The 57,671-nt window shown below is 60.5% G+C and carries 48 protein-coding genes and 3 pseudogenes (1 of these 51 cut by a window edge); 35 read left to right on the forward strand and 16 right to left on the reverse strand.

Features of this window, described 5'->3' with window-relative positions:
* The first annotated feature begins 535 nt into the window (after positions 1–535).
* Positions 536–871, forward strand: a complete 336-nt coding sequence (locus PY649_RS15355; protein WP_285869440.1) for a response regulator transcription factor — start codon at positions 536–538, stop codon at positions 869–871.
* Here PY649_RS15355 and PY649_RS15360 read toward each other — a convergent pair.
* Complete coding sequence (locus PY649_RS15360) at positions 855–6,755, reverse strand: AAA family ATPase (protein WP_285869358.1); 5,901 nt, start codon at positions 6,753–6,755, stop codon at positions 855–857. The genes PY649_RS15355 and PY649_RS15360 overlap by 17 nt on opposite strands.
* A gap of 290 nt (positions 6,756–7,045) precedes the next feature.
* Between PY649_RS15360 and PY649_RS15365 the strand changes: the two genes are divergently transcribed.
* The 8 genes and pseudogenes from PY649_RS15365 to PY649_RS15400 form a co-directional block, all read left to right on the forward strand.
* Positions 7,046–7,957, forward strand: a complete 912-nt coding sequence (locus PY649_RS15365) for a PQQ-dependent sugar dehydrogenase family protein (protein ID WP_349644426.1) — start codon at positions 7,046–7,048, stop codon at positions 7,955–7,957.
* Between the two features lie 23 nt (positions 7,958–7,980).
* Positions 7,981–8,934: a 3-hydroxyacyl-CoA dehydrogenase NAD-binding domain-containing protein gene (locus tag PY649_RS15370; protein ID WP_285869362.1), complete on the forward strand. Its 954-nt coding sequence runs from the start codon at positions 7,981–7,983 to the stop codon at positions 8,932–8,934.
* A gap of 68 nt (positions 8,935–9,002) precedes the next feature.
* Positions 9,003–10,526 (forward strand): CoA transferase, encoded by a 1,524-nt coding sequence (locus tag PY649_RS15375; RefSeq protein WP_285869363.1) that lies wholly within the window; start codon positions 9,003–9,005, stop codon positions 10,524–10,526.
* A gap of 122 nt (positions 10,527–10,648) precedes the next feature.
* Entirely contained in the window at positions 10,649–12,016 is a 1,368-nt protein-coding gene (locus tag PY649_RS15380) for an NAD(P)/FAD-dependent oxidoreductase (RefSeq protein ID WP_285869364.1), read from the forward strand.
* Positions 12,013–12,483 carry a hypothetical protein gene (locus PY649_RS15385; protein ID WP_285869365.1) on the forward strand — a complete coding sequence of 157 codons (471 nt, stop codon included), beginning with the start codon at positions 12,013–12,015 and terminating at the stop codon, positions 12,481–12,483. Before PY649_RS15380 ends, PY649_RS15385 begins: the two co-directional genes overlap by 4 nt.
* A gap of 231 nt (positions 12,484–12,714) precedes the next feature.
* On the forward strand, positions 12,715–14,112 hold the full coding sequence (locus tag PY649_RS15390; RefSeq protein ID WP_285869366.1) for a cytochrome ubiquinol oxidase subunit I: 1,398 nt from the start codon (positions 12,715–12,717) through the stop codon (positions 14,110–14,112).
* On the forward strand, positions 14,112–15,122 hold the full coding sequence (gene cydB / locus PY649_RS15395; RefSeq protein WP_285869367.1) for a cytochrome d ubiquinol oxidase subunit II: 1,011 nt from the start codon (positions 14,112–14,114) through the stop codon (positions 15,120–15,122). The genes PY649_RS15390 and cydB overlap by 1 nt, the downstream gene beginning before the upstream one ends.
* A 79-nt stretch (positions 15,123–15,201) precedes the next feature.
* Positions 15,202–15,297 (forward strand): annotated as a pseudogene (locus PY649_RS15400) (type II toxin-antitoxin system VapB family antitoxin); the annotation flags it as partial.
* Positions 15,298–16,035: 738 nt separating this feature from the next.
* Here the strand turns inward: PY649_RS15400 and PY649_RS15405 are convergent.
* From PY649_RS15405 to PY649_RS15415, 3 genes are all read right to left on the reverse strand, one after another.
* Entirely contained in the window at positions 16,036–16,509 is a 474-nt protein-coding gene (locus PY649_RS15405; RefSeq protein ID WP_285869368.1) for a MarR family winged helix-turn-helix transcriptional regulator, read from the reverse strand.
* A gap of 132 nt (positions 16,510–16,641) precedes the next feature.
* A complete protein-coding gene (locus tag PY649_RS15410; RefSeq protein WP_285869369.1) occupies positions 16,642–17,358 on the reverse strand; it encodes a flavin reductase family protein in 717 nt (238 codons plus the stop codon).
* Between the two features lie 2 nt (positions 17,359–17,360).
* Positions 17,361–18,572 (reverse strand): alpha/beta fold hydrolase, encoded by a 1,212-nt coding sequence (locus PY649_RS15415; RefSeq protein WP_285869370.1) that lies wholly within the window; start codon positions 18,570–18,572, stop codon positions 17,361–17,363.
* 121 nt (positions 18,573–18,693) lie between these two features.
* Between PY649_RS15415 and PY649_RS15420 the strand changes: the two genes are divergently transcribed.
* Complete coding sequence (locus tag PY649_RS15420) at positions 18,694–19,596, forward strand: alpha/beta hydrolase (RefSeq protein ID WP_285869371.1); 903 nt, start codon at positions 18,694–18,696, stop codon at positions 19,594–19,596.
* Positions 19,597–19,747: 151 nt separating this feature from the next.
* Complete coding sequence (locus tag PY649_RS15425; RefSeq protein ID WP_285869372.1) at positions 19,748–20,590, forward strand: MBL fold metallo-hydrolase; 843 nt, start codon at positions 19,748–19,750, stop codon at positions 20,588–20,590.
* A 428-nt stretch (positions 20,591–21,018) separates the two neighbouring features.
* Here the strand turns inward: PY649_RS15425 and PY649_RS15430 are convergent, their stop codons facing one another.
* Positions 21,019–21,468: a hypothetical protein gene (locus tag PY649_RS15430; protein WP_285869373.1), complete on the reverse strand. Its 450-nt coding sequence runs from the start codon at positions 21,466–21,468 to the stop codon at positions 21,019–21,021.
* A gap of 117 nt (positions 21,469–21,585) precedes the next feature.
* On the reverse strand, positions 21,586–22,272 hold the full coding sequence (locus PY649_RS15435) for a TetR/AcrR family transcriptional regulator (protein ID WP_285869374.1): 687 nt from the start codon (positions 22,270–22,272) through the stop codon (positions 21,586–21,588).
* 138 nt (positions 22,273–22,410) lie between these two features.
* Between PY649_RS15435 and PY649_RS15440 the strand changes: the two genes are divergently transcribed.
* From PY649_RS15440 to PY649_RS15490, 11 genes are all read left to right on the forward strand, one after another.
* Positions 22,411–23,139: a hypothetical protein gene (locus PY649_RS15440; RefSeq protein WP_285869375.1), complete on the forward strand. Its 729-nt coding sequence runs from the start codon at positions 22,411–22,413 to the stop codon at positions 23,137–23,139.
* 85 nt (positions 23,140–23,224) lie between these two features.
* Positions 23,225–24,643 (forward strand): Dyp-type peroxidase, encoded by a 1,419-nt coding sequence (locus tag PY649_RS15445; RefSeq protein WP_285869376.1) that lies wholly within the window; start codon positions 23,225–23,227, stop codon positions 24,641–24,643.
* A 24-nt stretch (positions 24,644–24,667) separates the two neighbouring features.
* Positions 24,668–25,786: a DUF4331 family protein gene (locus PY649_RS15450; protein WP_285869377.1), complete on the forward strand. Its 1,119-nt coding sequence runs from the start codon at positions 24,668–24,670 to the stop codon at positions 25,784–25,786.
* Between the two features lie 2 nt (positions 25,787–25,788).
* Positions 25,789–26,568: an acetoacetate decarboxylase gene (locus tag PY649_RS15455; RefSeq protein WP_285869379.1), complete on the forward strand. Its 780-nt coding sequence runs from the start codon at positions 25,789–25,791 to the stop codon at positions 26,566–26,568.
* A 64-nt stretch (positions 26,569–26,632) separates the two neighbouring features.
* Positions 26,633–27,421 (forward strand): SDR family NAD(P)-dependent oxidoreductase, encoded by a 789-nt coding sequence (locus PY649_RS15460; RefSeq protein WP_285869380.1) that lies wholly within the window; start codon positions 26,633–26,635, stop codon positions 27,419–27,421.
* Positions 27,418–28,455 (forward strand): tetratricopeptide repeat protein, encoded by a 1,038-nt coding sequence (locus PY649_RS15465; protein ID WP_285869381.1) that lies wholly within the window; start codon positions 27,418–27,420, stop codon positions 28,453–28,455. The genes PY649_RS15460 and PY649_RS15465 overlap by 4 nt, the downstream gene beginning before the upstream one ends.
* A complete protein-coding gene (locus PY649_RS15470) occupies positions 28,452–29,819 on the forward strand; it encodes an NAD(P)/FAD-dependent oxidoreductase (RefSeq protein WP_285869382.1) in 1,368 nt (455 codons plus the stop codon). The genes PY649_RS15465 and PY649_RS15470 overlap by 4 nt, the downstream gene beginning before the upstream one ends.
* A gap of 19 nt (positions 29,820–29,838) precedes the next feature.
* Positions 29,839–31,188 carry an NAD(P)/FAD-dependent oxidoreductase gene (locus PY649_RS15475; RefSeq protein WP_285869384.1) on the forward strand — a complete coding sequence of 450 codons (1,350 nt, stop codon included), beginning with the start codon at positions 29,839–29,841 and terminating at the stop codon, positions 31,186–31,188.
* A 58-nt stretch (positions 31,189–31,246) separates the two neighbouring features.
* The gene (locus PY649_RS15480) at positions 31,247–31,888 is read left to right on the forward strand and encodes an urease accessory protein UreH domain-containing protein (protein ID WP_285869385.1); all 642 of its coding nucleotides are present in this window, start codon (positions 31,247–31,249) and stop codon (positions 31,886–31,888) included.
* Between the two features lie 116 nt (positions 31,889–32,004).
* Positions 32,005–32,874 (forward strand): DUF2092 domain-containing protein, encoded by an 870-nt coding sequence (locus PY649_RS15485; protein ID WP_285869386.1) that lies wholly within the window; start codon positions 32,005–32,007, stop codon positions 32,872–32,874.
* The gene (locus tag PY649_RS15490; protein ID WP_285869387.1) at positions 32,874–33,944 is read left to right on the forward strand and encodes a hypothetical protein; all 1,071 of its coding nucleotides are present in this window, start codon (positions 32,874–32,876) and stop codon (positions 33,942–33,944) included. Before PY649_RS15485 ends, PY649_RS15490 begins: the two co-directional genes overlap by 1 nt.
* 110 nt (positions 33,945–34,054) lie before the next feature.
* Here PY649_RS15490 and PY649_RS15495 read toward each other — a convergent pair whose 3' ends face one another.
* Together PY649_RS15495 and PY649_RS15500 are read right to left on the reverse strand one after the other, a co-directional pair.
* Positions 34,055–34,498 (reverse strand): TetR-like C-terminal domain-containing protein, encoded by a 444-nt coding sequence (locus tag PY649_RS15495; protein ID WP_285869442.1) that lies wholly within the window; start codon positions 34,496–34,498, stop codon positions 34,055–34,057.
* 9 nt (positions 34,499–34,507) lie between these two features.
* A pseudogene (locus PY649_RS15500) lies at positions 34,508–34,732 on the reverse strand (helix-turn-helix domain-containing protein); the annotation flags it as partial.
* Between the two features lie 174 nt (positions 34,733–34,906).
* Between PY649_RS15500 and PY649_RS15505 the strand changes: the two are divergent.
* The 5 genes from PY649_RS15505 (at position 34,907) to PY649_RS15525 (ending at position 42,145) form a co-directional block, all read left to right on the forward strand.
* On the forward strand, positions 34,907–35,971 hold the full coding sequence (locus PY649_RS15505; protein ID WP_285869388.1) for an efflux RND transporter periplasmic adaptor subunit: 1,065 nt from the start codon (positions 34,907–34,909) through the stop codon (positions 35,969–35,971).
* A gap of 1 nt (position 35,972) precedes the next feature.
* A complete protein-coding gene (locus PY649_RS15510) occupies positions 35,973–37,070 on the forward strand; it encodes an efflux RND transporter periplasmic adaptor subunit (protein ID WP_285869389.1) in 1,098 nt (365 codons plus the stop codon).
* Positions 37,067–40,120, forward strand: a complete 3,054-nt coding sequence (locus tag PY649_RS15515; protein ID WP_285869390.1) for an efflux RND transporter permease subunit — start codon at positions 37,067–37,069, stop codon at positions 40,118–40,120. The genes PY649_RS15510 and PY649_RS15515 overlap by 4 nt, the downstream gene beginning before the upstream one ends.
* A gap of 1 nt (position 40,121) precedes the next feature.
* On the forward strand, positions 40,122–41,405 hold the full coding sequence (locus tag PY649_RS15520) for an alpha/beta hydrolase (RefSeq protein WP_285869391.1): 1,284 nt from the start codon (positions 40,122–40,124) through the stop codon (positions 41,403–41,405).
* Between the two features lie 71 nt (positions 41,406–41,476).
* On the forward strand, positions 41,477–42,145 hold the full coding sequence (locus PY649_RS15525; protein ID WP_285869392.1) for a TetR/AcrR family transcriptional regulator: 669 nt from the start codon (positions 41,477–41,479) through the stop codon (positions 42,143–42,145).
* Between the two features lie 241 nt (positions 42,146–42,386).
* Here PY649_RS15525 and PY649_RS15530 read toward each other — a convergent pair whose 3' ends face one another.
* On the reverse strand, positions 42,387–42,848 hold the full coding sequence (locus PY649_RS15530; protein WP_285869393.1) for a hypothetical protein: 462 nt from the start codon (positions 42,846–42,848) through the stop codon (positions 42,387–42,389).
* 186 nt (positions 42,849–43,034) lie between these two features.
* Between PY649_RS15530 and PY649_RS15535 the strand changes: the two genes are divergently transcribed.
* Genes PY649_RS15535 through PY649_RS15550 form a run of 4 tightly spaced genes read left to right on the forward strand, consistent with a single transcriptional unit; the run spans position 43,035 to position 46,772 of the window.
* Complete coding sequence (locus PY649_RS15535) at positions 43,035–43,598, forward strand: hypothetical protein (RefSeq protein WP_285869394.1); 564 nt, start codon at positions 43,035–43,037, stop codon at positions 43,596–43,598.
* A complete protein-coding gene (locus PY649_RS15540; RefSeq protein ID WP_285869395.1) occupies positions 43,582–44,973 on the forward strand; it encodes an adenine nucleotide alpha hydrolase family protein in 1,392 nt (463 codons plus the stop codon). The genes PY649_RS15535 and PY649_RS15540 overlap by 17 nt, the downstream gene beginning before the upstream one ends.
* The gene (locus PY649_RS15545) at positions 44,957–46,147 is read left to right on the forward strand and encodes an XRE family transcriptional regulator (RefSeq protein ID WP_285869396.1); all 1,191 of its coding nucleotides are present in this window, start codon (positions 44,957–44,959) and stop codon (positions 46,145–46,147) included. The genes PY649_RS15540 and PY649_RS15545 overlap by 17 nt, the downstream gene beginning before the upstream one ends.
* Positions 46,122–46,772: a PIN domain-containing protein gene (locus PY649_RS15550; protein WP_285869397.1), complete on the forward strand. Its 651-nt coding sequence runs from the start codon at positions 46,122–46,124 to the stop codon at positions 46,770–46,772. Before PY649_RS15545 ends, PY649_RS15550 begins: the two co-directional genes overlap by 26 nt.
* A gap of 185 nt (positions 46,773–46,957) precedes the next feature.
* On the opposite strand, the gene PY649_RS15555 is transcribed toward PY649_RS15550, so the two are convergent.
* The 5 genes from PY649_RS15555 to PY649_RS15575 all read right to left on the reverse strand — a co-directional run bounded on the left by PY649_RS15555 (position 46,958) and on the right by PY649_RS15575 (position 52,918).
* Positions 46,958–47,779, reverse strand: coding sequence for an ATP-dependent metallopeptidase FtsH/Yme1/Tma family protein (locus PY649_RS15555; RefSeq protein WP_285869398.1), 822 nt, complete (start codon positions 47,777–47,779; stop codon positions 46,958–46,960).
* Entirely contained in the window at positions 47,776–49,809 is a 2,034-nt protein-coding gene (locus PY649_RS15560) for an AAA family ATPase (protein WP_285869399.1), read from the reverse strand. Before PY649_RS15560 ends, PY649_RS15555 begins: the two co-directional genes overlap by 4 nt.
* The gene (locus PY649_RS15565) at positions 49,802–50,173 is read right to left on the reverse strand and encodes a hypothetical protein (RefSeq protein WP_285869401.1); all 372 of its coding nucleotides are present in this window, start codon (positions 50,171–50,173) and stop codon (positions 49,802–49,804) included. Before PY649_RS15565 ends, PY649_RS15560 begins: the two co-directional genes overlap by 8 nt.
* 90 nt (positions 50,174–50,263) lie before the next feature.
* Positions 50,264–51,349: a hypothetical protein gene (locus PY649_RS15570; protein ID WP_285869402.1), complete on the reverse strand. Its 1,086-nt coding sequence runs from the start codon at positions 51,347–51,349 to the stop codon at positions 50,264–50,266.
* A gap of 333 nt (positions 51,350–51,682) precedes the next feature.
* Positions 51,683–52,918, reverse strand: coding sequence for a hypothetical protein (locus PY649_RS15575; protein WP_285869403.1), 1,236 nt, complete (start codon positions 52,916–52,918; stop codon positions 51,683–51,685).
* A 627-nt stretch (positions 52,919–53,545) separates the two neighbouring features.
* Between PY649_RS15575 and PY649_RS15580 the strand changes: the two genes are divergently transcribed.
* The 4 genes and pseudogenes from PY649_RS15580 to PY649_RS15595 all read left to right on the forward strand — a co-directional run.
* Complete coding sequence (locus PY649_RS15580) at positions 53,546–53,872, forward strand: hypothetical protein (protein ID WP_285869404.1); 327 nt, start codon at positions 53,546–53,548, stop codon at positions 53,870–53,872.
* Between the two features lie 560 nt (positions 53,873–54,432).
* Positions 54,433–54,921: a hypothetical protein gene (locus tag PY649_RS15585; protein ID WP_285869406.1), complete on the forward strand. Its 489-nt coding sequence runs from the start codon at positions 54,433–54,435 to the stop codon at positions 54,919–54,921.
* A 165-nt stretch (positions 54,922–55,086) separates the two neighbouring features.
* Positions 55,087–55,902, forward strand: a complete 816-nt coding sequence (locus tag PY649_RS15590; RefSeq protein WP_285869407.1) for a recombinase family protein — start codon at positions 55,087–55,089, stop codon at positions 55,900–55,902.
* Positions 55,903–55,976: 74 nt separating this feature from the next.
* A pseudogene (locus PY649_RS15595) lies at positions 55,977–57,032 on the forward strand (recombinase family protein); the annotation flags it as partial.
* Between the two features lie 225 nt (positions 57,033–57,257).
* On the opposite strand, the gene PY649_RS15600 reads toward PY649_RS15595, so the two are convergent.
* Positions 57,258–57,497 (reverse strand): hypothetical protein, encoded by a 240-nt coding sequence (locus PY649_RS15600; RefSeq protein WP_285869409.1) that lies wholly within the window; start codon positions 57,495–57,497, stop codon positions 57,258–57,260.
* 18 nt (positions 57,498–57,515) lie between these two features.
* On the reverse strand, positions 57,516–57,671 hold the 3' portion of the coding sequence (locus PY649_RS15605; RefSeq protein WP_285869410.1) for a hypothetical protein. Its footprint extends 39 nt past the window's final position; only the last 156 of its 195 coding nucleotides appear in the window; its start codon lies beyond the right edge, outside the window; its stop codon occupies positions 57,516–57,518.

Raw genomic sequence — 57,671 nt, forward strand, 5'->3', positions numbered from 1 at the left:
CGTCACTTGCCCGACAAGCCCTGAATTGATCGACGCATTTCCTGGAGCAAAGCTGGGTTCGCCAAGATTGATAGCGGACGAGACCAAACTTGCCACCACAGACTGCGCATCGCCTGACCTTGCCAGACCCGTGATCTTCAGAGTGATGAGACATTGTTCTCCCCTATTGCCTGATGCATTTAGCGTGCATGCAGACTACGAAAATCATCACCAGCGGCTCAATTGAGCGCAGGTCGATGTCGGATATCCAACAGTGGCGAGACGATGATACGAAGGCTTATGGCGCCCGGGTTTGCTCGTAGAGGTCTCTCTCGTTCACGAGGCATAGACACGCAACTTCGCAATTGTCGTTGAGATAAGCCAAAATTTACGATGCGCGGGCATTCCGCCGGTGGCATTCTTTGAAGGTAACGCGCAAATCCATGCGGAGCGCCGTGGACGGCCGCCTTCGCGAGGTTTTTAAACTGCCAAAGGCGGCACAATGAAAGGCCTGTTGGTTTCGGTCGTCGACGATGATCGGCATTTTCGCAAATCCATGCGACGTCTCATCAGATCGCTTGGCTATAGCGTCGACGATTTTACCTCTGCGACAGACTTTCTCGCCTCCCCGCGCCTTGCCGATACCGCCTGCTTGATCTCCGACATTAATATGCCTGTCATGAGCGGGCTTGAACTCTTCCGGCACCTTGTCGCCCAGGGCTGCACAATTCCGACAATTTTTGTGACTGGCCTTCCCAATGATTCCGACGAGGCCCATGCCTTAAACGACGGAGTCCTGTGCTACCTCGCCAAGCCAGTGGATGAAGAACGTCTCACACGATGTCTTTTCGAAGCTCTGAGGTCGGCTGGTTCGCTCAATGAATCTCAGTGACGTCTGCTGTGGCGCGGGGCAAGGTGAACTTGAATAGAGCGCCGCGTGGTTCGTTCGCCTCCGCCCACAGCTTGCCACCATGGGCATTGATAATGGACCGGCATATCGAAAGGCCCATGCCTGTTCCACTGGCCTTCGTCGTATAGAAGGCCTCGAAGATGTGTTCGAGGTGTATCGGATCAATACCGGGGCCGGAATCGCGCACGGCTACAACGACGCCGGTCGGGTCTTGCTCGGTACTGATCACCAGCTCTCGTGCGCCCGCCTCGACCGAGGCCATTGCCTCGGCCGCATTGAGAACCAGGTTCAGCAAGACTTGCTGCAGTTGAACGCGGTCCCCCGGCACCCTTGGCAACGCAGCCGCAAGCCGGGTCTGGACCGAAACGCCATTCCTGTGCGTCGCGCTGCGTGCCAATGTAATCACTTCGTCTATGGCGGCATTGAGATCGAGGCGCTCCTTTCGTGGCGGCGCATTTTTCATTTGCTCGCGAATGCGGCCGATGATGTCCCCCGCTCGGTCAGTATCATCGACAACACAAGCGAGCGCTTCCTTGACCTCACCCATGTCCGGCGGCTGCATTTCCAGGAAGTTCTGGGCCGCACGGGCGTTGTTGCGTGCGCTGGCGATCGGCTGCGTGATTTCATGGGAAAGCGAAGCTGCCAATTCTCCCATCATGCTGACGCGGTTCATGTGGGCCAAATCCGCTTGCATCTGCTGCAATCGCGCCAACGCCTGCGTGCGATCCTCGATGTCCGTCTGCAGGACATACCACCGGAGAATGCGTCCGGAGTCATCGCGAATTGGGATGCCACGGTTGTCGAACCAACGATATTCGCCATCGAAGCGCCGCAGCCGTTGCTCGATTTGGTAGGGAATACCTGCCGCAATCGATGTCATGAAAACTTCGGCGACGTGAGGAAGGTCCTCCGGGTGGACGGTTCCGTTCGCGGCCCAATTCTTCGCCTCTTCAAGCGACTGACCGCTATACTCCAGGATTTGGCGATTGACGGCTTCCACCTCACCATCCGGGGCCAATATCGCTACCAAGCCCGGTATTCCGTCGATTGCAGAGCGCAAATTTCGCTCGCTTTCACGCAGCGCTTCTTCTGCTCGCTTGCGATCGGTCAGATCGAGCACGAACGCGACGGCCTGGTCGCCATCCTCTTTGAACCGCGCGGCACCTATCAACACGGGAACACGGCTACCATCTTTCCGGAAATATTCCTTCTCGAAGGGCTGGAGGGTCCCGATTGAGTTTAGTGCTGTCCGAGTGAGTATATCGCGCTCGCGCCATTCCGGAGGGCTCAGCTCGGTCCACCGAACGCGGCCCAGAACCAAGTCCTCACGGTCGTATCCAAGGATGCGGAGAAACGCGTCGTTGGCTTCAAGAATCCGGCCCTCCCGATCGGCAACGAAGATCCCAATGATATTCGCGTCGACCAAACGCCGAATCTTTCCTTCGCGGTCCGCGAGGTCCTGATAAAGCCGCGATTTTTCGAGCGAGATTGCCGCCTGCGATGCAAGCACCTTCAATAGGGAGACGCGATCGGGCGTGAACACGTTTGGCGCCAAGTTGTTCTCAAGATAGAGAATGCCTATGAGTTTTCCCTGATTGATCAACGGCAAACAGAGAATAGAACGAACACGACGCTCAACGATGTAGGGATCGGCTGAAAAGGCATTTTGAGATGATGTGCCATCAATAATGATGGCCTCTTGGGTGCGCATTCCATAACGAATGAGCGATTCCGGCAGAGCGGCTTCAGGGTCGGGCCGGTCCCGCAGATGCACGGTTACATCCACTCCATTGGCGGTCGCTTCAGCCTCTATTTGCAGCTTATCATCTCGCGGGACAATCAAGAGACCGCGTTCGGCGCCGGCGTGCTCCAGGGCCGCGCGCATGAGCTTTTCCATGAGCTTTTCCAGAACGATCTCGCCAGAGAGTGCTTGAGAGACTTCGACAATCGTCGCGAGGTCGAGATATTCAACTGGTGCCTCGATTGTGCCGGTTAGCCCCCGCGTGCGCTCGTCCTGCTTCAGCCATGGATGGTGCTGATCCAGTTGCCGCACCTTGGCATCGGCGCCCCATTGGAGATAGCCCCGCCGTGCATTTCCCAAATAAAGATTCGCGATCTCCTCGAACCCACGTGCCGCGTAAAAGCTGGCCGCGAGCTCGTTGGCCAGTGCCTCGTTGTGAACAAATCGGTTCGCGCGTGCCGACGCAATGGCGCGTTCGTATAGCTCCATGGCATCGAGCGGGCGCCCCTCGATACGGGCAATCTCCGCTCCGACCAGCGCGGCGCGGTTCTCGAAATTCTCCGGGCAGTGCTTCGACCAGATCTCAAGCTGCCGGTGGTGCGCGACCAGAGCGCAGACATGATATCCGCGCTCCTCGGTCACTGCCCCGTTACAGGCCATCGCGTTCGAGAGCGCACTGTAGAAATGGTACTCCGCGGTTTCGAAGAGGGACGCCGATGTCCATAGGAGCCGTTTTGCTCTCTCCGAGGCATCGAGAGCGCTCCTATAGTCGCCGGCGAAGAAGCGTGCCTGGAGCTTTCGGCACCAGTACCAGCATTCAGCAAGCGCCAAGTCCGAGTTGCTGGAGTAATGACCCTCGATCCGAAGTTCGTCAAACTGCTCATCGTCGAAGCGCCCGAATATCGGTGTCAAGCCGCGAAGCGTTCGTATCAGCCCGAGCTGTGTGGAGATGATGTCAATGATGAAGCCAAACTGCGCCTTCTGTGCAAACATGAGGCCATGTTCGGCCTCGCGCTGCACCTTAGGGAGCGGATCGCCCGCTGCGAGAAGGTTCGTGTTCAATTGATTGCAGCTGTAGGCAGCGTAAGTGAGGTCGCCAGTGAGATTGGCCGCCTCGAAAGCGCGACGCACAAAATCGCGACCAGCCCGGACATGTCTCGTCCAAGGCATGATGAGATTACCGAAAAGCATGAAGGTGCGAGCCTCGAACCGCCTCAGGCCGCGTTGTTCGACCAAATCGCAACCGAGCTTGCCGAATCGAAATGCGGCTTGGTAATCCTGGAACTGTGCGCCAGCGACAACGCCGAGCGTGGCATAGGCAAAGCATGAGCTGTCGCAATTGCCTCGTTCAAGGCTAAGATTGACTGCGCGGCTCGCGATCAAGGCATATAGATTCGCATCCGTGAAGAATGCGGGTGGTATGATTCTGGTAAGAACCTCTAGTGTCGCCCGCGATGCCGCATCGCTCATCAGACGCAAGTCGACCAGGTCCTCAATCGCTCGGTCGCCGAGCTGCGACCAGACCCGCTCATACTCGCACCGCGCCTCCTCTTCCGATGGGTGTCGCGACCATTCGATGCCCAGATGCCGGAGGTAGTCGAGGCCGACTGCGACTGCGTGGCTGCTGTGACCAAGGGTCGTGTACAGGTCTGCAAGCAGGCAGGTGACGCTGGCGCGTTCGACCGTCGTTGCGGCGCGCTCCGACAGTGCTTTAAGGCGCTGCTCCGCTTGTGCCTGCGCGCTGGTGAGGAACTCACATTCGGCGCGATCCAGCTCCAGCTCGAAGGCCAGCTCCTGCCGGCGCTCCCATGCATCTTCCGGCAGCAGCGCCGCGCCGGTAACGAGATAGGTCAGGGCCGAGGTATAAGCAGCCGATGCCTTCGCGCGCTTGCCAGCGGCCTGATTCAGCTCTGCAAGCTGCTCGCATTCCTCCTGTGACGTGATCAGCGGTGCGCCACGATTGAGCTGGTTGACGATTTCGAAGATTACCTCATCGCGCTTTTCCCGTGGTGTCCGCGCCAGCAGCATCCGGCCGATCGTCAAATGCAGCTCAGCGCGCGACTGTTCCGGTATCAGCGCATAGGCGGCTTCCTGCACCCGGTCGTGAACGAATCTGTAGGAGTGCTCGAGACGCTCGATGAATTGTTGGCGCAGTGCGTCCGCCAGAGCGACGTGCACCTGATCCTCGGATATTTCGAGAACAATAGAGAGCATCGCGACGTCGGCGACATTGCCGAGGCAGGCGAGCTGCCGTAATGCGTCCAATGTGTTGAGCGGCAGCCGCGTCAGCTTTCCGGCCATTAGCTCCACAACATTGTCGGTATACCGTTTGGCGTCGATGGCACCAAGGTCCCAGGACCATCGCGCCCGCCCGTGATCGAAGACCAGGAGACCCTCGTCGGCGAGCACATGAAGGAATTGAGTGACGAAAAACGGATTGCCGTCTGTCTTTGCGTGCACCAGCGTTGCGAGAGGCTCAGCCAGCTTGACGTCGCAGCGAAGCGACTCCGCGATAAGGTTTCCAAGGTCATTTGTCGCCAGCGGAGCCAGCTTGATGTCCTGCACCCTGCCGGTCGCGCGCATGGTTTCCAGCTTGCGCATGAGTGGATGCGCAGCGGTGACCTCGTTGTCGCGGAAAGCGCCAATGAGGAGGAGATTGCGAAGATCAGATCGGGCCAACAGGTCTGCCAAAAGGTCGAGCGTCGCCGCATCCAGCCATTGCAGGTCATCGATGAACAAAACCAAGGGATGTTCGGGACGGGCAAAGACGCCGATCAATTGCCGAAGCACCATCTGGAAGCGCCTCTGCGCGTCCTGCGGTGGAAGCTCCACAATGGGCGGCAACTCTCCAATGAGAAGCTTCAGTTCCGGCACCAGATCGGCCATTAGGCCAGCGTTTGATCCCAGGGTCTGCTGGAGGGCGTCACGCCATGGCGCAAGTTCCGCGTCGCTTTTGCTGAGCAGAGGCCGGATCAGGCTTCGAAGCGCCTGTGCCAGCGTCGCGTAGGGTACATCGCGTTTGAGCAGATCGAATTTGCCGGAAGCGAACAGACCACGCAGCGGGGCCAGAACCGCCTGCAGCTCGTTGACAACAGACGACTTGCCGACACCTGAATAGCCCGAGACCAGGGCCAGTTCCGGGCCGCCACCATCCACGACGCGACCGAAGGAAGCGAGCAAAGTCTCGACCTCGCGTTGCCGCCCGTAAAGTTTCTCTGGGATCAGCAGCCGATCGAGCGTGTCGTGTTCGCCCAGCGGAAAGTCGTCAATCCGACCCTTTGCCTCCCATTCGATTAGGCAATTGCAAAGGTCGCTTTCGAGCCCAGCTGCCGTCTGATAGCGGTCTTCAGCCCGCTTCGCGAGCAGCTTCATGACGATCGCCGAGGCGACACCAGGGATCTCCTTCAGCCGTTCGGCAGGCGGTACCGGCTGCTTGGCGAGATGGCAGTGCACCCATTCCATCGGCTCCGCGGCGGTAAACGGCAAAACACCGGTGATCATTTGATAGAAGGTGACGCCAAGCGCGTAGAGATCACTCCGGGAGTCGATCGACCGATTCATTCGTCCGGTCTGCTCGGGCGCCATATAGGCAAGCGTGCCGGCGATCGTCTCCGGAGGGTGAGGCGATTGACGTTCGCGCGCGAAGCGTAAGGCGATGCCGAACCCGGTCAGCCGCACCTCACCGGTCGCCTCATTGAACAGGATGTTGGCAGGCTTGATATCTTTGTGAACGAGCCCGTGCTGATGAACTCCGCCGAGAGCAGCGGTAACAGCGGTGGCGACGCGTAGGAACAATGCTGTTTCCATTGGCGCGCCGAGCAATCGGTCAAGCGGCTCGCCGCCCGCATCCTCAAGCACCAGCAGGGTCCGACCGGCATCGCGCACGAGGTCGAGCGGCCGCGCTGCCCACGCCCCGTCGAGTTCGTCCCTGAGCTCGTATTCGCGCGCGAGGCGCTCGACGCTTGCGCGGGACGGGTGGCCGGCGGCCGGAGCAACGAGCAGCACGCCGCGTCGCTTGCCCTCATCTTCCAGGCGCCAGCCGCGGCGAAAGGTACGTTCGCCCTCCTCCCACGCCGAGTGAGAACCATCCTCCAGGGACGCAACGTTCTGCGAATGCGGCACCATCGGCCAGACTCCGGGATCCATACGCCTGATCGAGCTCAGCCAGACGCGCTTTGGAGATGACAGCGCGTGGCCTCTTTCCGGCTTGAAGAAATCGTACCTCATCGCCAGCAAAATGCCAGCGGTCCGAGCGCCGGTCCTCGATCCGAGGCCTTCGTGTGGTGCCACCCCTTAGCAGCAATTTGGCGGGATTTGCGGGCCTTTACTCACGCCTTCAGGCGCCGATGGGTCAAGTTGAAACCAGCCAAGGCAAATCGTGTCAAGGCAACAGCAACACCGAAGGAAAGACCATGATGGCAAATGAAGCAGCCAAATCAAAGAGCCCACCGGGCATCGCGCGAGCCGGTCGACTGTTCGTTCTCGAACTGAGCGGCGACCGCATCCACTCCATGAATCCGGACGGTTCCGATCGCAAGACCATCGTCACCGACTGCCGTTACCCCGACGGCATCGTCGTGGATGCCAAGGCTGGCCATATCTATTGGACCAATATGGGCATTCCCAACCTCAACGACGGATCGATCGAGCGCGCCGACCTCGATGGCCGGAATCGAAAGATCATCGTCCCGCAGGGCTTCACCCATACACCCAAGCAGCTCCACCTAGATCGCGAAAACGGCAAACTCTATTGGGGCGACCGCGAAGGCATGCGCATGATGCGCGCAAACCTTGACGGTTCGCAGCTCGAGACGCTGGTCGAGACCGGTCGGGGCGACGAGGACGCACGCGATCAGACGAGATGGTGCGTCGGTATTACCGTCGATCCGAAACTCGGGAAGTTCTACTGGACCCAGAAGGGACCCGACAATGGCGAGCAGGGCCGCATCCTTCGCGCCGGCATCGAGATCCCGGCAGGTGAAACGCCGGCGAACCGTAGCGACATCGAGGTCGTGTTCGACAACCTGCCCGAGCCGATCGACCTCGAATTCGATGTGGAGAACCGCGCCCTCTACTGGACCGATCGCGGCGATGCTCCGCGCGGCAATACCGTCAATCGCGCTCAGGTCGACAAACCCACTGCCCCGGAAATCCTCATCACGCATCTGATGGAGGGCATAGGGCTCGCCCTCGACGTGCTCGGCCACCGGATGTTCGTCACCGACTTCGCCGGCTCTGTCTACTCCGCCGATCTCGATGGCAAGAACGAGCGCAACTTCCTCTACGCCCAGGGCAATCTCACCGGCATCGCCTACGCCGAAATCTGAAAACCACGCAGGAGAACGAAACTATGTCTATCAATAAACCCATTCGTCATATCGCCATCGTCGGCACCGGCGTCATCGGTGCGAGCTGGGCGGCCTTGTTCCTTGCCAAAGGCCTGAAGGTCGTGGCGACAGACCCGGCACCCAATGCCGAAACCAGACTGCGAGAATTCGTGGCAAGCGCCTGGCCAGCACTGACCCGCCTCGGCCTCGCGCCCGGCGCATCCCAGTCGAACCTGAGCTTCACCGCCGACCTTGCCGAAGCTCTGGCCAACGCCGACTTCGTCCAGGAGAACGGACCGGAACGGGTCGACTTCAAGCAGAAGCTCTACGGCCAGCTTGATGCGCTGCTGCCGGAGGACGTGATCATCGCCTCGAGCTCGTCGGGCATCCCGATGAGTCAGATCCAGCCAGGTGCCGCCACCCATCCCGAACGCTGCGTAATCGGTCATCCCTTCAATCCTCCGCACCTGATCCCGCTGGTCGAGATCGTCGGCGGCGCCAAGACCTCGGCGGAAACGATAGCGCGTGCCGACGAATTCTATACGTCGATCGGCAGAAAGACGGTGCGTGTCAACAAGGAGATGCAGGGACATATCGCCAATCGCCTGCAGGCCGCCCTGGCACGTGAAGTCTACTATCTGGTCGCCGAGGGCGTCGTCAGCGCCGCTGACGTCGACACGGCTCTTTCGTGGGGGCCTGGTCTGCGCTGGGGCATCATGGGAAACATGATGCTGAACCATCTCGCCGGCGGCGCAGGCGGCATCGAGCACGCCCTGAAGCAGCTCGGCGGGCCGATGGCGGCCTGGTGGAAGACCCTTGGCACGCCGGAGATGACAGCGGAATTCCAGCAAAAGCTCATCGACAGCGTCCATGTCGAAGTCGGATCGCGAAGCATCGCCGAGCTCGAAGCTGAGCGTGACGAGCTTCTGATCGGTCTCGTGGAGCTGCGCAACAAGCGAAAGGAGATCAACGGCTAGCAGAAAACCGCAGCCGTCGAACGTCGGCTGCGCCATTCACCCATTTTCCAATTCTGATGGAGTTCAAGATGAACATCGCAACCACTGACATCAAAAACCACCAGCCGGATTTGCTCACCGAGACGATCCAGTCCAAGCTCGAAAATCCCGCGCACAGCCCGGAATTCGACATGCATGCCGCTGTCGACCAGGTGCTGCAGGAGGTCGGCATGTCGACGGCCGATGCCGGCGGCACACTGACCTTCTACGGGCGCGATCCGATCATTCCAAGCCCGTTCCGGTTTGGCACGATGGCCGCGGTCAGCCTTGCCGCCAAGTCCGTCGCGATCGCTGCCCTGTGGCGCGACAGGACCGGTGAAGGACAGGATCTCTTTGTCGACACGCGCAAGGCGCTCCGGCGTTTTGCCGGCTTCTACGACCGCAAATGGGAGACGATCAACGGCCGTCCGCCGGCCCTGACCGATCCGATGAACCCGTTCCTCGAATTGCCACTCTTTCGCGAGACGAGCGATGGACGACATGTCGTTGCGCTGAACATCTACCCCAAGTCCGGGGCCCGTGCTCTGAACTTCCTACGGTGCGGCGTCAGCGTCGAATCCCTCAATCAGGCGATCCTGCAGTGGAAGGCTGACGACCTGGAGAAGGCAGCCGCCGAAGCCGGGCTGATCTTTGCGAAAGTGCGTACCTTCGACGAATTCCGCAAGGAAGTTCAATATACCGAAGTCCTGTCCAGGATGCCGCTGATCTCGGTCGAGAAAATCGGTGAAAGCGACCCGGTCCCGTTCAAGGCAGGCGCGAAAACACCCTTGGACGGCATTCGTGCCTTCGGAATGGGACATGTCATTGCCGGAGCTGCCATCGGCAGGGACCTCGCCTATTACGGTGCCGACGTCCTCAATATCTGGCGACCTGACGACACTGAGGTCGACGGGCTCGCCTGGGACGCACAGGTTGGCATGCGTTCGACATTCCTCGACAGCTCCAATCAGGACCGCGCGAGGTTTGACGCACTGCTCAAGGATGCGGATATATTCTTTGCCAATAAGCGTCCAGGTTATCTGGAGCGTCACGGTCTCGATGCCGAAACGCTCAGTGCGAAGAAGCCTGGCCTGATCCATGTGCAGGTCCTGCTCCACGGCAACAAGGGTCCGTGGAAGAACCGGCCGGGATTTGATGAAATCGGTGCCGCCGTCACCGGCCTCTTTGCGATCGAAGGGTCGCTGACGCATCCCAAGTCGCCGCCGATCATTCCGATCGTCGACAATATCGTGGCTTGGATGGGGACCATCGGGGTTCTTTCGGCGCTGCGCCGGCGGGCCATCGAAGGCGGCAGCTATCGCGTCACCGTCTCCCTGACCCGAACGGTCCTGTGGCTGATGTCGCTCGGCATATTCGACAAGGAGTATGCGCGCGCGACAGCGGGCTCCTCGGACGAGCATGCCGATATCGCGCCCGATCTCTTCACGGCCGAGACGCCGCTTGGAACCTACCAGGGCATGACCGACCAGGTGGTGTTCTCGCGCACCCCCGGCTCCTTCAAAACGGTGCTCGTGCCACGCGGCTCGAGCAAGCCTGAATGGCTGAGCGACTGAGACGCAGGATCTCTCAGAGCCCAACGTGAAAGGGTTTCTCCCATGACAGGCGCTGCCGTGATGGGAGAAACCGTCTCCTCGGGGCGAACCCGTCAAACACTCCCCAAGAAAGAGGTGCATCAATGAATGCGATAATATCCGCAACCCCGGCCGCAGACGCCACCGTGAGCGTGGCGGCGAGCCACCGAGAGAAAAAACGCGTCGTCGTTGTTGGCGGCGGCTTTGCCGGCATCGCCGCAACGAGGGCACTGCGCCACGCCGGTGTCGAGGTTGTCCTCATCGACCGGCGCAATCACCACATATTCCAGCCCCTCCTATACCAGGTGGCGACGGCAGTGCTCGCGCCGGCGGAAATCGCGGCCCCCATCCGGCAGCTCGAGGTGAGCCAAAAGAATCTGAGCGTCCTTCTGGCAGACGTCACCGCCGTCGATGTCGCGTCCCGCACGATCGAGGCTCGTTCTCCCGGCGCCGGAGCGCAGAAGATCGCTTACGACTATCTTGTGGTCGCCGCAGGCGCACGCCCTAGCTATTTCGGGCATGACGAATTCGCACAGCATGCGCCAGGTCTTAAAAATCTCAGCGACGCGGAGACCATCCGCGCCAAGATCCTCGGTGCCTTCGAACTTGCCGCAACGACCGAGGACGAAGGCGAACGCGCACGACTTCTGACCTTCGTGCTCGTCGGTGCGGGACCATCCGGCGTGGAACTGGCGGCGTCGCTGGCACACATGGTCAAGGTTACCCTGCGCGGCAACTTCCGTCGTATCGATCCGGCACGGGCACGCATCGTCCTCCTCGATGCCGGCAACCGCGTTCTCCCGACTTTCGCCGAGACGCTATCCGCCAGTGTGACCCGACGGCTGACGAGACTTGGCGTCACGGTCATGACGGGAATGAAGGTCGAGGCAGTCGACGCCAACGGTGTGGTCGCGGGCGGAACCCGGATCCCGAGCGCCAACGTACTCTGGACCGCCGGGGTTGCGGCATCGCCGATCGCCAAGATGCTCGGGACCCCGACAGACCGCGCTGGACGCGCGCTCGTCGATCCCTTCCTGAATGCCGTGGATGCGCCCGATGTTTTCGTCGTGGGCGATGCGGCTGCGGTCATGCAAGGCGGGCATCCTGTGCCCGGCGTGGCGCAGGCGGCGATCCAGGAGGGCCACTATGTCGGAAACCTGATCGCAAGCAAGCTGCAGGGACGAAACGTGAAGCGGCCATTCCGCTATTTCGACAAGGGGAATATGGCAGTCGTCGGCAAAAATTACGCCGTCCTGGAACGGGGCGGGTTGCGCACTGGCGGGTTTCTGACCTTTCTGATCTGGGCCTTCGTCCACATCCTTTCTCTGCCGCAACTGCAAAATCGCCTCCGTGTGCAGCGGCAATGGTTCTGGTCCTATCTGACCGGCCAACGCGCGTCCCGGCTGATCCCCGAGACCCCAATGCATGAGACACCGGGGCCGGCTGCCGGCGGAAGGCCGCTTGATCCATGAACCCCTCCTATCTCCCGGCGCTCGCCGCATTAGCGGGATCTGTCATCGGCGGGCTGACGTCCTTTGCGTCGGCCTGGCTGACGCAACAGCGGCAGAGCCGCGCCGCGCAGATCTCGGGGGAAAAGATGAGGCGACAGAAACTCTACAAGCAGTTCATCGACGAGGCCTCGAAGCTCTACGCCGATGCCCTGGTTAACAATCAGGCGGAAGTCTCCGCACTGGTCAGCATCTATGCGCTGACCGGGCGCATGCGTGTCATCTCGAGCGCCTCGGTAATCGAGAAAGCCGAGGCGGTCGTTCGCCTGATCATCGATACCTATTTCGCGCCGAACAAGACGTTTTCCGAAATCCGCGAGCTGATGAACGGCCAGGCCATGAATCCGTTGCGCGCCTTCAGCGAGGAATGCCGGGCCGAACTGCAGACGCTCGGCGGCCGCAGCGCTCTGGGCAAGGCTGGCCGTGCGTAGCTCAATACTCCGCTTGCATAAGATTGGCGCAGGAAGCCTGCGAAAGTGGATGCTTGCCTATCGAGTATCCAAGCTTGCAGGCGGTTTTCAACGATTTGGCGCGATTTGCCGGCGTTTACTCACCCGTCCGAGCCACCGCAGCTACTGTCGAGCTACCGAGGTGCGATGAAGGCGGCTTTGAGTCTCCTCGGATCCCTCTCCTACAGATTCCTGAAACAAAAGAGGTCAGCGATGCATTTCGATCCCATTCTCCTATCGCGGGTCCAATTCGCCTGGGTGATCGCCTGGCACATCCTGTTGCCAGCATTCACAGTCGGCACGGCATCCTTCATCGCCGTCTGCGAGGCTCTGGCCCTTGCGACCGGGCGCGAGGTCTACGTCCGCATCTCGACATTCTGGACCAAGCTCTTCGCTATCGCATTCGGCATGGGGGTCGTGAGCGGCCTCGTCATGCCGTTCCAGTTCGGCACCAACTGGAGCCGCTACGCCTCGGCAACTGCCAACGTCCTCTCGCCGCTTTTTGCTTATGAGGGGTTGACGGCTTTCTTCCTGGAAGCCGGTTTCCTCGGTGTCCTTCTGTTTGGCCGCACGCGGGTTCCACGCTGGGCGCATTTCATCGCGGCCCTCATGGTGGCGATCGGAACCTTGTTTTCGACGTTCTGGATCTTGTCCGCCAACAGCTGGATGCAGACGCCGGCCGGCTACGAGATCATCAACGATCAGTTTTTTCCGAAAGACTGGCTCGAAGTGATTTTCAATCCGTCGTTTCCTTATCGACTGGCGCACACGGCGATCGCATTCTTCACGACAACTGGGTTCGTTGTTCTCGGGGTCGGCGCATATCTGTTGAGGGCTGACCGATCCCCACAAGAAGCGCGTATCATGATGTCGATGGCGCTGTGGTCCCTAACCGTATTGGTGCCGTTGCAGATGGTGATCGGCGATATGCACGGCCTCAACACCCGCGAATATCAGCCTGCAAAGCTCGCGGCGATTGAAGCTCGATGGGAAACCGGCAATGCGGTGCCACTGACGCTCTTTGCAATTCCGGACGACAAGGCCGAACGGAACAGGTTCGCGATCGAAATTCCGGTGCTCGGAAGCCTGATCCTGACTCACGACATCCACGGCGAGGTGAAGGGCCTGAAGGACTTTCCCGCGGATCAACGTCCGCCTGTCGCGATCCCGTTCTTTGCCTTCCGCGCAATGGTTGGATGCGCAGTCGTGATGCTTGCGCTCGTCGTCCTGGGCGGCTGGTTGCGCTGGCGCGGGCGTCTCTATGAAACGCGATGGTACTTGCTGGCATGCCAGTGTGCAGTTCCTCTCGGGTTTATCGCAGTCATCGCCGGGTGGTTTGTGACCGAGGTCGGTCGACAGCCATGGACGGTCTACGGTCTCTTGCGCACGACTGCCTCGGTGACCCCGTCTCTGACGGGCTCGGAAGTTACGCTGTCGCTCTTGGCTTACATCTCGGTTTACCTGCTGATCTATCCCGCAGGCCTCATCCTGCTGTTTCGGCTGGTTCGCACAGGCCCGCTTGCGACCAGCGAAGCGGCTCCAGCAACTGAGCTCAGTCCTGCGGCGCCAGTCCCCGCCCGCGCAATCAACATCGTGAAAGGAGAGATGTAATGACCCAGGTGCTCGACTTGGTCCCGATCTGGACGCTGATCCTGGGACTGGCCGTATTCGTCTACGTGCTGCTCGACGGCTTCGATCTCGGCGTCGGCATGCTTTACGGCTTCGCGGCCGACAAACGGTCCCGCAACGCCATCATGAACTCGATCGCGCCAGTCTGGGATGGCAACGAGACATGGCTCGTGCTGGGCGGCCTTGGCCTTCTCGCGGCCTTCCCCACTGCCTTCGCCGTGATCATTCCGGCGGTGTATTTCCCCATCCTGGTGATGTTGCTTGCGCTGGTGTTTCGCGGCGTCGCATTCGAGTTTCGGTCTCACGAGGCTGAAGACAAAGGGTTCTGGGATCGCGCGTTCTCCTTCGGATCCGCCATCGCCACGTTCGCCCAAGGCGTCGTGCTTGGGACGATGGTGCAGGGCTTCCCGGTCCGCGACGGCCAATTCGCGGGAACCTCCCTCACCTTTCTCACGCCCTTTTCCATTTTGACGGGCGTCGGCTTGATGTTCGGCTACGGCCTTCTCGGCGCCGGTTGGCTCATTCTGAAAACCGAGGGTACCATTCAGGCCGCCGCGCGTCGCCAAGGCCGCATCTGCCTCTCCGGTGTCGTCGCCGCGATCGCGACCGTGAGCATCTGGACACCCATCATGAGTTCTGCTGTGGCGGCGCGTTGGTTTACCTGGCCCAACATCGCACTGTTCGCGCCGATACCCGTACTGTCCGGCGTGATTGCGCTCGGGACATGGCGATTACTGGGCAGCAAGGCCGAAACGGCGCCGTTCTTTGGCGCTATCGGCCTCTTCGTGCTGGCGTATGCCGGCATCGCGGTCAGCCTCTATCCAATGATCGTGCCCTATCAGCTGATACTGTGGCAGGCCGCGTCCTCGCCGCGCACCCAAGCTTTCCTTCTGGTGGGAACGTTGTTTCTACTCCCTGTCATCCTAACCTATTCCGGCTGGTCGTACTGGGTGTTTCGCGGAAAGGTCAGGGCTGAAGTGGGATATGAGTGAGCTCTTGAAAACAACCGGACGGCAGCCGTCGGTGATCGCCATCTCCTGTTATTGGGAGATCTGACGAGGCATAGATTTTGTGCGGGTTGAGTCCGGCAAAAGACTTGCCGCGCTCGGGGGTACCATGCCCGATGCAGAGGCTGCTCCTCACCGAAGGAGCAAAGCGGTCAAATGATACTGGTGGATACCTCCATCTGGATTGATCATTTCCGGCATGGAGACGCAGAATTATTGGGCCAGGATCACGGCGCGCCTGATAAGAAAGCATCCACTAGTTGCTGCCGAACTATTCCTTTCCGGCGCCGGCCGCGCTGTCGAGGTCGGATGGCAGGAGCTCGTGAAACAATTCAAAGGCCGGAGCCGTCGAAGGAAAAAAGTTTCGCACCCGGTCCCACTTATTCCTTTGCAGAGAGAACCTTGAGAAGCTGCCGCAAGCCCGCTCTGTCGCAGACATCCCACTCGACTGACAATTCCTAATTTAGGGGTCTCGGTCGTCAATCGACGAATTTGGAGAGACAGGCCTTTCTGGAGCAGCTTGCGGTCGACGGTATCGAAGTAGGTCGGGGACCGGGCGAATTCTTGCAGTTGTCTGAGCCGCGCAGGCGCCCCTCCTTCCCGATTTGCATATGCCAAGGGAGATCAATCCCGGCGAGGCTCGCTTACACCGGATAGCTCAATCCAGCTTAACAAGCCGGGCTATTCCTTTTTGATTGAGGAAGGCTATGCGAGGACGCGCAAGGCGGGCAATTGGTCCGGGCCAGAGAGTGCGCCGATCCAGCCAAGTCTGGCAATCTGGGTTCTTTGATGTCCTGAACAGCGGGCGTCCTTTGTCTCAGCGAAACCGACGATAGCCCACGGTCACACGTTCAACTTGCCCGCTCCTCTGGCGGGCATTTGGAGCTTTCATTTGGGGTCAGAACGATTGCTGTTTTCCGAGCCGCTCGGCGACGTCATCGGCCATCGAGCGTAAGACCTCTGCCTCGTTGATGCCGACCAAGCGATCGATTTCAGCCTGCGCCCGATCCCATCCGGGCCGGCCTGCGTCGACGCAGGCGAGACCCTTCTCGGTGACCGTCACGATCCTTGCGCGCCGGTCGGTCTTGCTGACCTCGATCGTGACGAAACCATCGCGCTCGAGGGGACGGAGATTGTGGCCGATCGTGGCCCGGTCCATTGCCAGCAGATCGGCAAGCTGCAGCATAGTCTTCGGGCCGCGATGTTTGAGGTACCCGAGAATTGAGTATTGGGTGATCTTCACGCCGCTTTCCGCAATGCAGACGTCGTATAGACGGGTCATGCGGCGCGCGGCACGCCGAATCTTCGTGCAGTTGCACTGAGACGGAATATCAAAATCGCTGGCATCGCCATGATTGTCCACTTCAACCATTCGTCTTCCTTCCCGTCCGGTTGCAACCTACTTCTCGCCGTGGGATGGCGAGCGTCCTCGCCATCCCGGCTCGCAACCGGAGATAACACGCGCGACATTACCGAAGATAGCTCCGATCCCAGATCCATGCCGTCAGCCGCTGATGACACTTCCCGATGCCGACCAGTTCTTCTGGTCGACGGCGGACCAGTCCGTCGGCTTGCCGTCGAGGCGCGACATGCGGGTGCCCTCCCGCAGTCTTAGGATTTCCTGTTCCAGCGGGATCGAGAAGACGTTGTCGACAAGGGTATATTCCGCCGCCAGACGCCCGACCGGCGCAAGTGCCGCCGTATCGACACGGCCGCGGTCCAGATAAGCGTCGTCGCGAATATGGAACCGCAACACCTCTCCCCATATGACATGATCATTCATCTCGCCGACGGGGATGATCCGATCCACCTTGCACTCCATGGCGACCGGCGCCAGCGCCACGCGGGGCGGGCGCACGGCGACGCTCGGTGCCTTCTCCAGGCCGACCATTTCGAACTCGTCGACATCCGGGGCATGCTCCGCGGCCGACTTATGCATCGCCTCCGCGAGCGGAAGCGTCGTCAGGTTGGCGACGAACTCGCCGGTGTCGCGAATGTTGATGAACGTGTCCTTGAGCGTAACGCCATCGGATTTCGGCTGCATGGTAATCGACAAGACCGGTGGTTTGCGGCCCACGACCGTGAAGAAGGAAAAGGGCGCGAGATTGGCAACGCCATCCACCGACATGGTGCTCAGCCATCCGATCGCGCGCGGCACTACGGTTGCCACCAGGAGCTTGTAGGCATGGATGGCATCGAGATCGTCTGCGTTGATGATCATTGTCACTTCCTCAGTTGTTCGGGAATGCTTTCGGCCGTTGCGAAATGGCCCGCGTCGATGACGCCTTTCAGGTGCTGGCCGAGCTTGTACGAAAAGCCCAGCAACGCGCCCAGGGGGCGATGATGAATCGCGACATTGGCGATCTTTCCGGCCGCATTTCGACTGATTATGGTAATGCCCTTGTAGGCGACGCCGTCCAAGTCGTCGGCCTCCCATTGGAGATACTGCTGAGAACCGTCGTTGGCACTCTCCGTAAATTCCACACGCGCGTAGATCTTGCTCGCGGCCGCCTCCATGACGCGCTTGACGTTGTCGCGACCGACGACTGGTTTGACCAGGACGGCAGCCTCAAGCACAACGTCGTCGGCGAAGGCGTCGGCAAAGGTCGAGGCGGATTTCTGGGCAAAAGCGTTTTTCCAATCGGACGCCGCCCCCGATCGCCAGGCCAGTTGATCTATGAATTCCACAATCAGATTGGCAACTTGACCGGCCGCTTCGAAATGCGCCCAATGACCGGCACCGTCCAGTGTTTTGACCGGCGGCCCCTTGAACCGCTTGGCAATGGCTGTCGCCATCTCCTGTGTCACCAGGGAATCGGCGCCGCCGCGAATAACTAGAGCCGGGCCATCAAAGTCGCTCCACGACGGTGCTTCGTTAACACCACTGTTCCAGGCGTCAACGAGCTGGCGGACACTTGAGGCGCTAACGTCACGACCAAGCTCGGTCAGGATGTCGAGGTCTGCCGCCGTCATATTGGGCGCGAGCATCCGGCGCAGCTGACGCTGGGCATCCAGATCGCCGCCAAGCGCCTTGAATGGAGCGATCATCTCGTCAGGCGCGTGCACACCCTGCAGCGGCACCGGCGTGATCAACACCATGCCAGTAACCTGCTTCGGTCGCGCCGCCGCCACCAATTCGGCAATCTGGGCTCCCATGCTTTGTGCAACGAGGACGACCGGGACGGAGAGCGCATCGACGATCGCCCCGACATCATCGGCGTATCGCTGCAGGTCTATGCGTCCGGGGTCGGCAGTCAGCGCACCCATGCCCGGCAGGTCAAGCGTCACCTTTCGTGCGTCTTGGGCCTCGAGCCCACCGACAACGCGGTCCCAAATGCTCCCGGCGTCGAGGAACCCATGAATGAAGACGAATGCGCGGTTACCGCTCCCGGAAACGTGGAAGGGAATCGTTTGTCTGCGATCCTGGTCTGTCATGCCTAGTCCTCCTAACGAGACAACGACGGAGAATATCCGTTGCCAAAATGACAGAACGGAGTATAAGTCTCATATGCCCCTATTTACAAGAGGCACTCACCACAATTCGTCGGAGGTGTTCATGATTAAGCGAATAGACGTCGAATTTCCCGTCGAGGGCGGCGATATGCTGCGGGGCTGGTTCTTCTTGCCGTCGGCTGGCGAAGGGCCGTTCCCGGCCATCTCGATGGCGCATGGTTATGCCGGGGTCAAGGAATTTGGTCTGGAACCATTTGCGCGCGCCTTCGCCGCGGCAGGCTTTGCCGTGCTCCTGCACGATCATCGTGGCTTCGGGGCAAGTGACGGCACGCCGCGGCACGACGTCGACCCCTGGCGGCAGATCGCCGACTGGCGGCGGGCGATTTCCTTCCTGGAAAGCCGCGAGGAAGTGGATGCTGAGCGGGTTGGTGTCTGGGGAACGAGCTACGCCGGTGGGCATGTCCTAGTCCTTGGCGCGACCGACCGGCGCATCAAGGCCGTCGTTTCTCAGGTCCCGACGATCAGCGGCTACGAACAAGGGCTGCGGCGCATTGCTCCCGATCAGATCCCGTCGCTCGAGCGTGTCTTTAGCGAGGATGAGCGGGCCCAATTGCGTGGCGAGGCGCTGGCCCGGCAGGCCGTCGTCAGTGACGACCCCAGTGTCCCGGCCTCCTATCGCAGTCGCGATGCTATCGACTTCTACCTTCAGCCGGTCCCGGAGGGCGTCTGGGAAAACACGGTGACCGTGCGGTCGACACGGGCTGCGCGAATGTACGAGCCGGGGATCTGGGTGCCACGGATCTCGCCGACCCCGCTTTTGATGGTCGTCGCACTGTCCGACACGATTACGGTTACCGATGTCGCGCTCGGCGCCTACGAACGAGCGCTGGAGCCGAAGAAACTCGTTACGATCCGGGGCGGACACTTCGACCCCTATCTCGGAGAATTTCGGACGTCCAGCAGCGCTGCAGTGGACTGGTTTAAAAACTACCTCCAGAGCGAATAGTGCCCAGCCTTCTCTGGGCCCGGCAATTGCCTCGGCCCAGGGAAAGAAAAGACAACCGATCGGTCGAGCGCCTGCGCGCGACCGATTAGTCCGCGGATATCGCGCCACACCTGCACTTGCAGCAGGATAAACTGCCTAGAAAGGAACAGCCATGCCTAAGCTGAAATGGGAATTATTGACCAAGAAACGCGGAAGCTCCACCCAAGGCGTTCCGCCGGGTAAGGAAGATCTCGCTTGGGTGACAAACACTGTCACGCTCATCTCTGGTGAGCACGACGCAGTTCTCGTAGACACGTTCCTGTCCGAGCAGCAGTCGAAGGAACTGCTGGACTGGATCGTCGCTAGCGGCAAGAACCTCACCACCATTTACGTCACCCACGCCCACGGCGACCACTTCTTCGGCCTGAAGCTGTTGCTCGACCGCTTCCCCAACGCGAAGGCGATCGCCACCGCCTCGGTTGTAGCCGCGATCAACAACCAGATCGCACCGGAGTTCATCAAGTCATTCTGGGAACCGCGCTTTCCGGGACAGCTTCCTTCGACGTTCGTGGCGCCAGAGGTGCTCGATGGCGATACCTTCTATCTCGAGGGTAACGAGCTCAAGGTGGTAGAACTTGGCCATACCGATACATCGCATACCACGGCCCTTCATGTCCCTTCGATCGGCTTGGTGATCTCTGGCGACGGCGTCTACAACAACACGCACCTGTATCTCGCGGAATGTGATGAGGCAGCGAGAGCCGGTTGGCTCCATGCTCTCGATATCATCGAGGCGCTTGAGCCGAAGGCCGTCGTCACCGGCCACGGCGTGCTCGATCCGGACAGTTCGCCGCGCCACATAGCCGAAACGCGCCAATACCTTCAAGACTTCGCCGCAACGATCCCGGTCACAAATACGGCAATTGAATTTTACGAGAAGATGCTGTCCCTGTATCCCAGCCGGGTCAATCCCGGCTCGCTGTGGGCGGCAGCGAAGGCAATGAAGCCGTCGTAAGATTTAACGCGACAATCTTGTCTCGGACTAAGGTTTGGCGTCCTGCGACTGGACGCCGAACCTGACTTCAGTGCCCGACATGTACGGCGCGGCGTGGATCGTCACGGCGCGCAATTCCGGGAGGCCCCTCTTCCGCACTACCGTCGCCTTGGACGGAATCGAACCGGCGGCTCATCTAGCGAACAGGCAAGTCTCGCGGGTACGGTTAAGCATTCTATCGCTGCTCACGTTTTTGCGCGGTCCATGCTCCGGCTTTTGATCCGGACATGTACCAGAGGCCCTTCTGCGCGGATCGACCCACATGCCTCCTAAAGTCGCGACCGGCTTGCTTATCAACGCCGCGATCTCGGCCCTCGGCACCGAGATTGACACCAGCATGCTTTGGTCTGTTGCCAGCAATTTAACAAAGGATTTTTCGGATGGTGATCTCATAATCCGCCAGAGCGCCGACCTGCCGAGAGCTCGACCCGGCAAGCCTCACCAAATTCGAGGAGAACGTTCAATGCGCCGGATCGAGCCATATCCTTGATTTCAGAGAGGGTGCGGTTTGGCGCCAGATAGGTTTCGACAATCCTATCCATCACCAACTCGGCCGCGTTCACGACTGGACGCGAGGAGAAGAGGCGCATCTGGGCGACTAACGCGTAACAGAAGACGAGGTCGGAAACGTCGTCTTTCTGGTGGCTGATGGCGTCGCCATAGAGTCGTGTGGCTTCCGCGATGAAATCGGAAAAAAGCTTTTCGCGCTTGGCCATCTCGGCGTCGCGATGCTTTTCCATGGCCTGTGATCGCTGGGTTGTCCAGGTAGTGATAAAAGAGGTCAGGCTGCCGATCGCGACGCCTGCAAGTCCCATCAGAGCAGATAGGTATTCGCTCAAGAGTTTGTCCTCTCACAGGAAGCTAGCACGGCTGTAACGGCACCGTGCCAAGCTATAGCAGCCGATCCTGCAAACTGGGCAGATGTCGGCGCGTCGGGAGCGCGTGGCGAATTCTCTCTAGTCGGCGAGCGGAGGGCCCACCCACACGCCTGGCGGTATCGCCGGAATGTAATTTGCCAATCCGTTCAGCATCGCCTGCAAGACACTGTCGGTCAGTTCGCGTAGCGCTTCGGCTGGCCCCACGAGACGGTCCACCAACAGGAGCGTCAGGCCGTGCAACTGTGACCAGAACACCAGGATGGCACCGTCGAGTTTGCTTTCGTTTTCGGCGGTGTTCGGAATCTCGCGCCCCAAGGCGCCGCCGCTCATCGCATCGACGATCAGTGCTTTCATCCGGTAGGCAGCGGTCCTCTCTATCACCGGACGGTCGCTATTCTGGCCCGTGAGGTAGCCGCCGAACATCAATCTGTAAAGCGCAGGATTATTGGCGCCTCCACAGACGTAAGCGCCTGCCATGGCAGCCAGTCGCTCGCGCGGACTGCCAAGACCCTTGGTGGCTTTGGCCATCCGCTCTGCCAGAAGTTCGAACCCTACCGCCGAAACGGCAGCCAGCAGCTCGCGCTTGTCGGCGAAGTGCTTGTAGGGCGCGTTATGGCTGACGCCCGCTCGGCGAGCGAGTTCCCGGAGGGAGAACTCCGTGCTTTGGGATTCGCTTAGAACTTCAAGCGCGGCGTCGACAATGGCCCTCTGGAGGTCCCCATGATGGTAAGGGCGCTGATCTGTGGTCGAATTTGTTTTGCTCATACTCATCCATTAAGTTGCGAAGTTGCTCTTGTCAACATTTTGTGACCGACTTGATGTTGACATTGTCCACTCTACCCTCTAAGTGGGCATTGTCAACATCGGGCAGCGCCCATTAATCCATCCAGATTGGAGATTCAGATGAACGATCAAGACCGCAGCCTGGGAAAGACGGCAGAGACCAACTCCGGCGGTGCCAAGTGGGATCTACGTCACCCCGGTTTGCTCATGAAGGACGGCGAGCGCGAGGTGCACGAGTTTATGGGCATGTGGCCCCTCAAGCCGGACGCCGACCTCGTCAAGCTGACGAATACGCTCGCATACAATGAGTTCTGGACGCCGCCCGTGCTGAACTTCGCGGAAGCAACGACGCTGCTCGGCCTGATCAGGGCGGCGCGCTGGTTCGTCGGCACCAGCACCGAGTTCGGTCCCACTCTCTATTTCGTCTCGCAGTTCGACAGCAGCCTCGACAAGTATTTCGATGACTTCGTTCTCAACGGCAGGGAGAATCTCGAGTGCATCTGGGGCCAGTGCATCGGCTGCCCCACCGGCCCGCAGGCAACGGCATATGACATTGTGCAGTATATCGCGCGCGGCCAAATCAAGACGCTGGCCTGCTACGATGCTTTCCCCAGCCTCAGCAATAGCCAGATCGAGAAGCAGGCCGACTGGTATGCAAAGACGCAGAAGTTCCAGCGCCAGGTCGCCCAAGGCGACGGCAGTCTCGAAGACAAGGTCAATGCCTTCCTTAGCGAGCTGACTCAACCCTTCGATCATGTTCGCAGCGCTGCCGCGATCGACACTGATGTTGGCAATCAGCCGCAGTTCACGGACGTGCCCGAGCGGCTGGGTCTGAAAAAGGCAGCATAACTGCTGCCCTCAGGATCGACGTAAGAACCCGCCCTTTCTGCGTCGATCCCCCGAATTTCGGCGACCCGCCCACAAGGAGTCCAACATGCTCGCCAAAACATCTCCGCCAATTTTGACGTCCGCTGATCTCAAAGCCAATTTGTCGGACATCCAGGACAACATCGTTGCGCCCATACTGATGCGGTACGGACGCCACGTTTTCCTCAAGTTTACCGATGGCACCAAGGCACGCGCCTGGCTCCGCGAGATGTTCAATCGAGTCAACGCCCGGTCCGAGGAACATGGCACGCGCTTCACCGTCAATATCGGCTTCACCTATGAAGGGCTGAAGGTGCTCGGATTGTCCCAGCGCTCGTTGGATACCTTTCCGCAAGCGTTCCAAATGGGTATCCGCGCTCGCGCATCTCTGGTGGGCGATGTGGGGCCGAATTCGCCGCAGTTCTGGGAAGGTGGCCTCGGCACCGCCGACATCCATGCGATGGCATACTTTCGTACGGATTCTGAAGAGGGTCGGGAAGAGGCAACGGACATGATGCGGGCGGTGATGGACGCCACTGGTGGCGTGGAGGATCGCTTCGTCCAGGACACCACCGCGCTCGCCAATGAAAACGGCATTGGTTCGGAGGGAGAGCATTTTGGGTTTGCAGATCCCATTTCTCAGCCTCCCATCGAGGGAGCCGACGCCCCACATTATCCAGGTGACGGTGTGCTTGAACCCGATGGGACGTGGCGGCCACTCAAGCCAGGTGAGTTCCTGCTGGGTTATGAAGACGAGTCCGGCCCAAACAACGTACCGCGGCCTGAGCCCTTCGAACTCCGCGTGAACGGAACGTTCATGGTGTTCCGCAAGCTCTATCAGGACGTGGCGGCCTTTCGCCGATATCTCGCCAAGGCCGCGAAGGGATTATACGATACTGACGATCCGTATCATCAGGATCTCGTCGCAGCCAAGATGATGGGCCGGTGGCGAAGCGGCTGCCCTCTTGATCTATCACCGGAGGCCGACGATCCAGAGATCGCATCCGACCCGATGCGCCGCAACGACTTCAGCTATGCAGGCGATGACCAAGGGCATCGGTGCCCGCTCGGCTCGCATTTGCGCCGGGTCAATCCGCGCGAGACACCTTTGAAGCGCGCGACGACGGTCAGGCGACATCGCCTGATCCGACGCGGCGTCGAGTATGGCCCCCGATTGCCGGAGGGCGTGCTCGAGGACGACGGCGTTGACCGTGGACTGGTCCAGCTTTTGATCCAGGCGGATATCGAACGGCAATTCGAGTTCATTCAGAAAGAGTGGATAGCCGGCGGCGAATTTATCGGACTTGACCGTGATGAGCGGGATCCGATCGCCGGCGTCGGTGGCACCGGCTCACAGATGATGGTGCCCGGCGCCAAACGGCCGTTCCTTTTCGATTTGCCGAACTTCGTAACCGTCAAGGGCGGTGAATACCTGTTCGTGCCCGGCGTCAACGCGCTCAAGGGCATCATCGAACAAAAATTCTGAAATCAACAAAAAGAGATCAATTCAATGTCAGATCACTTCAGCGGCCCGTCTGTGATGGGCGATCCAGCGGTAGATATCACGGATTTCTACGCTTTCCCCAGCCCGGACCGTCCCGGGAATCTCGTCCTAATCATGAACGTGTTTCCGATGGCAACGGCGCAGGCCTTCTTCAGCGATGTCGTCAGCCACCGTTTCAGACTGCGGCCGCTCTTCCAATCGGCCGGCAAATTCCTGCACGGCCCGGCGGAACATACGATCGAAGTTCGCTTCCGAGATGTGCCGAGCGTGACTGCGGTTCAGAAAGGTACCGTCATCACCTCGGACGGGCGCGAGGCGGATTTCGTTGTTGGCGAATCCTTGGAACTGGACGGCATGCGAGTCTTCGCGGGACTTGTCAGTGACCCCTTCTTCATGGACGTCGAGGCTACCATCCGCACTGACCTTTCGGGCCAGCTCTCCTTCAGTGAGAAAGGTACGAATACCGTACAGTTTCGCGACGTGCTGTCGATCGTAGTCGAGGTCGAGGCAGCCTCGATTGTCGACCGTTTCGAAGGTGTCACCCTCATTGCCGCCGTGGCGGAAACCATTGTCGCGCGGCGCGGCAAGCCCATCCGGCTCGAACGGGTCGGCCGGCCGGAAATCAAGAACGTCATGCTGTCGAACGCGACGCGCGACCCGAAGGGCGTCGAACTTCGCGACCTCTACAACAGGGAGGACGCTTTTTCCCTCTCCCGGGACTATCGGCCGCTCTACGAGGCGCGTCTGGCTGCGACCCTCGCGTTCTTTGATGCTATCGACGGCGCAACTGCGTGGCCGCCGGCTGCCGACGGGCGCCATCCCGCACTCGATCTGCTGATGGATGACTACCTGGTCCTGGATCTTTCTCGCCCCTTCGCCCCGGGAGGGTTCCTAGAGATCGAACGCGCGGCGCTCGAGCATAGACCTCACGCGACCGCCGGCGGCCGCTGGCTCGACGACGACATCCTGGACGAGATGCTGACGCTCTTCGTCAACAGCGGCCGCGGCAAGCGGCTGGGCGACGGGGTCGACGGACCGACCAAGCCGGCGGCTCTCAACTTTCCCTACGTGCGCGAGCCGAACCGGCGCACGGATCTTCCCATGCCCGCATTTGTGGAGAATTGAACATGGACAACTTCAAAGGCAATGGCAGCACCGACTGGTTCCTTCGGTATCCAGTGATGTCGACGCTAAGGCCCAGCTACCCGCGCGGACCCTGGCACTACAAGGACATGCATCAGCTCATCGTCACCTACGAGAGCACCGCGGAGGCCGTGCGCGCCGTCGTTCCAAGGCCCCTCGAGCCCGCCGAGGGGAACCGCGTCGCCATAGAATGGCGGAACATGACCGAGGTCAGCGGATTCGGACCGTATGTCGAGATCGGCCATTCGGTCGCCTGCACCTTCGAGGGCAGGCCGGTGACCTACGTCTTCCAGGCATTCCTCAACAGCGAGTCGCCGACGCTCGCCGGCCGCGAGATCCTCGGTTTTCCGAAACGGCATGGAGAGCCCGAGTTGAAGGCCGTCCGGGAAGTGCTGACCGGCACCCTTTCCTATGGCGGGACTCAGGTCGCGCTTGCGACCATGCCGTATCGCTCGGTCAACCTCTCGGACCGCCTGGCCGAGATCGAGCAGGAGCTGCAGGCCCCTCAGCTCGTGCTGAAGCTCCTTCCCGACGTGGACAATCACACGCCGAAGGTGGCGCAGCTCGTAAAGGTCAATCTCTACGATGTCCGGTTGAAGGGCGCATGGGGCGGACCCGCGGAACTGTTCATGGTCCCTCATATCGGCTGCCCGGTTGCGGCGCTTCCGGTCGTGCGTGTCCTCGAAGGCCGCCAGCATCTCTGGGACATGACGCTCAACGACGGAGAAGTCGTCTACGACTACCTGAAGGCCGAGCGCCGCTAGGTTTCATCAGCAAATCTCATGCGAGTGGGAAATCCTTCCACCGCCCATTATAGGAGAATCGAACATGAATGAACTGAAGGGCAAGGGCGCCGTCGTCACCGGCGCCGCATCCGGGATCGGCAGAGCGATCGCGACGGCGTTCATCGAGGCGGGCGCGAGCGTGCTGCTATGCGATCTCAACGCAAAGGCACTGGACGATGTCACCCGCGAACTGGGCGGTCGCGCCGTTGGCCGCATTACCGACGTTTCCGACGAGGGACAGGTCGAGGGAGCGCTGCGGCAAGCCCGCGAAACTTTCGGATCCCTGGACATAGTGGTCAACTGTGCAGGATTCGGTGCGATCAGGCCAATCACCGAGCTGACCGCCGACAAGTGGCATTCCGTCCAGGCCGTGACCCTCGGCGGCGTCTTCTTTGGGGTCAAGCATGGCGCCCGCATCATGATCGAGCAAGAGCGTCCGGGCGTAATCATCAATATCTCCTCGGTGAATGCACGGCAGGCCGGCGAAGGCCAGGCAGCATACTGTGCGGCCAAGGCCGGGGTGGACATGATCACCCGTTGCGGCGCCCTCGAGCTCGGCGCTCGCGGTATCCGTGTCGTCGGCATCGCTCCGGGTCTGGTGGAAACACCCTTGACCCGAAAGGAGCTTGAGAACCCTGCAATGCGCGACCTCTTTCTCGGTGTCATTCCGATGAACCGTGCCGTTGCAGCGGAAGAAATCGGCGCGGCCGCCGTGTTTCTCGCGTCCGACAAGGCAAGATCGATCAATGGCGACACGATCGCAATTGACGGCGGTTCGCTGACGCGGGGCTATCCGGCGCTGTTGACGGGTATCAAGGAAACCGCCGCATGACGAACGAGCCCCGGCGCTATACGAGCGGGCGGATCGCCGTCGCCAACCTGTCGGCCTCGATCGGCACCCTCGAGCGCGATCGCAGCAACGGTGCAGATCCGGAAAAGCTGCTGGCGCTCTCGAAGCTCCTTTTCTTTCGCGGCGACCTCTTGGGTCGCATCGCAGACCACGACCGCGCCGAGGCAATCGCCAACGAGGCCGTTGCCGTTGCGCCCGAATCCGCAAAAGCGCTCTTCGTTCGCGCCCAGATTGCCGGTCGCTTTCACTTGTTCGAAAAAGCAAAGGGCCTTCTCGCTCATGCGTTCATGGCCGGATACTCAAGACAGGAAATCGACGCAGAACGGGCTGCCCTGCTGCAGGCAACGGGGCACTACAACGAAGCGTTGGTCCTGCGTGAAAGACTGGCGAAACGCATTCCGGGGATCGACACACTGGGTAGTCTCGCGTCATTGCTGGCGGAAATGGGTGACTGGGCAGCGGCGGAAGTCTGCTACGCAGATGCCGTCGCGGCCGACCACGGCATCTCTCCATTTCCAGGCGGCCAACTTCTCTTCGAGTGGGGCGTGAGCGCGATGCGCCGCGGCGACCTGGACCGCGCGGAGGCACTCTTCGCACACCTCGAAGTGATCCTGCCCCAGCACGTTCCAGGACGGGGGCATCGAGCGGAAGTAGCGCTCGCGCGCGCAAAGCTGGATGTTGCAAAAGCTCTCGTGGCGCCGCTCGTCGAAATGTCCGACGACCCTGAGTATCGCGCGGTGCATGCGGAGATCCTCAATGCTCTCGGCGACTGCGGGGCAGCACGGGAAGAAGCGAAGTGTGCGGCGGAAGGATATAAACTGCTTCTGGCGCGTCGGCCTGAAGCCTATGCAGACCATGCGGCGGCATTCTTCATGGGAATTGGAAATCGTCCGAAGCGGGCACTCGAGCTTGCTCTGGCGAATTTCAAGCTCCGCGACACGCCGAGATCGCGAAAGCTGCTTGCTCGCGCAAGCCACGCGGCCGAAGTCGCACCTGTTCGCGAGGTCGCGGTATGAACGCCCAGATATCCGCCGGGACGAACCGGACATCGCGTCGCAGGATTGTTGTCATCGGAGCCGGCTTCGCGGGCATGGCTGTAGTCCACGCGTTGCGCAACAGCGACGCGGACATCACGCTCGTCGACCGCAACAATCACCATCTCTTCCAGCCGTTCCTGTTTCAGGTCGCCACGTCGATCCTCGAGCCTGCGGAAATCGCCACGCCTATCCGCTCTCTACTGCACGAGCTGTCGAACGTCCGGGTGGAAATGCGAGAGGCGACGCGCATCGATCTGCGTCGCCGAGCTGTCCTCATGAACGAAGGCGACCCTCTGGCCTATGACATCCTCGTCGTCGCGACGGGAGCGCAGACAAGCTATTTCGGCCACGAGCTGGAATGGTCGCAGCATGCGCTTGGTTTGAAGTCGCTAGGAGACGCCGTCGCGGCCCGAAATCGTCTTCTAAGGGCATTCGAGCGCGCGGAACTGGAGCCGGATCCCATGAAGCAGGCGCGCGACATGACGGCAGTCGTCGTGGGTGGCGGGCCGACGGGCGTCGCGATCACGGGCACGATCAGCGAGCTTGCCCAAAGGACACTGGCATCCGACTTTCGAAACATCGACCTCCGCAAGGCGCGCATCGTGCTTGTCCAGGCTGGACCGAGATTGCTGCCCGCATTCAGCGAGCGACATTCGGCCTACGCCGCCCGCGCCCTGGAAGCTCAGGGTGTGGAGATAAAGCTGGGCGCTCCCGTCACCGATGTTGACGCGACGGGCGTCACCGTCGGCGGCGAACGCATCGAGGCGGCAACCGTCCTGTGGTGCACCGGCGTCGAGGGCGTGCCGGTGGCGCGCGCACTCGGGGCGAATGTCGAACCGAACGGAACGGTGGCGGTGCTGAATGATTTTTCGGTGCCGGGTCATCCCGACTGCTTTGTCATAGGTGATGCAGCCCATGTGGTCGGCCGTGATGGCCGGCCGGTACCGGGTCTGGCATCGGTTGCCCAGCATCAGGGCCGATATGTCGGCAAAGTTATCGCCGCCCGGCTTGCAAGCGCGACTCCTCCCAAGCCCTATGAGACATTCACGCCGAGCAAGCTCGCAACCATCTCGCGGCATGTCGGGGTCGCGGAATTTCGCGGTCGTTCGATCACGGGCTACCCCGCCTGGTTGATGTGGGGATTGCTGCATCTTCGAAGCCTATCAGGTGGAGGCCATGCCAAGTTTTCTATCTTGGCGAACTGGGCCCGGCTTCTGGTCACCTACCGTCGTAGTGGGCGGCTGATCGTCGAGCCGTCCGAGCTGGTAGGGCGTCGGAAGCGCCCGGAAGTGGCTGAAGACACTTCAACTGAAACCTCGAACGTCGTCGTGCTTCGTCCATGACGAAATTTGGAGCAGATACATGCCAAAAGCATCCATGATCTCCCATACGCTCGGTGAAACCGGTCCGCGGGAAGCCGTGATGACGGGGCCTCACCGCGTCCTAATCATCGGCGGCGGAATAGCCGGTTTGGAAATTGCCTCTAAGCTGCCGAAACGCATCGGCAGCATGTCGGTTGCCGTGACGCTGGTCGACCGGGAGCCCGCCTATGTCTGGAAGCCGATGCTCCACACCATCGCTGCCGGAACGACTGACGTTTGGCAGCAGCAAACCTCCTATGTGGCCCAGGCACGCAATCGCAGCTTCGTCTTTGAGCCTGGAGAACTAAAAGCAATCGACCGTCAGGAACATTCCGTCCGCCTCGGGGCGCTGGAGATTGATGGGCGCTGCATCTTGCCGGAACGGTCTCTTTCCTACGATACCCTGATCCTGGCAGTTGGCAGCCAGGCAAACGATTTCGGGACGCCAGGCGTTCGCGAGCATTGCCTGACCATCGACAGCCGGTCGCAAGCTATGAACTTCAACCGCCAAGTCATGGCGCGCATGCTCGAAACACTCGCTGCCGACGCCACACTGCGCATCGCGGTGGTGGGCGGCGGCGCCACGGGTGTCGAACTAGCCGCAGAACTCATCCAACTCACCGAAGTCACAGCCCACTACGGTGCCGCGGGACTACGTGATCAAGTCAGGGTCACACTGGTCGAGGGTTCGCCCAATCTGCTGGGTGCCTTCCCCGATCGAGTGGCGATCGCCGCGCGCGAACGTTTGGAGAAGCTAGGCGTCACCGTTCTCACAGGAGCGCGGGTCGTCGCCGCGGAAGCCGACTGCCTTCGACTTGCGGATGGAGAGCAGATCCCTGCGGAGCTGAAGGTGTGGGCGGCCGGGGTGAAGGGTTCGGACGCCTGTGCCGCATACGACGGCCTCGAATTGACGCGCAGCAACCAAATCATGGTGAAACCCACCCTGCAGACGACGGTCGATCCTGCAATCTTTGCGGTCGGCGACTGCTCGAGTCTTGCGGTGGTCGACGGGGGCAAGCCCCTGCCTCCGGCGGCACAAGTCGCGCACCAGCAGGCGTCGCACCTGATCCGTCATCTTCCCGGTTGGCTGCAGGGCCGAGAGCTGCCGCCCTTCACCTTCCGTGACTTCGGTTCGATCGTATCGCTCGGCGGCTACGGCGCCTATGGCTCGCTTGGACAATTCGGCCTGTTTAGGGGCGGTTTTATCCGCGGACGCGCGGCTCAGCTCGGCCACGTCCTCCTCTATCGCAGCCACCAATCGAGGCTGCACGGCTTCTGGCGCGGCGGTCTGATCTGGCTTGCAGACATGATCAATTCCCGCGTCAGGCCGCGCCTTCGATTGCCCGACTGATGGTCCGAGCACCCACCGCACCCTTTCCTACGAATCCTTCCGCGCCGAAAGCTGCCGAATGATGACTCCTGTCCTTCTCGCAACCGTTCTCTCCGGACTCCTCGTCGGCTTCGTTCACGTGGTGTCCGGACCGGATCACCTCGCCGCCATTGCACCCTATGCCATCGACGCCAAGGCGCGTGCCTGGCGAACCGGGATTCGATGGGGAGTCGGACATAGCGGGGGTGTCGCTGGCGTCGGGTTTCTTGCCCTCCTGCTGCGGGATGCCCTGTCCATCGATCTCGTGTCCGCATGGGGCGAGCGCTGCGTGGGCGTGATGCTCTGCGCCATCGGCATCTGGGGACTGAGGGCTGCATTCACCGATCGCTCCGCCCATTGCGATCGGCACCGCGGACATCCGCATAGTGCTCGACACAGGCATCCTGCATTCGCGGTCGGCACAGTCCATGGACTTGCGGGAAGTTCGCACCTGCTCGGGGTCGTGCCGGCGCTCGCCCTGCCCACGGATGCCTACGCGGTGGCCTACCTCCTGCTGTTCGGTCTGGGCACGACTGCCGCGATGGCAGCCTTTTCAATGTTGATTGGCTGGCTCGCGGGTCGGCCGGGCGCCCGTAGCGTCAAAGTGCAAAATGCCCTCATGGCCTCGTTTTCTATGCTCGCCATCGTCGTCGGAGCCGTGTGGTTCTGCCAGGGCATTTGAGCATTCTAATCCCTGGACCTCCGCAAACACGCCAGCACGTAACCGACGTCTAATTGGTGGGAAACCGCATTGGCCTGTCTGGCATCAATGAATCTCTGAATACAAAGGAAATGAAAATGGAAATGTGCAATGGCTTGAACCAGCCCATATTGAAGGGCGTGCGTCGCTTGGTGGCCGTCAATCTTGGGGTCACTGCGATGTTTCGGAATGCCGTCCAAACTGCTGCGCTCGGCATGTGCGTAGGATTTGCCACGCTGCCGACAGCTCGAGCGGATGAACCGGCGCCTCCGTTCAAGCCGGAGATTAGCGAAGAGGCCGCGACTGCTATTTCGCAGATGGGAAAGACGCTGCATGCTAGGGACTTGTCGGTCACGGCAAGAACCGTCAGCGTCTACCTGGACGAATCCGGCCAACCGCTTCATATCTTCCATACGATCAAAATCGCCGCCCGCCGGCCCGATCGGATCGCCGTCGAGTTCAGCGGCGATGACGGCAGACACGATCTATTCTACGACGGCAAAGCGGCCTCGGTCTTCTTTCCCGACAGCAAGAAATACATGACGATCCCCGCGTCGGGCGACACACTGTCCGCGCTCAACGAGATCGAAGACAAACTGGACCTCGATTTTCCTCTCGCTGTCCTCTTTGCAGGCTCTCCGGACGAAGTTCTGCTGGACGATACCATGGCGGCCCGGCAGGTGGGTACCGCTACCGTCGACGGGATCGAGTGCCGGCATCTGCTATTCTCGCAGAAGTCCGGCATCGATGTGGAATTGTGGGTCGAGAAGAATGACGCAGCGACCCCGCATCGCCTGGTCGTCACCTACCCGTTGCTGCAGGGCCAGCCAAGCTTCGTTGCCGAATTCACCAGTTGGACGACGGAGCCCCCTCTGTCCGACTCCGAATTCACCTTTGAACCTCCGGCCGATGCGAAAAAGATCGATCCGACGCGAGCCGTCGCGTCGGGATCGGAAGGGAGCCGGTGATGAACGATCTGAAGCGCACCTGCCTTGCTTTTCTCGCTTTTACGGCCATCACATCGGACGTCGCCTTCGGTCAGTTTGCGCCGCCGCCCGGCGGTCCGCCGCCCTTGCCGTCTGGAGGGCCACCCCATTTCCCGTCGGGAGGGCCGAGCGGCCCCGCGCGTCCGCCGATGGCGAGCCACGGTCGACCGCCGGTGAGCGCACAGAAGCATCCACCAGCGAACCCCCATACTCGTATGCCAATTGTCGGTGGCGCAAAGGGGCGGTTGGCGGAAGGGCCAGGCCGCGGAGCGAGCAACCTGTCCGGAAACATCCGCAACACGGTGAACTCGGGCGGTAACATCGCCGGCAACCGCACCTTCACGAACGCCGGGGGCAATATCGTCGCGAAGGACTCAGGCAACCTCACCGTCAACAACTCCGGCGATCTCAAGGTCTCGGGCAACGGCAACGGATACTTTGGCCGTGGATATTATGGTCGCGCAGATCACGGCCGCGCTGAGTATGGCGGTGGAGACTATGGGCGTGAATACTATCGCCGCGAAGCCTACGCTCTGGGCGGGTATGCGGCAGGCGTCGCCGTCGGTGCGGCAGCCGCGTCGGGCACCGGTGGAAGGACCTATTCCTCTTATGCAGATCAGTCTGGATCCGCTGCGGGCTCCTCTGGCGCAGCATCCTCCGGTTCGTCCCACGGCAGTGCTCAGAGCTCTGCCAACGCGGCGTCGTCAAGTTCGTCGCACGGGGGCTCTTCAGGTTCGCCACACGCCAGTTCTTCAGGCTCTGCTGGCGAGGTATATGCGAGCTCTTCCGATCAGAGCCGCTCCGGCCAGGCCGTTGCAGACAGGCAGAACCAGAGCGGCGGCAACAGCAGCTCGCAGTCTGTGAATCCTCTGATCGCCGGCCTGTTTGAGAGCCTTCCACCGGAAGGCACGGCATGGACGTCGGAAGAGGCGGTCGGCTGGCTTCAGGCCGCGGCCGCCAATCTGCGGATCGTCTATAGGATCCAGGGAAACATCGTGGTCTCGGGCGAAACCCCGCCGTCGGACTACAATCGCGTACCTGGTAGGAACTAGATCAGCTCAGCATGAGGAAGAGGTTGAGGCCGGACGTCGCACGACGCATCCGGCCTTTGCCGCGCGCAGTAAACCACACGGCTCTGTCCGCTCTGACGTACCTGCCCAAGTCACGCGGCTCGTCCCGAATGTTGAAGAGCCCCTTTCATAACAAGGTCAATGTGCGCCTCCGTAAGCGCCCTGCCGTCGATCGGTTTCTGATCCGCAAACATCAGCCGCCAGAGGGCAACCTGAAAAATCGAACTCGCCAGCACGTCAGGCATGTCGACCGCCGCATCCAGTATAAACTCTCCGGATGTCACGCCTTGCTCGACCAAGGCCGTAAGGGCTGCAAGCGTCGGTGCGATGAATTGCTCATGAAGGCAATCGACCATTTCGGGAAAACGAGTTCCTTCGGCGATGGATAAGCGCAGGAGTTCTCGTGTCTTTCGGTTATTGGCCGTGTTCTCATAAGCGATAAGCAGCAGGTCGCGGATCCGGTCGGCGCAGGATCCCCGAAGGCTGCCGATGGCGGTCGACATGTCAGCGGATGACGTCGAGGCGTGGCGAAACATTTCTCGGAAAAGAACTTCCTTGATCGGGAAATAGAAGTAGATCGTTCCCTTCGTTATCCCCAGTCGGGCTGCGACATCTTCGACACGCGTCGCCGCAAAACCTTTTGCCGAAAACTCCTCGAATGCGGCCTCCAATATTTCCTGGGGCCGCCGCGCCTTCCGTTCCGCCCTCGATGTTCTCTTTTCAACGCGTTCCATCGGTCTGGAATTGTTCGGATACCCGGCTGACCGCATCTGCTTCACCTATCTCTATGTTGCGCGTGTCAACATTTTCCGGCGGCCATGTTGACAGCGCCCACTTTAGTCTTTAAGTGGGCGATGTCAACATCAGGCATGCGCCTGGCAGCATGAGATGAAGCTGGTCGATCAACAACGCGGCTCTCTTCGCAAACCGTACCGGAGCAAAAAATGCAGTCCTTTCGAATGCTGGGAATTGGTCTCGCCTGCGCAGTTCTGGCTGCCTGCGAGGAGAAAGCAGAAGTGGCTCCGCCGCCGCAGCAGGTTCGCGTCGTCTCGGCCGCGGACGCGCAGCATCAACCCGGTGCGGAAATCACCGGCGAGGTGAAGGCAAGGGTCCAGACCGAACTTTCCTTTCGCGTCAGCGGTAGGGTTCTCGAGAGAAAGGTCGACGTCGGGTCGCATGTCCACGCCGGCGATGTCCTGGCCCGGCTCAACGACACGGAGCAACAGGCCGACGTCAGTGTCGCCCGCGCAGCACTGGAGTCGGCGCAGGCGGTCCTCGCGCAAAAGACGCTCGCCTTCAACCGGGCGTCGTCTCTACTGCAGTCGCAGGCGGTCCCGCGGGCAATCTTTGACGATGCCCAGAAAGAGCTTCTGAGCGCGCAGGCTTCCCTCGAGGCCGCCGAGGCCGCGCTCGCGACCGCGAAGGACGCGCTGTCCTACACCGAGTTGAAAGCGGCCGCGGACGGCATCATCACGGCGCGCAGCATTGAAGCGGGGCAGGTCGTCTCAGCGGCGCAACCGGCCTTCACGATCGCCCACGACGGTCCAAGAGATGCGGTGTTTGATGTCTTTGAAGCATTCTTTCTGGACGGCCGTCCTTTGAACGACGTCCTCGTCGCACCGGTTTCGGACCCCACGCGAGACGTCCACACCAACATCCGCGAAGTCTCGCCGGTCATAGACGCAAAAGCAGGCACCATCCGGATCAAGGTGGGGCTTCAGGAGAGCACGTCATGGCCGCTTGGAACCCCCGTCGTGGCCAAGCTGCGCACCGCGCCGCGCGACGGAATCGTGCTGCCCTACACCGCGATAGCATCGGCCGACGGCGAGCCCGCCGTCTGGCTCGTCAACACCCAAAACCATACCGTTTCGCTTCGCAAGATTTCCGTCGGCCGATACCGCCAGAGCGATTTCATCGTGACCAGAGGCGTCGCCCCTCAAGACCTGGTTGTCACCGAAGGTGGAAAATTTCTCAAGGAAGGCCAGGCAGTCGCCTGGGAAGGCAAGTGAGATGACACTCAATCGCATATGCACCGCTCTCCCGCTTCTTCTGTCGCTATCGCAGCTTGCAGGCTGCGATCAGAACTCCGTCGCAGCGGAGGAGACGGCTCCCCGTCCTGTCAAAGTCGTCATGGCAGCGGCCGAACGGGACAAAGCGGCAAGCTCGCCCGGCGTGGTGCGGGCCCGCATCGAGACCGACCTGGCTTTTCGCACGCTCGGTCGAATGGTCTCTCGCAAGGTTGATGTCGGCGACCTGGTGCACAAGGGTGATGTCCTCGCCGAGATCGATCCCCTCAGTCTTCAACTCGCCGTTGATAGCGCCGAAGCCGACCTCCGCAACGCCCAGGCGCTGTTGGAGAACGCCGAGACGACCGAAATACGCAAGCGAAAGCTCATGCAGAGCAGTGCGGCAAGCATTGCGGATCATGATCTCGCCGTCCAGCAACTCAAATCGGCTGTCGCCAATGTCGCGAAAGCGACGGCCAGCCTTGCGAAGGCACGCGAGCAGCTAGGCTACGCCGAGCTGAGAGCCGAGTTCGACGGCGTCGTGACCGCGACCTCCGCGGAAATTGGCCAGACCGTCTCGGCCGGCCAACCAGTCTTGAAACTGGCGCGCCTCGAGCAGCGCGACGTGGTCATCGATGTGCCGGAAGCGCAGTTCAGTCGCGTTCGCCTGAACGACCTCTTCAACGTCGCCCTCCAGCTCGACAGCACGATCCAGACCGTTGGTGTAGTCCGCGAGATTGCGCCGCAGGCCGATCCCAACACCCGCACCTATCGGCTGAAGATCGGGATCGATCAGGCGCCGGACATCTTCCGCCTTGGCGCAGTGGTCACTGCGACGCCGCTTGTCGGGGAAAGGAAGCAGGCGATCACGCTGCCGCTCTCCGCCATTCGCCGTGAAGGCGGTACCAGCCAAGTATGGGTGGTAGATCGCGCCACGTCCCAGGTCGTCCTGAGGCCGGTTGAACTCGAAGGTCCGGCGTCCGCCCCCCGTTCCGTCCTGGTTCAAGCAGGCCTGAAGGAAGGCGAAGAGATTGTCGTCGCCGGAGTCGAAGAACTCACCGATGGACAGAAAGTGAGACTCGGACAGGAGCCACGCCCGTGAATAAATTCAATCTTTCGGACTGGGCGCTCGAGCATCGGTCTCTCGTCTGGTATTTCATGATCATGTTCGCAGTAGCGGGCGCCTTTGCCTATCTCGGGCTCGGCCGCGAAGAAGATCCATCCTTCACGATCAAGACGATGGTGATCCAGGCCCAGTGGCCCGGCGCTTCTGCCGAAGAGGTGACCCAGCAGGTTACCGACCGCATCGAAAAGAAGTTGCAGGAACTTGACAACCTCGAACATACACGCAGCATCACGACAGCCGGTCAGACGATCGTCTTCGTTGACTTGCTCCCCGACACGAATGCACGGGACGTAAAGCCCACATGGTCGCGGGTCCGCAACCTGATCGACGACATCAAGCACGAATTTCCCCAAGGCGTGGTCGGACCCTTCTTTGACGACCAGTTCGGCGACGTCTATGGCAACATCTTTGCCTTTACGGGCGACAGCGGATTGAGCCAGAGGGAACTGCGCGATTTCGCCGAGAATGCCCGAACGCAGATCCTCAAGATTCCCGACGTCGGCAAGGTCGACATCGTCGGGGCGCAGGACGAGGTGATCTACCTCGAATTCTCCACCCGCAAGATCGCCGCCCTCGGCATCGACCGCTCGGCCATCATCGCCACGCTACAGGCGCAAAACGCGGTCACCCAGTCCGGCTTTGTCGAAACCGGGCCCGAGCGCGTCGCTTTGCGGGTCGGCGGACGGTTCATTTCCGAGGACACGTTGCGTGGGATCAATCTTCGGGTAAACGACCGCTTCTTCCCGCTGACCGACGTCGCAACGATCACCCGTGGCTACGTCGACCCGCCGACGTCACTCTTCCGCTTCAACGGAAAGCCAGCCATCGGGCTCGCGATTGGCATGAAGACGGGGGGCAACCTGCTCGCGTTTGGGGAAACGCTCGAAAAGACGATGGGTAACATCGTCCGGGAGCTTCCCGTCGGCGTCTCCGTCGAAAAAGTCTCCGACCAACCTAAGGTGGTCGAGGAGGCCGTCGGAGGCTTCACCAAGGCCCTGTTCGAGGCGGTTGCCATCGTCTTGGCGATCAGCTTCATCAGCCTCGGGATGAGGGCAGGCCTGGTGGTGGCAATAGCGATTCCGCTGGTGCTCGCCATCACTTTCATGGTGATGTTCTACACGGGCATCTCGTTGCAGCGCATCTCGCTCGGAGCGCTCATCATCGCGCTCGGCCTCCTCGTCGACGACGCCATGATCGCCGTCGAGATGATGGTTGCACGGTTGGAAGCGGGCGATAGTCTCACGAAAGCCGCCACCTACGTCTACACATCGACTGCATTTCCCATGTTGACCGGCACACTGGTAACGGTCGCGGGCTTCATCCCCGTCGCTTTCAACAAGAGCAACGCCGGCGAGTTCACCTTCACCCTCTTTGTCGTCATTGCGGTTTCACTCGTCGTTTCGTGGGTGGTCGCGGTCGTGTTCACGCCGCTGATCGGCGTGACCATTTTGCCGAAGACGATGAAGAAGCATGCCGAGCACAAGGGTCGGTTTGCGAAGGTGTTTTCGAACGTGCTGCAATTCTGCCTGCGCTGGCGCTGGATGACGATCGTGGCGACGGTTCTTCTTTTCGCCGGATCGGTCGTCGGCCTGTCGATGGTGCAACAGCAGTTTTTCCCGAGTTCCGACCGTCCGGAACTGATCGTCGACTGGAACCTGCCGCAGAACAGTTCGATCGCCGAAACGAGCCGCCAGATGGCCCAGTTCGAGCATGAGATGCTGGCCGATAATCCCGGCGTCGAGCATTGGTCGACATATGTTGGCAGGGGTGCGCCGCGCTTCGTTCTTTCCTTCGACGTGCAGCCGGCTGACGTTTCCTTCGGCCAGACGATTATTGTCACCAAGGGACTCGACGTTCGCGACAAGTTGAAGCAGCAGATGGAAGCCTACCTTCAGAAGACCTTTCCGGGAACAGACGCCTACGTGAAGCTTCTGGACATCGGCCCCCCCGTTGGCAAGCCGATCCAGTACCGTGTGTCCGGCGAAAATCTGCAGACGGTGCGCGATCTCGCACAGAAGCTGGGCTCGATCGTCGGCACCCATCCTTCCCTCAGGAACATTGCCTTCGACTGGAACGAGCCGGCCCGTGTCGTCAAGATAGACGTGCTGCAGGACAAGGCACGACAGCTCGGTGTCTCGTCGCAGGATATCGCAATGGCGCTCAACACCGTCGTGCAGGGTAACGCTATCACGCAGGTCCGGGACGACATTTACCTGGTCGATGTCATCGGCCGTGCCGCGCAAAAGGAGCGCGGCTCGATCGACACCCTGCTCGACCTGCAGCTTCAGAGCAGCAGCGGTCAGTCCGTGCCGCTGTCATCGGTCGCAACCTTCCACTATGAGCTTGAACAGCCGACGATCTGGCGGCGCGACAGAATTCCGACGATCACGATCAAGGCCGGTATCGGCGATGCGACGCAGCCGGCGACGATCGTGAAGGCGCTGTCCGACAAGGTTTCTGCCTTCGAAAAGACCATGCCGGCCGGGTATTCCCTGCAGGTCGGCGGCGCGGTCGAGGAGAGCGCCAAGTCGCAGGGTCCGATTGCCAAGGTGGCGCCGGCCATGTTCGTCATCATGGCGACGCTCCTGATGATCCAGCTTCAGAGCTTCCACAGACTGTTCCTGGTGTTCTCGGTTGCCCCGTTGGCCCTCATCGGCGTCGTCGTGGCGCTGCTCGCCAGCAACTCGCCGCTTGGCTTTGTCGCACTCCTCGGCGTCCTCGCGCTGGTCGGCATTCTCATCCGCAACTCCGTAATCCTGATCGTCCAGATCGAGGAACTGCGCGCGGAGGGAATATCGGCGTGGAAGGCGGTGGTGGAGGCGACCGAGCACCGCATGCGGCCGATCATGCTCACCGCTGCCGCCGCGACTCTCGCCCTGATCCCGATCTCTCATGAGATTTTCTGGGGGCCGATGGCCTACGCCATGATGGGCGGGATCGTCGTCGGCACGGCGCTCACACTTCTCTTCCTGCCGGCGCTCTACGTCGCCTGGTTCCGCATTCCCCGCGAAGTCGAGCAGAACTGAGATGACCATATCGCTCTCATTCCCTGGGCGCATTGCCCAGGGCCTCACCAAGTTTGCGTTCGCCAAGGCGATCGCTGCCCGCTCGGGCCGAGCCGTCGCAGTCCTTGTTGCCCTGTCACTCGTTACATCGGGTTGCGCCAACCGGGTGCAGGATGTCCTTAAGCCTCTCGCCGTGACCCCAACCGGCACGAGCCATGTCACCATGCTCGTCGCCACGACACGCAAGCCTTCCGACGATCCCGGCAAACTCTTTACCGGCGACCGCGGGACGGCGATCTCCCTTAATAGCGTCGATGTTTCCATCCCGCCCGATCGGAACCGCAAGATCGGAGAGGTGCAGTGGCCGTCCCGCATGCCGCCCAATCCGCAAAAGGAGTTTGCGGTCACGCAGGTCGCCAAGGTGCAATCCGAGGGCCAAGCTTTCGACTGGTACCGGAAGAACCGAAACAGCAAGCATCAGGTCGTCATTTTTGTGCACGGCTTCAACAACACCTACGCCGACGCTGTCTTCCGCTTCGCGCAGATCGTTCATGACTCGGGAACCGACGCCGCGCCGATCCTCTTCACCTGGCCATCAAGGGGACGTGTCTTCGACTACCTCTATGACAAGGAGAGCGCCAACTATTCGCGCCGCGCTCTCGAGGATCTGATCCTCCAGGCCGTGAAAAGTCCCGACGTCTCGGATGTGACGATCCTTGCCCATTCGATGGGCGGCTGGCTTGCCGCCGAGGCGTTGCGCGGCGTTGCCATGCGCGAGAAATCCATCCCGGCAAAGGTGAAGAACGTCGTTCTCGCATCGCCGGACATCGACATCGACGTATTCCGTCGCCAGTTCACAGAGATGGGGCCGAAGCGGCCGCATTTTGTGATCTTGACATCAACGCGCGACAAGGCGCTGGAGGTCTCGAGCTGGCTGTCAGGTGGCGTCAGCCGCGTCGGCGGGTCGGATCTGAGACCCTATGCGCCTCTTCTCGACCAACTCGGCGTATCCGTGATCGACACGAGTGCCATCGCGACGAACGATCCGCTCGGCCACAATGCCTTTGCCGACAGTCCCGAGATCGTGCGCCTGCTTGGGCGGCGGCTGGCAGGGCAGAGCCTCGAGGGCGGAAAGGCAAGCTTTGCCGATGAGATCGGGATGACAGCCGCCAATTTTGCCGGCTCGGCAGCGCGCGTGGCCGTTGCCGCTCCAGTCGCGGTCATCAGCCCGGAGGCGCGAGAAATCCTGAAGCGAGAACTCTCCTCCGACGATGGCAAGATCGTCGACGGGCAGATCTCGTATTGAGCTTTCGTGGCGGGCTTCTGTGATGAGAACCCGCCGGTTGGCCCGCCACCGTACGTCCAGAGGACTTGCAAATGGAAAGTCACGTAATCGCCCGCATTCAGCCGCGCGCAGATGAGAGATCCCGGATTGTCGAAGCCGCCACCATTGTGTGCCGGCAATACGGACCATTAAAAACAAACGTAGCGGATATTGCCCGACTGATCGGAAAGTCGCCGGCAAGCGTGTACAACGTCTTCCCTTCTAAGGCCGCCATACTGGATGCCGTGGCGGCGAGCTTCTTCGAGACCCGTTTGTGCTTTACCCCCTCCGCCGCAAACGGGCCGACCAGTACAACAGGGCGTTTGAAAAACACGACGTTGGAACAGCACCGACTGGTGCTGCAGGCACGTGACAACGACCCCCAGATGTTCAAGCTCATGGCTCTGGCCGCCGAGGCCAATTGGCCATCGTACAAGCAGCATTTGAAAAGGCTCGAGGCTGCCGTAGCCGAGCTCATACTTGCTGGCGTCGCCACAAAGGAGTTCGCAACACCAAAGATTGAGGTCGCCGCCGCCTGCTTCTGCGTCTCGATCAGTGTCCTCTTAGACCCCAGAATAGTCGAGGCGTTGCCGTCGAGCCGATGTGAAGCTTCGGCTTCTGAACTCGCATTATTTGCAATCGCAGCATTGACTCGGAAAGCGAAGTATCGCGAAAGAGATCGTGCGAAAGGATATCAGGCGTATCGGACCGCCGACGACTAGGGCCGATGGGGTCGTGGCTCGCGGCGCGTAGCTTTGGCAATCCGGCACCTTAGGAAGGACTTCCATGAGAGCAATGCAGCCGCTCGCCATGTAATCCACTATACCTGCATTGGGCCGGAAGTGAACCTACCGATGAAGCTCTTGAGGGGATATGAACCGACTACCCCGCTGTTGCAGACGTCGTTCGCCTTAAATTTCTCAGTCTCCTCAATCATTTGAGACGCTCAGCTGTGTCCGAGGTCTACGGATTTTCAAAGTTCGCGTCATCATCAAAAAACGCTTCTACTTTTGCCTTGCTCAAAGGCTTTCCTTCAAACCAGTGATGTTTGGAGCATCTCATTAGTTGCTTGCACCCGAGCTTGTCGTACTGCTTGATCCCACGTGGGAACTCCATATTAAGGGTGGATCGACGCACTTCGGTGCTTGAACCACGATGCGGTCCTCGTTCTGATTCAATAAGGTCGAAATGCGCATATTTGCCATCGTGCGAGATTCCGTGTTGGACGCAATGCGTGCCCGCTAGCGCTGACGGTAGTTTTATAGCTCGGGCCCGACGCGCCAGCTTCTGTGCCTGCGTCGCAAGCGCTCCTTTAAATGCACCTTCATCCAGAGCCCAAAAGAACCAGTCGGGATCCGCGACCAAAACTTGCGGCAGCGTTTTGCCTTTGTCTCTCCACTTACCAAAACTGACCTCTGTCCACATTTTGAAATTCCTCCTAGCAGAACACAAGCGGCGCAAGCAGTTGATAGCGAAGCGAAAAGCTAATCTCGCCTGAAATGCCCATCGCAGTCTGCGACTTCAAGCTGCAACGCCATAATGTCAGGTTTTTTATCTTATATATTGACTTTGTCAGATTATGAGGAGATATTGCAAACGTTGGAGGCGACGATGACGGACGGACCATTCCGAAATTCTGCATTGACCAACAGATGGAAGAAGTATGGGCAGGACCTCGTCAGCGACGCAGTCTCTCAGGACGAGCGCGTCAAACAGGCCTGCCACAGCGTTCTCGGCGACATCAAAGCCTTCGATCGGCCCTACAGCGAGCTCGACGCTCGCGCCTCGCGTGACCAGATGGATCTCGATTCCGCCGCGGCTACCGAAACGATCTTTGACAACAATGAACGGTCGACGCTGGGTGACGCGTTGGAGCGAAACCTTCTGTGCAACCTGAGGGAAGGAATGCCTGAACGGAAGTCACTCGATTTGGCTCTTGAGCAAGCCGTAGATGAAATCCTCGCGAACGCGAAGAACCGCATAGACGAAGAATGTATCCGAGCGCGCGATGTCGGCGACATGGGCCGGTCGGACTTTTCGAAAGGGCTACAGCGAAACCGAGAAACCTTCGCCGCCATAGACGTCGGTAGCGTTTGTGCGGCGCTCGAGAACGGCAACAAAAACGCGTTCCGCCGGACCGCGCGCAAGGACGTGAATGATGGACCAGATGACTGAAACCGGCCCGGACATCCATCAAGAAAAGCACCTCCTCGCCCTTGAAAAAGGTCAGCGCGCCGGCGGTCCCACGTCGGATAATCTCGTGTTCGCCGAGATTGGCAAACATATCCGGTTCGTCCCGGATATTCTCGATACCTTCGATGTGAAGGGCTTTGCTGCAAAGCACTACGACTTGATGGTCGTGGCGGCCGCTATCGAATTTGCCGATCGTCGTTGGAAGCGGCCGACGTCGTGGCTGCGTAAACTGCACGTTACCGTCCCCGTCATCGACTACGATTCCTGGTCAAGGCCGGAAGTTCAATCGACGCTCCGCAGTGCGATGAACTTTCTTACCGGCGACAGTTGGCAATTCACGTTTGTCAAAGCCACCAATCGCTCGCCGATCGGATCTCAGCAGATACCGCTCGTCTTTGATCAGGCCAAGACCTTCGCAATTGCCTACAGCAACGGATTGGATTCCCGCGCGGTCTCGGCGCTCAGCGGAGCTCCTGCCGAGGCGTTGTGTATTCGCGTTGCAGGCACCAAACAGCGCAGGATGGATGGTGACAGCTACTTCACGCAGATCCCTTTCAGGGTGAAGGGCTTTAAGAGCAAGGAGAGCAGCTTCCGATCACGCGGGTTTCAGTTTGCGGCTATAGCGACGATCGCCTCGCATCTGTCGAATATCACCAGGATCGTGGTTCCCGAAAGTGGCCAAGGCGCCCTCGGGCCGGTGCTCGTGCCGCTTTACAATATCTATACCGACTACCGAAATTTCCCAACGTTTTTCAGGAAAATGGAGCGGTTCACGCGCGCCCTTTTCGGGGCCAGCATCAGGTTCGAGCAACCACGGCTGTGGTCCACGAAAGGGGAGACCCTGACCGCATTCCTCGGATTGCCCGGTAAAAAGAAGGAGCACCTGGTTCACACCCGCTCCTGCTGGCAAACGCGCAGAATCGTCAATGCTGAGCGCCGCCGGCAATGCGGGCTCTGCGCGGCGTGCCTTTTGCGCCGGATGAGCCTCTACGCAGCGGAAGTCGTCGAGCCCGAAGACACCTATGTTATCGCGGATCTCGCTGCCGTTGAAATTGAGGCAGCCCTTTCGAAAATCGCAGCAGATGCCGATCGCGATATCATGATCGAGTATGGGAGTGTTGGAGCGCGCCATCTTCAACATCTTGCCGAGATGGCTGAGCTGCCCGATACAGCATTGCGCACCTTTGCCTCGCAGATTGCGGCGGCGACTGGTGAGGCTTATGAGCAGACCCTTCGAAACTTGAGACTGATGTTGATGACGCATGCCAAAGAATGGCGGGCATTTTTGTCCGCACAAGGTGACGGAAGCTTCCTAAAAAGCTGGCTGGACGGAGGTCGCCATGACCGCTTTAAATGAGCTGAGCGCGCAGGAAATCGGCCGCCGGCTCCGGATTGCCCGCGAAAATGCCGATGTTCGCCAAGACGACGCCGCACAATTCATTGGCGTCTCACGCCCTACCCTTGTCTCGATCGAAAAGGGTGCACGACGAGTACGGATCCAGGAGATTCAGACTTTGGCCCGCCACTATGGCGTATCGGTCAACGCGCTATTGCGTCGCGAGGCTGTTCATACGGATCTCGTGCCACGATTTCGTAAGCTTCGGGAGACGGAGGATGAACATACGCTTGAGGCCATCCGGCTGTTCAATGAGCTGATCAAGGCCGACGTCGAACTGGAAAATATTCTCGGGATCCACCGCCGGCATAACTACCCGCCTGAGCGAGGCCTAAACGAAGGCGACGCAGCAATGTTGGGTGAGGCCCATGCGAGCGAGCTTCGAGACTGGCTCGGGTTAGGGTCGGGTCCTATTGCCGATATCTTCTCCGTCATAGAGCACGGGCTCGGAATTCGCCTCTACCAGCGGCGCCTGTCCTCGCGTTCACGGGTCGCAGGTCTCTTCACCTACGACGACAACGTCGGTGCGTGCATTCTGCTCAATGCGAACCATCCGCTTCCTCGACGAGTTCAGACCGCCGCACACGAAACCGGGCATTTCTACGGGACGCGGCGTATGCCGGAGGTTCTGGAGGAAGACGAGAAATTTCTCTCGCGGGATGAGCGTTATGCAAATTCTTTCGGCCGCGCCTTCGTGACGCCGGCGGATAGTTTTGGCGAGAGCTTCCGCCAGCTCAAGGAGATCACTGGCAAGACGACGCGCCGGCTCGTCATCCTCCTCGCCGACCAGTATGGCATCTCCCGCCAGGCCTGTGTTCTCCGCTTGGAGGAGCTGGGCCTCGTAAAAAAGGGAACCTGGTCCTGGTTCGAAAACAACGGCGGTATCACGGATGACCACGCCCGAGAAGTGCTTGGCAGCGCAGCCGATCGGCGCGATGCCGGCAAGGCGGATGCAGATCGGCTGATCTCGCATCGAATGAGCCTGATGGCCCACGCAGCATGGAAGCGCGAGCTGATGTCGGAGGGCCAGCTTTCGGAGCTGCTGAAAATCAGCAGGCTTCAGCTGCGAGAAATCGTCGATCAGATCGAGCTTGAGGAAAAAGAGACGGATGACCTACTCAAGCATTCTGAGTGACACGACCGCCGCTTTGGCACTTGATACGAGCGTGTTGATCAACCTGCACGCATGTCGGCGTGGCGTCGAGGTTCTCGCTGCGATCCCCAATCGGATTGTTGTCTCGCACATCGTCGCCGGCGAGCTTGATCACGAGACGAGCCGCCGAAACGGCGAGAAGGCGTTCGTACAAGCACTCTCGGCGGCTGGACACATCACGCTGGTCGATCTGTCGGAGGAGGAGTTCGAAGTGTTCTTCGAGCTCACTTCAGCAGCGTCATCCCTTGATGACGGTGAGGCCGCGACGATCGCAATTAGTAGGGGGCGAGGCCTTATCCCGGTAATCGACGAGCGACGAGGCCGCAACCGTGCCAAGGAGATCATCGGGATCGAGCCGGCATGGTCGCTCGACTTGCTGTCTCACCCGAAGACGACAGCCAGCTTAGGGGCTGATCTTTCCGTGCATGCCCTCTTTTTGGCGCTGCGTGACGGGCGCATGCGTATTCCCCCAGAGAGCACGCCCGACGTCGTCAGCATCATTGGCGATGATCGTGCCAGACAGTGCGCCTGTTTACCGGGATACCGGCATCTATTCTTGAGCAAAGATGAGCAGCAACGTGAGCAGTTGAATCCCTTGCTTTTTTAGTTCGCACGACACGATATGCTTTGGGTGTCAGGCCCGCAGTTCCGTGAGCGCCTCCACCTTCCCCCGGCGGTGATACTCTCCGCCAGAACCATCGCAATGCCTGCAGAACCCGTGTGTTCCTTGATTTTCTCGTCGAGAAACTCCAGTCTGGATTGAGGCTCGATCAATGAACTTTTAGCGGACACTCATCCTTCCCTCCTGCTTGGCTCATCTGCAGCGCGACTGTCAGCCTCCGTTTGCAGGTCACTCCTCGTCAGGATTCGGACGACTGCCTGCTCATCGAGAGCCTGCGCATCGAACAATGCCCTGATCAACCCATTGAACACATCCCTGCGCTCCGTGAGGATCGCCCTCGCCCGGTCCAGAGCGGCCTCCAGCCTTGCATGGACGCGAGCGGCCAGCTCCAGATCACGATCGAAGACCTCGCCTGGACTGGGGTGCGGACGATAGAGCAGTGGATGCTCGGCGCCTAACCCGAGGGTGCGCTCCATGTCGAAGGCGATCCTGGTCGCTCGGGCCAGATCGCTGTTGTCGGTCCCGCCGGAGCCGCCCGAGATGCGCTTGAGGACGAGGGCCTCGGCGGCCCGTCCGGCCATCATCATGGCGAGCATGTTTTCGTACCACTGAGGGGTATCGGTCCCCGATGGATGGAAGCCAAGGAGATTGTAGCCGCCCTGCCCGGTATCGATGTTGAGACCATGGATCGGCCCGAGACCGAGGGCATGGTGGACGACCGCGTGGCCGGCCTCATGGACGGCAAAGCGCCAGCGAAGATCGTAGGGGACCGGCGGCCGATCAAGCCGGATGCCTTCCTCGAGATCCTCATAGCGAATCGGCCGTTTTTCCCGTCGCGCCTTGAGGCGTGCCTGGCGCACGATTCGCTCGACATCCGCGCCGCTCAGGCCCATCGCTCGTGTTGCCAGACGGTCAAGGACAGCCTGGGCCGGACGGGATTCCGCGTAGACCACTGTTGCATCGTTCGTCGTATTCCTTGGGGTCGCGGTCATCGGCCAGCTCCTTTCCGTTTCACTGCATCTTCGGCCAGATCCGGCATAGCGGCCTGTTGTGGCTCCGACACCGTGGGATCATCACTCAGCGGAGGCACCTGATTCCCGGGCGGGCCTTGGGTATTCAGCATATCGGATGCCTTGAAGAGCAAGGCTTCAACATCGTCACCGAGATGATGGGCGAGGATGTCCACGAGCGCCGTCTTGTCCGGTTTCGGGATCTCGATATGCGTCTCAAGCCGTCCCGACCGCTTGAGAGCCTCGTCGATGTCATCGGGCCGGTTGGTTGCCCCGACGATAATGACACCCTCGCTCTTCACAGCGCCGTCCAGCAGTTCGAGCGCCTTGTTTACAACAGTGTTCCAATAATCGGCATGTTCCCGCTCCGCCGGCTGACGCTTACCGATCCCGTCGAACTCGTCGATGAACAGGATCGAGGGCGCGATCGCCTTCGCCTCGGCGAATGTTTTGACCATCTTGTCGACGACATCGTTCAGATGGCCGCCCTGAAGCCAGGTCGAGACCGACGTCACGACCAGCGGGATTTGCAGGCTGTTGCACAGCGCTCGCGCGAAGGTCGTCTTGCCGGTGCCCGGCGGACCATAAAGCAGCAGCCTGCTGCTCATGTCCGACCAGTCGAGCTTGCCCGCATAGTAACCGGCGAGGTCCGCCTTCAGGTCGAGCGCCCAGTCGCGGGCCTTCCCGTAGCCGGACAAGATCTCGACGGTCAGCGGCGGCTTTGCCCGTTTCGCTCCGTCATCGCCGGACGATGATCGAGGCCCGGGCTCAATCGGGGGATCCGGCTGAACGATCTCGGCCCCCGACGGCTTGTCCTTTTTCCAGCGCCCACCGCTGTCGCTGTCTGATGATGCCGGTGTCGAGGTCTCGGAGGACGTCGCAGGTTTCTTCTTGTCCGATGCCTTCGGCGCGGATGCGGCGGCATTCCCATCGCCGCCTTCCTCTTCGTCCTCGAAGTCATCACGATTGCGCCGGGCGAGCCGGGCAAGGACGGAGAGCGCATTGGCAAGATCCCGTCCCGGCCGGAAGGCAAGGATCACATCTTCCAGCGACAGCCAGCGCGCATCCGAATCCGCGGGCAGGTCGATGTCGCCGATCGCCGCGTCCGGATAGAGCGCCTCGACCACATCGCGGACGAAGGACCGGTCGAGCTGCCCGGTCTCCAGCGACACGTCGGCCGTGATCTGAAGCAAGGCGGGAATGTCCGATCGCTTCTCGGCGATCGCGACGATGGGCAGGTCGCGGGCGAATGCGCCGAGCATCCGTCGCCGCAGGACGGCGCCGGTCACCCGATGTATGCTCCCGCCCCGGAATTCGACAACACGCCTGCGGGTCTCTCCGTCCTGCGCGTCGAGGTAATCGTCGTTGAACGTGTAGTCCCCATCCACGATCCCGAACGGACCACCGGGAACGAAACGGGACTTTTCAAGCAGCCGCGAGACCTCCCGCTCGAAGCCGGCAAGCGGCGCATGCAGCGTCACGACCGGTGTCGCATGCGTGATCGCCCGAACGATGTCGCGCAACGACTTTGTGCCCTTGCCGATAGCGCGGGCCAGCACCAAGGCGGCCACGACATGGCTGACCAGCGGCGGCTCCGCCGCCATGCCGACCAGCCGGATCGCGTAGGAGCGACGGTCGAGGCCAATTTCCGGTGTGGCCTCATGTCCCCTCCGGCTGCTCCTCCGCCGAACGGGTACGAACGTGGCCGTCGATCGCATTGCCGTGGTCGCGGCCGTGATATCGGCGTTCGTCCCGAAGCCCGCACCCGGACCAGCAGACACGGGCGGCCGGATGAGATCAGCGCCAAAGCGGCTCCGGAACCAGTCGAGATCGCGCTGAAGATCGCCGGTGAGCGCCGCTGTATCAAAGGCCGGACCGTAAAGCCGCAACGTATGGACGCCCTCTTCACTGGTCCACGATCCGAGGAGGCCGTGAAGCGCTGCATTCCGGCGCGCTTCGCGGCGGGCGAGATGATGCAGGCGGCGGATGAAGAAGAGGGAGATCCTATCCATCGGACCGGCCTCCGGTTTCAGCGGCAATAATTGCCGTTTTGGGACCGCGAACGGGCTTGCCGCTCCAAAGATCGAGCCAGTCGATCAACAGTTGGCACGCCGGGTCACCATGATCGGCATGGACGCGCAGTCGGGATAGGATAATGTCCGGAATGGCATTTCCAAGCGTCCCGCTCTGGCGGGAATAGCTCAATGCCAGTCCGATCAGGATGGCGGGATCGTTGGTGAGGTTCTCGATCGGCGGGAGGTCGGTCGCGATCATGGCATCGCTTTGATCAACGCGCTGCCAGCGAGTTGCGGGATGGATCGAAGTGGAAGCGGCCTCGCGGCGAAAGCGCGATGGCGGACGTGTGTCGAAAGACATGGCAGCTCCTTGGCCAGACCGCAAAGAGGTCCGGCGCTCATAAGAAGACAGAATGGTGAGGGGAGCTGCGGCTATCGCCGCAGCCAGCGCTCAGTGCGCCGCGGGGCGACGCGCGAAGCCGACGCGGATGCGGACAGGCTCAGGCTCGTCGTCCTCCGCCTCGGCGAAGCAGGCGAGGTCATCGGCGCCGTCGTCTTCCTCCTGCCAGAGAGCCGCCTGCTGCTCTTCATAGCTGACGCTCGGTCCATTCAGGCGGATCGGCGCCTTGCCGAGAGGATCGGCAGCAACAGCGGTAGCGGCTTCCGTCGCCGACATGCCCATGACGTCGAGCGCCTTGCGCGCTTCGGTCTCGAGAAGCTGCCGGACACGACGGCCGAAGCGGGCACGCAATTCGGCCATGCACATGGCGACACCGTCGATCTCGAGAAGATCATCGATTTCGGACAGCGCCCAGATGCCGGTGGCATGATCACTCGGGCGGCTGGCACCATCGACGATCGCGACCTCGACCGTATCGACCATCAGGCGTTTGTGGTGCTTGTAGAGCCAGTCGGGCAGGACCATCGCTCCGGCCATCATCTTCAATTTCAACTCCTCGAGACGGCTGGTGTCGCCGTAGGAGGCAAGCGAACGCTTGAGGTCGAGGATGTAGGCGGTGTGGCGCGCGCGATTCACCACGATCAGGTCGGGTGTATAGCTCCCCTTCGCCGGTGCCTCGCAGTCAAGCTTGATCCCGTCGAGCTGGGTCCAGTCGTTTCCGGAGACGGCTTCAAGTGCCGCCTTGACCAGCGGCAGCTTCAGCGACTGCGTCAGGACGATGACGCTGGGGTTGGCCTTGGCCAGACGCTCGACCGCCTGCTCCAGTAGCTTGCCTTCCCGGAAGGACACCGCACGAACCAGCGAGGCGATGTTGACGTAGTGGCCGAGGATCTCGTCCTTGACCGGTTCGCCGTCGGCGATCGCCGCAATGGCGCGATCGATCAGCAGATCGAGATCGGCTTCGACATCGCGGAAACGGACGAGATGGGGGTGGCGGCGCAGCGCCGGCAACTCGGCCATGGTTGCCCGGTCACCGAAGCCGAACGTGCGGCGGGTGGTGGCGGTGATCGCGGCGGAGGCGGCGATGGTGGAACGAAGAACTTCCCCATTGGGGATAGCGGAGGTAAACGTGGTCATAGCCCGATTCCTTTTACGAGAAGGCTGAGGGTCAGGCCCTTGTCGATGCGCCAACATCGGCTTGGGCCGCTTTGTGTTCGGTCATCCGAACATCCCTAACCTGGCAGGACCCGAGGGCGGGCTCAAGGACCCGGATAACAAAAAAGAGAACGAAGCCGGTACAAGGTTAACGATGGGCTCACAACGCCCTGGCGCCGCCGGCATGCGGATGGGCGAACTTGCCCGGCCTTCCCGTTGAGGCTTCCGTGTCGGCCAGATATAAAAAGGGCCGTCGCGCGGCCCTTTGGGTTTCAATCGGACGGCCGTTCGGCCTGCCCGCCAGCAGGATCGGCATCACGGCATGCTGGCGGATGCCGGAGCAGCCTCATCGGCGCCGTCGGCGGACGCTTTAGCGCGATCGAGGAAAGCCGGTCGTTTGAAGCCCTTTTCCGGCGCGGCATCAGCCTCGGGCGAGAGCGGCGGAACGTCGGCAAGCTGCTTGCGCTCTACGGCCACCTCCTTGGCGACCCTAATAAAGCCGCCGGTCGCGGCATTGAGCGCGGTATCCATACGCTTCACTGCCTCAGAGACTGAAGTATCGACGGGTTCCTGCGGCTGTTCGGGAGTAACTGGGCTGAGCTTGTCCGCCGCTTCGTCCGGGGCCACACGATTGTCAGCCGCCGTCGCCGCACGACCGACTGACCACTCCGGGTTCCTCCGCTTCGAGGTTGCCCACTCCAGAACTGGCAGCACCGTGTCTGAGAGCCAGTTGCGCATCTCGGCGGACTTCGGCCAGTGATCGACGCTGCCCAGCTTGTAAAGCAAGGCATCAACCTCAGCCCAATGGCTTCCTTTCGCAAAAACGGTCGCATTCGGATAGTAGCCTCCCGCGATTTCCGGTTCGACGAAGCGCGCAAGGCTCGCCAGTTCCTGCTGCGCGACGCGGGCGAGGTCCTGGATCTCCCTGCCCAGCATCTCCTTGAACACGCGCTTGCCAGCAAGAGCGACCTCGACATCGTGCCGGATCATGTCGATATGCGCGGTATAGGATTTAAGGCCATCCCTGTTCTTCGCCGCGATCAGAGCCTTCAGGCCGTCGATGCCGCCGACCGAGAAGGGATCGGCTTCCGATTGGCTGTCCTGCTCCGAGCCATCGACCAGAATGGCTTTTACATCCGCCACCGTAAGCCGCCCCTGTTCTTCCGCAAACGCGATGGCCTCATCGATCTGTTCCGGCTGAGCCGAACTCAGATGGAACAAGACCGTCGAGCCGACCGACAGATCGACGAGTGCGTCCCTATAAGAGGACAGATTGCGGAACACGGACCGGTAGTTTCGGGCGCTGCGCGGCGAAAGACCGCAACGCTTCTTCACCCACGTGTCGAAGATGCCTTCGGCCAGCACTTCGGATGCCGAATGAAGGTGATCGCCGAGTTCGAAGGTCTGCTCCGTCGACCTCCGTCCAAGATCCGAGATGAAGGATGCGGTGCGCTCAAGGCGGTCGCGCGCGGAGGCATCGATCTCAAGTGCGTCATAGAGGGAAGAGGCGGTAGCGGAAGCGGAAGCGGTAGTGCTGCGAGCTTTGCTCATAATATTCTCCGTGTACGAGATACAAACAACCCGATGAACAACCCATCGAGTAAAGGTATTATCGCACGCAAAACGAGTAAGTGCAAATCGCCCTCAAAATGACATTAATGTATATCTCATTGTTTTACATCAATTAATACCTTAGCTTCTTCCTGCAGACGGTCACAACCCCCTAATATCGCCCTTGGAGAATTTTGTTACTACACGCCTTACTTGCCGCCGATCCATCGGCATTAGACGCCATATTTCCGCCCTCGGTCTCCGTATCGAGCCGCTTGGCTGTCCTCTGTCGTCTGCCAGTCATTCCGACTTGCCGGGAACGTAAAAACGCGTCATCTCGATTTGCCCGCACGTTGAGACAAATTGCGCTCATTTGATTCCAGCTTGCGGATTTCCGATTCCGGACTTCAGCGATACGATTCACGAACGCCGTTTGCAGCCACGCAACTCATCTCGATGTGTTTCAACGTGCCCGCAACTCATCTCAAATTGCGCTCATTCGATTCCGATCCGTGCGCCAACGATTCTTAAACCGATATTTCCGATTCTGCTGCAAACGGCGTTGCCGCGCGGGACGCGAACTGGCAGGCGTTGTGCAGGCATGGCGAGGGATTGGCAATGGCGGGAATGTCCGACGACAAACGCAATGACAAGCAGCGGGATCGGCAGCAGAAGCTGCGCGAGGCCAACCGGAAGGCCAGGCGGCCGGACCGGGACGACGTCGCGAGGACGGCGCTGTTCGTGACGATCTCGAGCAAGGCGGCGAAGGGTGTGTTCGAGGACTTGGACGAGTTCCATGAGCGCGTTGTGATGATGCTGGTCGAACAGGGTTTTGATGAGCAGGCGTCCGATCAGGTATTCGATGAACTCGTCGCCAAGTATCGGACGGGCATCTGGCCGTTCCGCAGGAAGGTGCACCTGCTCTACTCCGACGATGCCGATCGGGACGGCTGATCGGCGCCGCGGATCTGTCCTGCCGGCTCCGCCCATCCTGATCCGATGCTGCCGATGGAACGCCTGACGCCGTTTGCTGCTTGTTGTCTCCTCCCCCCGTTACTTCTTAAAACGCCGTTCGATTCTGAATCGGAATTTTCGAGAATAAGTGAGCGATCGGAGAAGCGATCTTGCTTGCCCAGCGCCTGGGCAGAGCCAGACCGTTTCTCGTTTTGGGACACCCAGACCCACCCTTTAAACTGACGCTAACCGCGCTTACAATTAGTAATTGAATTAAATTCGTAATGCGTGTAGGCGGACTGATAACAGATGTGCTCACCCATCCGGGGTGCCGCATATCGGCGTCTGCTTGGCGCCCACATGTTCAACCTTGGGGCCACGCCCGCAACAGAAGGGAGATGACCGAATGCTCGCAATCGATTGCATGTCTGGCGTTGTCCCGTTGCGTAAAGCGAAGGTTGCCGCTCGCGTATCTGAGCGGTATGGCCGTCTCAATCTCATGGATCTCCACGCTGACCTTCGTCGACGACGACGAGGGTTAACGGGTAAAAGGAGATCCCATGTCGAATACCCCCTCCCCGCAGCACGAAGCCTTCACGCTGATCGGTTCTGAGGAAGACCGCCAGGAGATTCTGGCGTTCATCCGCAAGAATCAGCACACGCTCGATCGCCTGCTCAATGCGCTCTCGAGCGCACCTGGCAGGATTGAGGACGGCTGCTATATTCTGGCCAGGCCGATCCATCTGACTGTCGACGCGGACCGCTTCGCGATGTCCTACAAGAAGCCGAAGCCGAAGCGTAGCCGGAGTGGTGGCTATTGCATCAACTTCGAGATCCGCTCGCGTGACGCGGCAAACCACGCCGCCACGGCCTTGGGTTTTGCAACGGCGGTCGGATGCATGCGCATCCGCGACGCGATCCGCGCCAGCAACCTGATCCGCAAGACCGGACAGGACGCCTCCGGTACGCTGAACCATCTGGCCGGCGTCTTCATCGCGCAGATCGAATCCGCCTCGCATCACCTCTCCGCCCGGCTGGCCATGCACTAGCCGCAGCATACCGCTGCGATGGGCTGCTAATCGCGGCGGAGATTCTGCGCCCCTACACAAGGTGCCGCTGCGCCATGACGGCTTGGCGGTTTTCCCCGGGGCTCCCAAGCCCCGCGGCAGTTGCTACCATGTCCAACATTATCCCGCTTGAACGGAACATATCCAATGCCAAAAAATGTCCTGCTCTACGCCCGCCACGCCGTCGATGACCGGACCGCCGCCTCCCTCGAAACACAGCTCTACTACGGCAAGCAGTTCATCGAGAAGAAAGCCTGGCGCCACGCGAAGACCTATACAGACACTGACATCGGAGAGGTCGTTTTCATGGCCCAACCCGGCGTTCAGAAACTGTTCGCCCTCCTCGAGTGCGAAGAGATCGGCGTCATCCTTTGCCACACTCTGGATCGACTGTGTTCACGCCTTCGCGTGGCCAGCCGCCTCCTGGACGTTCTCCGCCCGAAAGGCATCGAACTTTGGGAGGCTGACACCGGGATGCGCATTACCGGCACGAACCTCCACACCTTCTTTCTCGAAGACCGAAGGAACTTCCTCGACACGATCCCCGTCGATCTACGCGAAACCGAAAGACTGCTGCACTCTCCCTTCGGCTACCGCTATTCGGTTGCGCGTGACGCATACGGCCAGCAAATCGTGGGCTTCAAAGTGATCGATCAGGCGGCCGCAAACATCGTCCGGCGCATTTTCGAGATGTACGCCAACGGGACGTCGCCGGCAAAAATTGCCGACTCTCTCAACGCCGAGAACGTTGTAGGGCCGAACGACCGGCGTTGGCGTGACGCAACCATCCGCGGCGACGGCCACCGCCAGACCGGCATTCTTAACGACCCAATCTATGTTGGTGGGAACGCACCAGCGCTTCGCATTGTGAGCGATGAGCTCTGGGAACGCGTGACGGAACGTCAACGCGCAATCGCAGTAAAATCCGTATTCGCGATGCCACATCGTCAGCAACAGAATTAGACCGGCCCAATGCAAGCCGGCCGGCGAAACCGGCCCGCCTTCACACCTCCGCTCATAGACATGGAATGAAGCCGATGACGAAGACCGTCCTCTTTTACGCCCGTTACTCCACCGACCGCCAGCACGAGGTGTCGATCGAAACGCAGATCGAACTCGGCGAAGCCTTTGTCAAAAGACAGGGCTGGACGCTGGTTGAGACCTATTCCGACGCCGCCATCAGCGGGACCAGCTACCAGCTCCGTCCCGGCATCCAGCGCCTGATGGCGCATGTGAAGCGCGAACGCGTCGATGTCGTGCTCTGCGTCACGGTCGATCGCCTGTCACGCGACATTGAGCACAGTGCGAAGATCCTCAAGGAGCTTCGCTATCGCGACGCCGACATCTGGACCGTCCATGCCGGCACGCCGGTCACCGACTTGGAAATGGCCCTGCGCGCCGCCCTCAGCCACGAACTGGTCGAGCAGATCCGCTACCGGACGCGCGAGGGGATGAAGACCGCGGTGAGCAAGGGCAAGGCCTCGACCTGCCTCGCCTACGGCTACATGCTGTCCCAGCAGCGTGACGCGAACGGCGACCGCGTCAAGGGCTTGCGAGAGATCGATCCTGAGAAGGCCGGGGTCGTAAGGCGCGTCTTCGATCTCTATGCCGACGGCATGTCGCCGCGCGACATTGCACAGCTCTTGAACAAGGAAGGTATCCCCGGCCCCCGTGGGCGGAAGTGGCGCGACACGGCCATCCGCGGCCATGTGAGCCGCGGTACCGGCATCCTCAACAACGAGAGCTATATCGGCCGCATGGTTTGGAACAAACGGAACTATCGCAAGAACCCCGATACCGAGCGCCGAACCGCCCGCACGAATGACGCCAGCGAATGGGTGCTGGCGGACGTGCCGTCCATGCGCGTCGTATCCGATGAACTCTGGCAGAAGGTGAAAGACCGGCAGAAAGAGATCGGCGAGCTGTTCGATTTCGGGCGGAGCAACCGGCTGAACGCCACCCATCGCCCGGAATACCTTTTGAGCCATCTGCTTGAATGCGCCGAATGCGGCGGTCCTTACGCTATCTCGGGCAAGGACCGCTATAGCTGCACCAATCGCAAAAAGCGCCTTCCCATCGACGAGCTAGGCGGCGCCTGCTGCGGCAACAGCAAAACGATCACGCGTCAGGAAGTAGAGGCACGTGTCCTCGACTGCCTGCCGGTTGCCTTCTTTTCGATCGGCGCGTTCGAGACGATGTCTGCCAATGTCATCGCCGAAGAGACAGCCAAGCTTCGTCGTCCGGAAGCTGAGCGCGAACAGCTGAAGCGCGACCTGAGCGAACTGGACCGCAAGCAGAAGAACATCATCCAGCAGATTTCAGACCGTGCCTTGCAAGGTCGGCCTGCCCTTCCCGCCCTCGACGATACTCTTGATCAGCTTGAGGTCCAGCGAATCGCATTGGCAAAGGAGATTGCCGCATTCACCACATCGGAGCCGGACATGCGAGCGAGGATCGAAGAGTTGAAGCGTCGTCATGATCCCGCCCAGACGGAACTGCGCATGCGCCATTTCTTCCTGCAGGCACGTCGCGGCAAGAACGAAGATGCCAAGCGTCAAGTGATGCCGATTGTGCGCTCATTGGTGCAGAAGGTGGTGATCGGCAAGACACCGGGTCACAAGCCGGCTACCCTCGAAGTCCACGGCCTGATCTCCTCCATCCTCGCACAGATGGACGTGCTGGACTTCATGGAACGCCGCTTCGTTGCCGAATTGCACGCAGATTTCATCGAG

This window comes from Rhizobium mayense (assembly GCF_030272705.1).
GTDB classification, from domain to species: Bacteria; Pseudomonadota; Alphaproteobacteria; order Rhizobiales; family Rhizobiaceae; genus Rhizobium; species Rhizobium mayense.

Excerpts from the sequence above, each read along its gene's own strand:
- PY649_RS15355 (WP_285869440.1), top strand. The coding sequence starts at position 536 with ATGCGACGTCTCATCAGATCGCTTGGCTATAGCGTCGACGATTTTACC.
- PY649_RS15360 (WP_285869358.1), bottom strand. The coding sequence starts at position 6,755 with ATGGTGCCGCATTCGCAGAACGTTGCGTCCCTGGAGGATGGTTCTCAC.
- PY649_RS15365 (WP_349644426.1), top strand. The coding sequence starts at position 7,046 with ATGGCAAATGAAGCAGCCAAATCAAAGAGCCCACCGGGCATCGCGCGA.
- PY649_RS15370 (WP_285869362.1), top strand. The coding sequence starts at position 7,981 with ATGTCTATCAATAAACCCATTCGTCATATCGCCATCGTCGGCACCGGC.
- PY649_RS15375 (WP_285869363.1), top strand. The coding sequence starts at position 9,003 with ATGAACATCGCAACCACTGACATCAAAAACCACCAGCCGGATTTGCTC.
- PY649_RS15380 (WP_285869364.1), top strand. The coding sequence starts at position 10,649 with ATGAATGCGATAATATCCGCAACCCCGGCCGCAGACGCCACCGTGAGC.
- PY649_RS15385 (WP_285869365.1), top strand. The coding sequence starts at position 12,013 with ATGAACCCCTCCTATCTCCCGGCGCTCGCCGCATTAGCGGGATCTGTC.
- PY649_RS15390 (WP_285869366.1), top strand. The coding sequence starts at position 12,715 with ATGCATTTCGATCCCATTCTCCTATCGCGGGTCCAATTCGCCTGGGTG.
- cydB (WP_285869367.1), top strand. The coding sequence starts at position 14,112 with ATGACCCAGGTGCTCGACTTGGTCCCGATCTGGACGCTGATCCTGGGA.
- PY649_RS15405 (WP_285869368.1), bottom strand. The coding sequence starts at position 16,509 with ATGGTTGAAGTGGACAATCATGGCGATGCCAGCGATTTTGATATTCCG.
- PY649_RS15410 (WP_285869369.1), bottom strand. The coding sequence starts at position 17,358 with ATGATCATCAACGCAGACGATCTCGATGCCATCCATGCCTACAAGCTC.
- PY649_RS15415 (WP_285869370.1), bottom strand. The coding sequence starts at position 18,572 with ATGACAGACCAGGATCGCAGACAAACGATTCCCTTCCACGTTTCCGGG.
- PY649_RS15420 (WP_285869371.1), top strand. The coding sequence starts at position 18,694 with ATGATTAAGCGAATAGACGTCGAATTTCCCGTCGAGGGCGGCGATATG.
- PY649_RS15425 (WP_285869372.1), top strand. The coding sequence starts at position 19,748 with ATGCCTAAGCTGAAATGGGAATTATTGACCAAGAAACGCGGAAGCTCC.
- PY649_RS15435 (WP_285869374.1), bottom strand. The coding sequence starts at position 22,272 with ATGAGCAAAACAAATTCGACCACAGATCAGCGCCCTTACCATCATGGG.
- PY649_RS15440 (WP_285869375.1), top strand. The coding sequence starts at position 22,411 with ATGAACGATCAAGACCGCAGCCTGGGAAAGACGGCAGAGACCAACTCC.
- PY649_RS15445 (WP_285869376.1), top strand. The coding sequence starts at position 23,225 with ATGCTCGCCAAAACATCTCCGCCAATTTTGACGTCCGCTGATCTCAAA.
- PY649_RS15450 (WP_285869377.1), top strand. The coding sequence starts at position 24,668 with ATGTCAGATCACTTCAGCGGCCCGTCTGTGATGGGCGATCCAGCGGTA.
- PY649_RS15455 (WP_285869379.1), top strand. The coding sequence starts at position 25,789 with ATGGACAACTTCAAAGGCAATGGCAGCACCGACTGGTTCCTTCGGTAT.
- PY649_RS15460 (WP_285869380.1), top strand. The coding sequence starts at position 26,633 with ATGAATGAACTGAAGGGCAAGGGCGCCGTCGTCACCGGCGCCGCATCC.
- PY649_RS15465 (WP_285869381.1), top strand. The coding sequence starts at position 27,418 with ATGACGAACGAGCCCCGGCGCTATACGAGCGGGCGGATCGCCGTCGCC.
- PY649_RS15470 (WP_285869382.1), top strand. The coding sequence starts at position 28,452 with ATGAACGCCCAGATATCCGCCGGGACGAACCGGACATCGCGTCGCAGG.
- PY649_RS15475 (WP_285869384.1), top strand. The coding sequence starts at position 29,839 with ATGCCAAAAGCATCCATGATCTCCCATACGCTCGGTGAAACCGGTCCG.
- PY649_RS15480 (WP_285869385.1), top strand. The coding sequence starts at position 31,247 with ATGATGACTCCTGTCCTTCTCGCAACCGTTCTCTCCGGACTCCTCGTC.
- PY649_RS15485 (WP_285869386.1), top strand. The coding sequence starts at position 32,005 with ATGGAAATGTGCAATGGCTTGAACCAGCCCATATTGAAGGGCGTGCGT.
- PY649_RS15490 (WP_285869387.1), top strand. The coding sequence starts at position 32,874 with ATGAACGATCTGAAGCGCACCTGCCTTGCTTTTCTCGCTTTTACGGCC.
- PY649_RS15495 (WP_285869442.1), bottom strand. The coding sequence starts at position 34,498 with ATGTTTCGCCACGCCTCGACGTCATCCGCTGACATGTCGACCGCCATC.
- PY649_RS15505 (WP_285869388.1), top strand. The coding sequence starts at position 34,907 with ATGCAGTCCTTTCGAATGCTGGGAATTGGTCTCGCCTGCGCAGTTCTG.
- PY649_RS15510 (WP_285869389.1), top strand. The coding sequence starts at position 35,973 with ATGACACTCAATCGCATATGCACCGCTCTCCCGCTTCTTCTGTCGCTA.
- PY649_RS15520 (WP_285869391.1), top strand. The coding sequence starts at position 40,122 with ATGACCATATCGCTCTCATTCCCTGGGCGCATTGCCCAGGGCCTCACC.
- PY649_RS15525 (WP_285869392.1), top strand. The coding sequence starts at position 41,477 with ATGGAAAGTCACGTAATCGCCCGCATTCAGCCGCGCGCAGATGAGAGA.
- PY649_RS15530 (WP_285869393.1), bottom strand. The coding sequence starts at position 42,848 with ATGTGGACAGAGGTCAGTTTTGGTAAGTGGAGAGACAAAGGCAAAACG.
- PY649_RS15535 (WP_285869394.1), top strand. The coding sequence starts at position 43,035 with ATGACGGACGGACCATTCCGAAATTCTGCATTGACCAACAGATGGAAG.
- PY649_RS15540 (WP_285869395.1), top strand. The coding sequence starts at position 43,582 with ATGGACCAGATGACTGAAACCGGCCCGGACATCCATCAAGAAAAGCAC.
- PY649_RS15545 (WP_285869396.1), top strand. The coding sequence starts at position 44,957 with ATGACCGCTTTAAATGAGCTGAGCGCGCAGGAAATCGGCCGCCGGCTC.
- PY649_RS15550 (WP_285869397.1), top strand. The coding sequence starts at position 46,122 with ATGACCTACTCAAGCATTCTGAGTGACACGACCGCCGCTTTGGCACTT.
- PY649_RS15555 (WP_285869398.1), bottom strand. The coding sequence starts at position 47,779 with ATGACCGCGACCCCAAGGAATACGACGAACGATGCAACAGTGGTCTAC.
- PY649_RS15560 (WP_285869399.1), bottom strand. The coding sequence starts at position 49,809 with ATGGATAGGATCTCCCTCTTCTTCATCCGCCGCCTGCATCATCTCGCC.
- PY649_RS15565 (WP_285869401.1), bottom strand. The coding sequence starts at position 50,173 with ATGTCTTTCGACACACGTCCGCCATCGCGCTTTCGCCGCGAGGCCGCT.
- PY649_RS15570 (WP_285869402.1), bottom strand. The coding sequence starts at position 51,349 with ATGACCACGTTTACCTCCGCTATCCCCAATGGGGAAGTTCTTCGTTCC.
- PY649_RS15575 (WP_285869403.1), bottom strand. The coding sequence starts at position 52,918 with ATGAGCAAAGCTCGCAGCACTACCGCTTCCGCTTCCGCTACCGCCTCT.
- PY649_RS15580 (WP_285869404.1), top strand. The coding sequence starts at position 53,546 with ATGTCCGACGACAAACGCAATGACAAGCAGCGGGATCGGCAGCAGAAG.
- PY649_RS15585 (WP_285869406.1), top strand. The coding sequence starts at position 54,433 with ATGTCGAATACCCCCTCCCCGCAGCACGAAGCCTTCACGCTGATCGGT.
- PY649_RS15590 (WP_285869407.1), top strand. The coding sequence starts at position 55,087 with ATGCCAAAAAATGTCCTGCTCTACGCCCGCCACGCCGTCGATGACCGG.